This is a genomic window from Pontibacter flavimaris (genome assembly GCF_001907195.1).
Taxonomy (GTDB): domain Bacteria; phylum Bacteroidota; class Bacteroidia; order Cytophagales; family Hymenobacteraceae; genus Pontibacter; species Pontibacter flavimaris.
The window spans coordinates 288,064-345,734 of the sequence record NZ_LVWA01000004.1 but is presented as its reverse complement, the minus strand read 5'-3'; the positions used below and the strand labels follow the sequence as shown (position 1 = coordinate 345,734).

The 57,671-nt window shown below is 53.2% G+C and carries 50 protein-coding genes (2 of these 50 only partly in view); 23 read left to right on the top strand and 27 right to left on the bottom strand.

Annotation, left to right across the window (positions count from 1 at the left end; all coding sequences use genetic code 11):
* On the bottom strand, window positions 1–174 hold the 5' end (the start) of the coding sequence (gene prfA, locus A3841_RS06465) for a peptide chain release factor 1 (RefSeq protein ID WP_073851492.1). Its footprint begins 903 nt before the window's first position; the window shows 174 of its 1,077 coding nt (coding positions 1–174); the start codon lies at window positions 172–174; its stop codon lies beyond the left edge, outside the window.
* Between the two features lie 301 nt (window positions 175–475).
* Between prfA and A3841_RS06460 the strand changes: the two genes are divergently transcribed.
* Both A3841_RS06460 and A3841_RS06455 read left to right on the top strand, forming a co-directional pair.
* Complete coding sequence (locus tag A3841_RS06460) at window positions 476–796, top strand: thioredoxin domain-containing protein (protein ID WP_073851491.1); 321 nt, start codon at window positions 476–478, stop codon at window positions 794–796.
* A 7-nt stretch (window positions 797–803) separates the two neighbouring features.
* Window positions 804–1,046 carry a DUF6952 family protein gene (locus A3841_RS06455; RefSeq protein WP_073851490.1) on the top strand — a complete coding sequence of 81 codons (243 nt, stop codon included), beginning with the start codon at window positions 804–806 and terminating at the stop codon, window positions 1,044–1,046.
* 81 nt (window positions 1,047–1,127) lie between these two features.
* Here A3841_RS06455 and A3841_RS06450 read toward each other — a convergent pair whose 3' ends face one another.
* From A3841_RS06450 to rbfA, 8 genes are all read right to left on the bottom strand, one after another.
* On the bottom strand, window positions 1,128–1,739 hold the full coding sequence (locus tag A3841_RS06450; protein ID WP_073851489.1) for a hypothetical protein: 612 nt from the start codon (window positions 1,737–1,739) through the stop codon (window positions 1,128–1,130).
* Between the two features lie 138 nt (window positions 1,740–1,877).
* The gene (locus A3841_RS06445; protein ID WP_073851488.1) at window positions 1,878–2,558 is read right to left on the bottom strand and encodes a carotenoid biosynthesis protein; all 681 of its coding nucleotides are present in this window, start codon (window positions 2,556–2,558) and stop codon (window positions 1,878–1,880) included.
* A complete protein-coding gene (crtD, locus tag A3841_RS06440) occupies window positions 2,551–4,053 on the bottom strand; it encodes a 1-hydroxycarotenoid 3,4-desaturase CrtD (protein WP_073851487.1) in 1,503 nt (500 codons plus the stop codon). The genes A3841_RS06445 and crtD overlap by 8 nt, the downstream gene beginning before the upstream one ends.
* 60 nt (window positions 4,054–4,113) lie before the next feature.
* On the bottom strand, window positions 4,114–4,554 hold the full coding sequence (locus A3841_RS06435) for an SRPBCC family protein (RefSeq protein ID WP_073851486.1): 441 nt from the start codon (window positions 4,552–4,554) through the stop codon (window positions 4,114–4,116).
* A 230-nt stretch (window positions 4,555–4,784) separates the two neighbouring features.
* Window positions 4,785–7,709 (bottom strand): DEAD/DEAH box helicase, encoded by a 2,925-nt coding sequence (locus A3841_RS06430; protein ID WP_073851485.1) that lies wholly within the window; start codon window positions 7,707–7,709, stop codon window positions 4,785–4,787.
* 169 nt (window positions 7,710–7,878) lie between these two features.
* The gene (locus A3841_RS06425; RefSeq protein ID WP_073851484.1) at window positions 7,879–9,102 is read right to left on the bottom strand and encodes an ABC transporter permease; all 1,224 of its coding nucleotides are present in this window, start codon (window positions 9,100–9,102) and stop codon (window positions 7,879–7,881) included.
* A gap of 76 nt (window positions 9,103–9,178) precedes the next feature.
* Complete coding sequence (locus tag A3841_RS06420; RefSeq protein ID WP_073851483.1) at window positions 9,179–9,988, bottom strand: class I SAM-dependent methyltransferase; 810 nt, start codon at window positions 9,986–9,988, stop codon at window positions 9,179–9,181.
* A gap of 23 nt (window positions 9,989–10,011) precedes the next feature.
* A complete protein-coding gene (gene rbfA, locus A3841_RS06415; protein ID WP_073851482.1) occupies window positions 10,012–10,407 on the bottom strand; it encodes a 30S ribosome-binding factor RbfA in 396 nt (131 codons plus the stop codon).
* A 198-nt stretch (window positions 10,408–10,605) separates the two neighbouring features.
* Here rbfA and A3841_RS06410 point away from each other — a divergent pair, with 198 nt between their 5' ends.
* Entirely contained in the window at window positions 10,606–12,006 is a 1,401-nt protein-coding gene (locus tag A3841_RS06410; RefSeq protein WP_073851481.1) for a hypothetical protein, read from the top strand.
* Between the two features lie 69 nt (window positions 12,007–12,075).
* Here the strand turns inward: A3841_RS06410 and rpiB are convergent, their stop codons facing one another.
* The 8 genes from rpiB to A3841_RS06320 form a co-directional block, all read right to left on the bottom strand.
* Window positions 12,076–12,513: a ribose 5-phosphate isomerase B gene (gene rpiB, locus A3841_RS06405; protein WP_073851480.1), complete on the bottom strand. Its 438-nt coding sequence runs from the start codon at window positions 12,511–12,513 to the stop codon at window positions 12,076–12,078.
* The gene (gene tatC / locus A3841_RS06400) at window positions 12,513–13,358 is read right to left on the bottom strand and encodes a twin-arginine translocase subunit TatC (protein WP_073851872.1); all 846 of its coding nucleotides are present in this window, start codon (window positions 13,356–13,358) and stop codon (window positions 12,513–12,515) included. The genes rpiB and tatC overlap by 1 nt, the downstream gene beginning before the upstream one ends.
* A 36-nt stretch (window positions 13,359–13,394) precedes the next feature.
* Window positions 13,395–14,669, bottom strand: coding sequence for a serine hydroxymethyltransferase (glyA, locus tag A3841_RS06395; RefSeq protein WP_073851479.1), 1,275 nt, complete (start codon window positions 14,667–14,669; stop codon window positions 13,395–13,397).
* Window positions 14,670–14,848: 179 nt separating this feature from the next.
* Window positions 14,849–20,914 (bottom strand): IPT/TIG domain-containing protein, encoded by a 6,066-nt coding sequence (locus tag A3841_RS19870; RefSeq protein WP_083610235.1) that lies wholly within the window; start codon window positions 20,912–20,914, stop codon window positions 14,849–14,851.
* A gap of 444 nt (window positions 20,915–21,358) precedes the next feature.
* On the bottom strand, window positions 21,359–22,054 hold the full coding sequence (locus A3841_RS06335; RefSeq protein ID WP_073851478.1) for a metallophosphoesterase family protein: 696 nt from the start codon (window positions 22,052–22,054) through the stop codon (window positions 21,359–21,361).
* 101 nt (window positions 22,055–22,155) lie between these two features.
* Window positions 22,156–22,395, bottom strand: a complete 240-nt coding sequence (locus A3841_RS06330; RefSeq protein ID WP_073851477.1) for a hypothetical protein — start codon at window positions 22,393–22,395, stop codon at window positions 22,156–22,158.
* 95 nt (window positions 22,396–22,490) lie between these two features.
* Window positions 22,491–22,793 (bottom strand): hypothetical protein, encoded by a 303-nt coding sequence (locus A3841_RS06325; protein WP_073851476.1) that lies wholly within the window; start codon window positions 22,791–22,793, stop codon window positions 22,491–22,493.
* Between the two features lie 80 nt (window positions 22,794–22,873).
* A complete protein-coding gene (locus tag A3841_RS06320; protein WP_139307901.1) occupies window positions 22,874–23,743 on the bottom strand; it encodes an SDR family oxidoreductase in 870 nt (289 codons plus the stop codon).
* Window positions 23,744–23,863: 120 nt separating this feature from the next.
* Here A3841_RS06320 and A3841_RS06315 point away from each other — a divergent pair, with 120 nt between their 5' ends.
* From A3841_RS06315 to A3841_RS06285, 6 genes are all read left to right on the top strand, one after another.
* On the top strand, window positions 23,864–24,115 hold the full coding sequence (locus tag A3841_RS06315; protein ID WP_073851474.1) for a 4a-hydroxytetrahydrobiopterin dehydratase: 252 nt from the start codon (window positions 23,864–23,866) through the stop codon (window positions 24,113–24,115).
* Between the two features lie 579 nt (window positions 24,116–24,694).
* Complete coding sequence (rsmI, locus tag A3841_RS06305) at window positions 24,695–25,405, top strand: 16S rRNA (cytidine(1402)-2'-O)-methyltransferase (RefSeq protein WP_073851472.1); 711 nt, start codon at window positions 24,695–24,697, stop codon at window positions 25,403–25,405.
* Between the two features lies 1 nt (window position 25,406).
* Window positions 25,407–26,642, top strand: a complete 1,236-nt coding sequence (locus A3841_RS06300; RefSeq protein ID WP_073851471.1) for an Lnb N-terminal periplasmic domain-containing protein — start codon at window positions 25,407–25,409, stop codon at window positions 26,640–26,642.
* Window positions 26,639–27,442, top strand: coding sequence for an inositol monophosphatase family protein (locus A3841_RS06295; RefSeq protein ID WP_073851470.1), 804 nt, complete (start codon window positions 26,639–26,641; stop codon window positions 27,440–27,442). Before A3841_RS06300 ends, A3841_RS06295 begins: the two co-directional genes overlap by 4 nt.
* 31 nt (window positions 27,443–27,473) lie before the next feature.
* Window positions 27,474–27,650 (top strand): FeoB-associated Cys-rich membrane protein, encoded by a 177-nt coding sequence (locus A3841_RS19975; RefSeq protein WP_139307900.1) that lies wholly within the window; start codon window positions 27,474–27,476, stop codon window positions 27,648–27,650.
* A gap of 155 nt (window positions 27,651–27,805) precedes the next feature.
* The gene (locus A3841_RS06285) at window positions 27,806–28,144 is read left to right on the top strand and encodes a hypothetical protein (protein ID WP_073851469.1); all 339 of its coding nucleotides are present in this window, start codon (window positions 27,806–27,808) and stop codon (window positions 28,142–28,144) included.
* Window positions 28,145–28,202: 58 nt separating this feature from the next.
* Here the strand turns inward: A3841_RS06285 and A3841_RS06280 are convergent, their stop codons facing one another.
* From A3841_RS06280 to A3841_RS06255, 6 genes are all read right to left on the bottom strand, one after another.
* Window positions 28,203–29,138: a mechanosensitive ion channel family protein gene (locus A3841_RS06280; protein ID WP_073851468.1), complete on the bottom strand. Its 936-nt coding sequence runs from the start codon at window positions 29,136–29,138 to the stop codon at window positions 28,203–28,205.
* 35 nt (window positions 29,139–29,173) lie between these two features.
* Window positions 29,174–30,196, bottom strand: coding sequence for an SPASM domain-containing protein (locus A3841_RS06275; RefSeq protein WP_073851467.1), 1,023 nt, complete (start codon window positions 30,194–30,196; stop codon window positions 29,174–29,176).
* 121 nt (window positions 30,197–30,317) lie between these two features.
* Entirely contained in the window at window positions 30,318–31,499 is a 1,182-nt protein-coding gene (locus A3841_RS06270) for a baeRF3 domain-containing protein (protein ID WP_073851466.1), read from the bottom strand.
* An 890-nt stretch (window positions 31,500–32,389) separates the two neighbouring features.
* Complete coding sequence (locus A3841_RS06265) at window positions 32,390–33,808, bottom strand: TlpA family protein disulfide reductase (protein WP_083610234.1); 1,419 nt, start codon at window positions 33,806–33,808, stop codon at window positions 32,390–32,392.
* A 434-nt stretch (window positions 33,809–34,242) separates the two neighbouring features.
* On the bottom strand, window positions 34,243–35,622 hold the full coding sequence (gene radA, locus A3841_RS06260) for a DNA repair protein RadA (RefSeq protein ID WP_073851465.1): 1,380 nt from the start codon (window positions 35,620–35,622) through the stop codon (window positions 34,243–34,245).
* A gap of 84 nt (window positions 35,623–35,706) precedes the next feature.
* Entirely contained in the window at window positions 35,707–38,625 is a 2,919-nt protein-coding gene (locus tag A3841_RS06255; protein WP_073851464.1) for a CHASE domain-containing protein, read from the bottom strand.
* Window positions 38,626–39,104: 479 nt separating this feature from the next.
* Between A3841_RS06255 and A3841_RS06250 the strand changes: the two genes are divergently transcribed.
* From A3841_RS06250 to A3841_RS06230, 6 genes are all read left to right on the top strand, one after another.
* Complete coding sequence (locus A3841_RS06250; protein ID WP_073851463.1) at window positions 39,105–39,821, top strand: hypothetical protein; 717 nt, start codon at window positions 39,105–39,107, stop codon at window positions 39,819–39,821.
* 135 nt (window positions 39,822–39,956) lie between these two features.
* Window positions 39,957–40,118: a hypothetical protein gene (locus A3841_RS20225; protein ID WP_170866149.1), complete on the top strand. Its 162-nt coding sequence runs from the start codon at window positions 39,957–39,959 to the stop codon at window positions 40,116–40,118.
* Window positions 40,119–40,725: 607 nt separating this feature from the next.
* Complete coding sequence (gene fumC, locus A3841_RS06245) at window positions 40,726–42,123, top strand: class II fumarate hydratase (protein ID WP_073851462.1); 1,398 nt, start codon at window positions 40,726–40,728, stop codon at window positions 42,121–42,123.
* A gap of 123 nt (window positions 42,124–42,246) precedes the next feature.
* Window positions 42,247–42,816 carry a hypothetical protein gene (locus A3841_RS06240; protein WP_073851461.1) on the top strand — a complete coding sequence of 190 codons (570 nt, stop codon included), beginning with the start codon at window positions 42,247–42,249 and terminating at the stop codon, window positions 42,814–42,816.
* 362 nt (window positions 42,817–43,178) lie between these two features.
* Window positions 43,179–43,970 carry a glucose 1-dehydrogenase gene (locus A3841_RS06235; RefSeq protein WP_073851460.1) on the top strand — a complete coding sequence of 264 codons (792 nt, stop codon included), beginning with the start codon at window positions 43,179–43,181 and terminating at the stop codon, window positions 43,968–43,970.
* Between the two features lie 291 nt (window positions 43,971–44,261).
* Window positions 44,262–45,200, top strand: a complete 939-nt coding sequence (locus A3841_RS06230; RefSeq protein ID WP_073851459.1) for a TerC family protein — start codon at window positions 44,262–44,264, stop codon at window positions 45,198–45,200.
* Between the two features lie 166 nt (window positions 45,201–45,366).
* Here A3841_RS06230 and A3841_RS06225 read toward each other — a convergent pair whose 3' ends face one another.
* On the bottom strand, window positions 45,367–45,684 hold the full coding sequence (locus A3841_RS06225) for a hypothetical protein (RefSeq protein ID WP_206073065.1): 318 nt from the start codon (window positions 45,682–45,684) through the stop codon (window positions 45,367–45,369).
* 413 nt (window positions 45,685–46,097) lie between these two features.
* Here A3841_RS06225 and A3841_RS06220 point away from each other — a divergent pair, with 413 nt between their 5' ends.
* The 5 genes from A3841_RS06220 (at window position 46,098) to A3841_RS06200 (ending at window position 48,912) form a co-directional block, all read left to right on the top strand.
* Window positions 46,098–46,874: an SDR family NAD(P)-dependent oxidoreductase gene (locus tag A3841_RS06220; protein ID WP_073851457.1), complete on the top strand. Its 777-nt coding sequence runs from the start codon at window positions 46,098–46,100 to the stop codon at window positions 46,872–46,874.
* Between the two features lie 100 nt (window positions 46,875–46,974).
* On the top strand, window positions 46,975–47,376 hold the full coding sequence (locus A3841_RS06215; RefSeq protein ID WP_073851456.1) for a methionine-R-sulfoxide reductase: 402 nt from the start codon (window positions 46,975–46,977) through the stop codon (window positions 47,374–47,376).
* Window positions 47,377–47,383: 7 nt separating this feature from the next.
* Complete coding sequence (locus A3841_RS06210) at window positions 47,384–47,704, top strand: peptide-methionine (R)-S-oxide reductase (protein WP_073851455.1); 321 nt, start codon at window positions 47,384–47,386, stop codon at window positions 47,702–47,704.
* Window positions 47,705–47,783: 79 nt separating this feature from the next.
* Window positions 47,784–48,164: a diacylglycerol kinase gene (locus A3841_RS06205; RefSeq protein ID WP_073851454.1), complete on the top strand. Its 381-nt coding sequence runs from the start codon at window positions 47,784–47,786 to the stop codon at window positions 48,162–48,164.
* A 265-nt stretch (window positions 48,165–48,429) separates the two neighbouring features.
* The gene (locus tag A3841_RS06200; RefSeq protein WP_235861307.1) at window positions 48,430–48,912 is read left to right on the top strand and encodes a DinB family protein; all 483 of its coding nucleotides are present in this window, start codon (window positions 48,430–48,432) and stop codon (window positions 48,910–48,912) included.
* Between the two features lie 143 nt (window positions 48,913–49,055).
* Here the strand turns inward: A3841_RS06200 and A3841_RS06195 are convergent, their stop codons facing one another.
* Both A3841_RS06195 and A3841_RS06190 read right to left on the bottom strand, forming a co-directional pair.
* Window positions 49,056–49,847, bottom strand: a complete 792-nt coding sequence (locus tag A3841_RS06195; protein WP_073851868.1) for a DUF4382 domain-containing protein — start codon at window positions 49,845–49,847, stop codon at window positions 49,056–49,058.
* 182 nt (window positions 49,848–50,029) lie between these two features.
* Window positions 50,030–53,047 carry an AsmA family protein gene (locus A3841_RS06190; RefSeq protein WP_073851453.1) on the bottom strand — a complete coding sequence of 1,006 codons (3,018 nt, stop codon included), beginning with the start codon at window positions 53,045–53,047 and terminating at the stop codon, window positions 50,030–50,032.
* Between the two features lie 144 nt (window positions 53,048–53,191).
* On the opposite strand from A3841_RS06190, the gene A3841_RS06185 reads away from it, so the two are divergent.
* The 3 genes from A3841_RS06185 (at window position 53,192) to A3841_RS06175 (ending at window position 56,046) form a co-directional block, all read left to right on the top strand.
* A complete protein-coding gene (locus tag A3841_RS06185; RefSeq protein WP_073851452.1) occupies window positions 53,192–54,211 on the top strand; it encodes a PorP/SprF family type IX secretion system membrane protein in 1,020 nt (339 codons plus the stop codon).
* Between the two features lie 63 nt (window positions 54,212–54,274).
* Window positions 54,275–55,501 carry a gliding motility lipoprotein GldJ gene (gldJ, locus tag A3841_RS06180; RefSeq protein WP_073851451.1) on the top strand — a complete coding sequence of 409 codons (1,227 nt, stop codon included), beginning with the start codon at window positions 54,275–54,277 and terminating at the stop codon, window positions 55,499–55,501.
* Window positions 55,502–55,569: 68 nt separating this feature from the next.
* A complete protein-coding gene (locus tag A3841_RS06175; RefSeq protein WP_073851450.1) occupies window positions 55,570–56,046 on the top strand; it encodes a DUF4265 domain-containing protein in 477 nt (158 codons plus the stop codon).
* 209 nt (window positions 56,047–56,255) lie between these two features.
* On the opposite strand, the gene A3841_RS06170 is transcribed toward A3841_RS06175, so the two are convergent.
* A protein-coding gene (locus tag A3841_RS06170; RefSeq protein ID WP_139307917.1) for a malate:quinone oxidoreductase crosses the window boundary here: on the bottom strand, window positions 56,256–57,671 show its 3' portion. It continues 102 nt past the right edge of the window; the window shows 1,416 of its 1,518 coding nt (coding positions 103–1,518); its start codon lies off the right edge, out of view — the gene reads right to left on this strand; the stop codon is at window positions 56,256–56,258.

The window sequence follows — 57,671 nt, the reverse complement described above, 5'->3', positions numbered from 1 at the left end:
GATGTTGCTCAGGATGTTGAGGTACTTCTTATATTCAACTACTATCTTGTCAAGGTCCTTATACTCTTTGTTCAGCGCCTTGAATTTCTTCATGTCGCTGGCCACATCCGGCTGGATAAGCAACTGGCTTACCTCCTCAAAACGCTGATTGATGGCTTCTAACTTATCTAACATCGTACTTTCCTGGTTTTAGGCTGCAAAGATACAAAATTGGGCCGTAGGTTTTATTATCCTCCGTTACCGCTTTAAGTATAATTTTATCGCCATACTATACTCTAAGCTATAACTTTAAAGCCGCGGGTATAGTTTCAGGAGGAAGGGGAGGATGCGCGGGGAAACAACGTTATAGCCTCTGTCTATAAACGGATAAATTAAATCTATCTAAACTATTGCCATACTTCCGGCCGAAACATTTACTTTTGACATTGGTTATAAAGGGATAGAACCATTTTACGTAACTCAAAAAAGAAGCAATATGGCTGTTATAGTAGCAACTGACAACGATTTTAACGAAGTACTGAACGCAAACCAGAAAGTGGTGGTGAAATACTACGCCGACTGGTGTGGCAGCTGCCGCCTGTTCTCGCCTAAGTTCAAGCGTATGTCCGACGACGAGGCATTTGCCAACGTGGCTTTTGTGGATGTGAACGCCGAGACCAGCCCGGAAGCGCGCAAGCTGGCCAACGTGAACAACCTGCCCACTTTCGCCATCTTTAAAAATGGCCAGCTGGTAGACTCTGTGGCTGCCAGCAAGGAGGAAGCCGTTCGTGAACTGATCCATAAACTAGACGCCTAACCATACCATGAAGATACCTGCGATAAAGAAACTGGTTGAGAACCATAACCTGGACGAGTTGATGGCCGCGGAGGCCGCGATTGTGGACGAGCAGCAGCCCGCCATTGAGGTGGGGGGCGACGATGAGGGCGAGCAGCTGACGCACGTGCTGGCCGCCGTCTGGATTCTGAACGACATGGAGGACAACGGCACCGACTTTAAAACCGCCCTGCGCTCCTACACGCAGAAGGTGCGCGTTTCCATCAGCTAAGGGCAAATTACTATAGCTTAAAAGCGCTGCGGCCAACGTATAAAATCTTGGCCGCAGCGCTTTTTACGTTGTGATGGCTTCCTAAATATTGTTCTTCGAGAAGTATTCCTCTGCCAACCGGCTGCCTTTGTCGGTGCAGAGGCCGCGTACATAGTATAGGTAGATGCTCCGGAAAACCTCGCCCATGTCGTAGCGGTCTGGCGGGAAAACGTGCGGGTTGATGATGAGGTTAAACTGCTCCAGGATGATCTTGGTAACCAGCTGCAGGTTGATGTCCTTGCGGAAGTATCCCTGCACCACTCCTTTGTTTAGCACCCCGAAATTCAGGTCGTGGTTATAGGAGTTGAGGTGGTCCAGGCACAACTGCCATACCTGCGGGTGGTACTGCTGCATGTCGTAGATATAGGCCGGGCTGATTGCCTGCAGCTCCTTGATGCCGTGCAGCAGCAACAGGATGATCTCCTCCACCGGGTTCCTGGCACTTTGCAACAGCTCCTGGTCGCGCTGCTCGCCCAGGTACAGGTCGTGTTGCACCACCTGCCGCACCATGTCGGCTTTGCCGGAGAACAGGGCGTTGTAGTCGCTCTGCTGTATCCCCAGGCGCTCCATTAGCTCCTCTTCCGTATGGCGCTCTATCCCCTCACTCTTGAACACCTGTACTAGCTGGCCTAAAATCGTTTCTGGTATACCCATGTATGTAAAAATACCCTATCCCGCAGCAATAGCATAGCCTGTTTTCTGATGACCTTTTCTTTTGGTAAAGGTGTCTTTAACACAGGTTACCCTTTTCCAAAGGTACATATTTTTTTTTCTATCATGGGAAACAGAAAATTACAGCAGTAAGAAAATACCCATAAAAAAGAGCAGCTGCACCAGGTACACGAAAGGGGCCAGCCGGTTTTTCTTGTAGATGGCTGCCCGCTGGAAGTATACCTGCAGCCCCAGCGCCACCAAAAACCAGCCTACGAAGTTGCTCAGCGGTATCTGCCCGCCCTGCCAGTCCCAGAAGTCGAAGCGCATGGCCACCGGCTCAATAAAAAAATCAAGCAGCAGCATGAGCAGCGTGCCTAGCAGGGCTTTTGCCCACCACGGCAGCCGCGTGTAGTTGCTGATGTGCCCGGTGCTGTAGACCAGCATCAGCCAGTTCAGACCAATCAGCAGGGGCACCTCCCATACTTTAAGGCCCATCGCCGCACCGTACGTATATTCCCCGAACAGCAGGCCGGTGTGCACGCCCAGCACCTCCGAGAAGAAGCCCACGGCCCACACCACCACGGCAAAAAGTATAAATGCGGCGTTCCAGCGGCGGTGGAAGGCAAAGAGCAGCGTGTTGGTGAGCAGCAGGTTCATGGGCGTGAGGTTCTGGAAATACGTCGGCCTCCCGCTGAACAGCAGCCCCCAGAACCCCACCGCATGAAAAATGACAAGTATAGCCACAGCAAGCGGCAACGCATACTTTTTATACTTGGCGGCAACGGGTGCTGTTGTAGGTGCAGTCGTGGTGTCAGGCATGGGGTTGATGTGGTTTAGCAGGTGAGGGGGCAACGGCAGGCACCAACTCGCCCACGATCTTGGCAGAGAGCAGGCACAACGGAATGCCGCCGCCGGGATGCACACTGCCGCCGCAAAAGTATAATCCTTTTAGTTTGGAGCTGAAGTTAGGGTGGCGCAGGAAGGCAGCCATGCGGTTGTTGGAGCTGCTGCCGTACAAGGCCCCGCCAAACGAGGAGGTGCGGCTTTCGATCAGCAGTGGGTCCAGCACCTGCTCCTGCTCTATCAGCGATTCTATATTGGTGCCCAGCATTTTGCTCAGTTTCTGCAGCACCGCCTGCCGGGTGTCTGTGGTTAGCTGCTGCCAGTCCTGCCCCTGGTTATGGGGCACATTCACCATCACAAACCAGTTCTCGCCGCCGGCAGGCGCATCCTGCGGGTCGGCTTTGGAGGTGATGTTGAGGTACACGGTAGGGTCGGGGCTAACGGTTTTATACTTGAAGATGTGCTCGAACTCGGCTTTATAGTCCTGGCTGAAGAAGATGTTGTGCACGTGCAGCTGCTCAAACTCCTTTTTAATGCCCCAGTAGAAGATGAGCGCCGAGCTGGAGCGTGGCTGTTGCAGCGTTTGCTCCGGCGCTTTCTGGTGGGGCAGGAGCCGGCGGTACGTGGGCACCACATCCATGTTGCTCACCACCACATCGGCTTTATACGTTGCATGGCTGGTTTCTACGCCGGTTATACGTTTACCTGAGGTTAAGATCTGTTTTACGGGTTCGTTATACTTGAATGCTACCCCTAGTTCCTCCGCCAGCTTCACCAGGCTCGCGGCTATACTATACATGCCCCCCCCCGGGTAAAAGGCGCCGATGTTGTGCTCCAGGTGCGGGATGATGTTGAGCGTGCCGGGCGCCTGGTACGGGTCGGAGCCGTTGTAGGTGGCAAACCTGTCGAGCAACTGCACAAAGCGCGAGTCGGAGAACTGGCGGGTATTTTCCTGATGCATGGTGGTGGTCAGGCCGAGGTCGGAGAGGCAGCCAAGCGCCTTCAGCACGTCGGGGCTCAGGTAGGTATCGAGTCGGTGCAGCGACTTCTGCAGGAACGTGCCGGCGGTGCCCCGGTAGAGGCGCGCGCTTTTCTGCAGCGCCTCCCGCACCGCCTGCCCTGGCACCCCCAGTTGCCGCTCGGCCTCCCCTGCAAACTTATCGGCGTCGGCCCAGGCTTTTACGTGGCTGCCGTCAGGCCAGAAGTAGTGCGTGATCGGGTCGAGGCGGCTGTAGCGGAAGTAGTCGGAGGGGGTGCGGCCAGCCAGCGTGAACAGCTCATCCACCAGGTGCGGCAGCGTGAACAGCGAGGGACCGGCATCGAACCTATACTTGCCCAGCCAGAACTCCTGCATCTTGCCGCCAAACGTAGGGTTGGCCTCCAGCACCGTGACCCCGTAGCCTTTCACGGCCAGGCGCACGGCTGTGGCAATGCCCCCGATTCCCGCCCCGATGATGGCTGCCTTCCTCATACTTTGCTATACGGTTTTATACTTTTTGTGCAGTAAACTGATGGGGTGGGGGAAAGGTTTTTATACTTTCCCGAACTCCCGCTGGTAAACCGGCTTCCGCATCCCGAATTGCACCTTGATGAGCGGGTAGAGCAGCAAATCCAGCGGTTTGAAGCCGGTGCTGTAGGTGATGATGTCGTGGATCACGGCGCCGCTGCCGTTTTTGGAAACCAGGTGCTTGTGGTGCCATACTTTTAGCGGCGGCGGCAGTTCCTGGCCCTGGTCTACAAAGTACGCCTCGGTTTCGGTTATACTTCTCTCGGTGATCAGGCTGGTCCAGCGGAAGGATTTGATGCCTGTCTGCAGCTCCACCTCCACCACATCGCCGGGCTCGGAGCCATCGAAGCGCAGCAGCTTTAGCTTAGGGTAAGTCGGCGACAGCTTCCAGAACAGCTGCTCATCAAAGGCATTAAAGACCTGCAGGTAATTCTGGCTGACGTAGGTGCTGAGGTGGAGCTGCATGGGTTAATTGTTGAATTGTTAAATTGCTGGCTTTTGCAGTGCCAGGTCAAACCACCCCTCCCTCCTTAACCAAGGAGGAGAGTTTTCTTACTTACTACTTAAAACCTCCCCCGGACATTAAAGTTATACTTCCGGCAATAAAATGGCCGCTACATGTATACTTGCAGCGGCCATTTTATACTTTATACTTTCTGCTGAACAACAAACTAACCATTCAGCCATCCAACAACTTAGCTTAACAGGTTGTCGATGTCCTCTTTGGTGAGGCTCTTGATCACAGTCTCGTCGGTACTGATGAGGTCGGTAACGAGCCGGATCTTGCGGTTCTGCAGTGCCAGTATCTTCTCCTCCACGGTATCCTTGGTGATGAACTTATAGGTGAACACCGTGTTCTGCTGCCCGATGCGGTGCGCACGGTCTATGGCCTGCGCCTCCACGGCGGGGTTCCACCAGGGGTCAAGTATAAACACGTAGTCGGCGGCGGTCAGGTTCAGGCCCACGCCGCCGGCCTTCAGCGAGATCAGGAACACCTGTATGCTCTCATCCTGTTGGAAGCGCTCCACCTGCTCGTGGCGGTTCTTGGTGTTGCCGTCCAGGTACGTATACTTTATCTCCCGCTTGTCCAGAGACCTTTTGATGATCTCCAAATGCTTCACAAACTGGCTGAATATTAACACCTTGTGCCCCTTGCTCACCACATCGGTAGTCTTATGGACCACCTCCTTCAGCTTGCCGGAGCTGCCTTCGTAGCCCGGGTCCGTCATCAGGGGGTGGTTGGCGATCTGGCGCAGCTTGGTGAGGCCCTGCAGGAGCATGAACTGGGTGTTGCCCGGCCCGTTCTCCTCCAGGTTCGTTAGGATCTTGTTGCGGTAGTAGGACTTTGTTTCCTCGTAGGCGTGCTCCTGCTCCTCCGTCATCTTGCAGAAGGTGGTGTTCTCTATCTTCTCAGGCAGCTCCTTGGCCACCTGCGACTTGTGCCTGCGAAGTATGAACGGCTTGATGAGCGCGTGCAGGCGGCGCGTTTTCTGCTCGTCCTTCTCCTTCTCGATCGGCTTGAGGAACTCGTTGCGGAAGAAATGCTGGGAGCCCAGCAGCCCCGGGTTTATGAACGACATCTGCGCCCACAGGTCCATGGTGCTGTTCTCCACAGGCGTGCCCGTAAGTATGAGCCGGTGCCGCGACTTGAGCTCCCGGACCGAGCGCGAGGTGTTGGAGTCGGGGTTTTTAATGGCCTGCGACTCATCCAGTATGATATAATCGAAATAATACGTTTTAAGCAGCTCCGCGTCCAGGCGCACGATGCCGTAGGAGGTCAGGACCACGTCGTACTCCGAGAAAAGCTCTACGTTCTTCTCGCGGTAGGTGCCGGTGTAGTTGAGGATGCGCAGGCTCGGCGTGAACTTCTGGGCCTCGTTCATCCAGTTGTACACCAGCGAGGTGGGCATCACCAGCAGCGTCGCGCTTTCGGCCCCATTCTCCTTGCGGTGCTGCAGCATGGCCAGCGTCTGCACGGTTTTGCCCAGGCCCATGTCGTCGGCCAGGCAGCCGCCGAACTTATAGTTCTGCACAAAGTGGAGCCAGTTGTAGCCAGCCTTCTGGTAAGGGCGCAGCTCGCCCCTGAAGCCGGCCGGCATGGGCTGATCCTCTATCGTTTCGAACCCGCGCAGCTTCTCCAGCCTGCGGCTCATGGTTACGGTGGCCAGGTTGCCATTCTGCAAATCGTTTACCAACGCCATGTGGTGCCTGCGCAGCGTCAGGTGCTCCTCGCCCTCGGCAAAGGCAAACAGTTCTATGTACTGCGTAAACCACTCCTCCGGGATAATGGCCACCTGCCCGTTGGGAAGTATAAACTCGCTGTTCCGGGTGAGGATGTTGTTTTTGAGCCTGATAAACGGGACCTCAAACTCGCCGAAGCGCACGGTACCATAAATGTCAAACCAGTCGTTTTTCTCCGTGATGCCTACATCCAGCGTAATATCGCCGATAAAGTAGTTCTTCCCGTCCCGTTGGCTCTGCTGCACGGTGAAGCCTATCTCCTCCAGCCCCTGCAGGTTGCTGTTCAGCCACGAGAACGCCTCGCTCTTCTCCAGCACCGCGTGGCCGTTCTTTACCTCCAGGGAGCGTTTGCCCAGTTCCTTCAGAAACTTCTTCTCGGTGCTCACATCCCGTATCAGTTTATGGAAAACGTAGGAGTCCGGGGTTTTCTCCATGCTCACGCTGATGCGCTTGGCCTCACGCGTCTCCACCATGTAATCGCCATACTTGAACGAGAGGTCGAAGAGGATCCGGCCCTTCTCCTGGGCTGCGGCCTCGTCCCTGCCGGCCACGGTGGCGGGCGCCTCGGTGGCGGCTATCTCCGAGAAGGTAAGGTATGGGCTGGGCACATACTTCTCGTCCCGGATATCAAAGCCTTTGGCGTGTACGTCGAACTGCTCCACCAGCGGGGCCACAAACTTGCTGTAGTAGTTCTCTTCCACCGAGCGGGGCACCACAATGAACTTCTTGTTGAGGAAGGGCTGCAGCTTCTTGCCGTCCACGTTCTTCTCAAAGCTGTATACCTGGTCATTCAGCAGCAGCCAGGCAGGCGTGTGGCAGATCAGGGTTGCATTCTTATACTGAAACTCGAGCTTCTGTCCGGCATACTTCACCGTCGGGAAATAGTGGGTATTGTCGGCATTGCGCCTGAAATGAAACAGCACCGTGGCCCGCTCCGGGGCGATGTGTATCTGCCGCCAGGTAGGGTCCCCGTCCTTGCCCATAATGAAGGTCGTTTTGCCGTTGCGCAGCAGCTCCAGTATCTTGCCCATCTGGGTTTGCATGTGCCTGCTGATGGCCTCCTGCAGCGCCTTGTCGCCCCTCTCGGGGTCATATACCTTCAGGAAGAAATCGGCGGCGGAGAGCTTCTTCTTCGGCGAGAACTTCCTCAGTACAGCGTCCTGCTGTATCTGGTCCATCATGGCGATGAGCTTAAAGTCATCCGCGTCAAGGCGGGCCCTGAACTCGTCGGCGTTCTTTGCCGAGATGTTCTGGTGCTGCAGGGTGAGTTGCCCTTTGGAGTTTACCTGTACCACATACGACTCAAACAGGTAACCCAGGTATTCGTGCTCGAAGAGCGAATAGACTACCTGAAAAGGCTGCGTGGTATAAACATTCATGCCGAAGACATTTTTGGACTTCAAATTTAGCCAAAAAACCGCTCATTTCCTATCAGAAACAGGTGGTTTGGCTTGTACTTTGGTAAGACCGGCTAAATTTTATGCAGAAACAGGCACGCGCCTCGGATGTTTCCGAAATACAGGAATTGTACTGTGGGAGGGAGGGGAGCTAAATGTTATCGGTAACAGACATGGCCGCGGCCTTATTGGCCGGACGGATGGATACCAGCAGCGTGATGACGATGATCGCCAGGCCGGTAAAGACAAAGTCCGCCACCTCCATCTTAACCGGGTACGCCTCCACCACCGAGGTGGCCATGCCCATACTTACCAGCCCGAACGTTTGCTGCAGGTTGCCGATCAGCATGCCGATGGTAAGGCCGTAAGCAGCCCCGATAAAGGCCACCAGCGCCCCCTCCAGCAGGAAAATGTTACGGATGGTTTTGGCCGTGGCACCCATGGAGGCAAGTATGGCAATGTCCTTCTTCTTGTCGATGACGAGCATGGAGAGGGAGAAGAAGATGTTGAGGGAGGCGATGCCAAGTATAAATGCAAAGGTGATGAAGACAAACAGCTTCTCCACCTTCACGGCGCGCAGCAGGCTGGTGTGCTGCTCATCCGAGTTCTGCACCTTAAAGCCCTCGCCCAGCAGCTGCTGCAACTCGCGCTTCACCTGATCTATTTGGGTGCCCTCGGCCACCTTTATCTCCAGGGCGGTGCGGCGACGGCCATAATCCAACAGTTCTTCGGCGAAGTTGAGGGGCACAAACACGTAGGCATCGTCGTACTGGCGCTCGATGGCGAAAATGCCCCCCGGCAGAATGTTGAGGCTGTTGAAGGAGCCCTCCGGGTTAAGCGGGTTGAACTTGACATTGCGCGGGTAGAGGAACTGCATCGGCACAAACTGGTTGCCCGGCCGGATAGAGAGTTGGTACTGCACGCCGCGGCCCACCAGGGCGCGGTAGGTCTTGTTAAAGTATAGATCGCTGGAGCCCTCCACCACCGAGGCGCCGATCTCGTTCTGCTCAAAGAAGTTCTCGCTCACGCCCTTCACCTTCACCACCATCTGGCGCTCGTTGTAGCGCAGCAGGGCATTGTCCTCTATCACCTCCGACACCACGGCCACTCCCGGCGTGTTGCGGATGCGGTTCATGAACTCCGTGTCCGTCTCAAAGGATTTGCCTTCTGCGGCCGTAACCTTCAGGTCCGGGTCAAAGCTGGAGTAGATCTCCCGGATCAGGTCCTCCAGGCCGTTGAACACCGACAGCACGATAATGAGCGCCGCCGAACCCACAGCCACCCCAATCATGGCAATATTGGAGATAATACTGATGATGTTCCTCTTCTTCCTGGAGAAAAAATATCGCTTCGCTATGAGAAAAGGTACGTTCATGTATTTCGTTATTCGTTGATCGTTACTAGTTATCCGAGACCAACAATTAAGCAATGTAACAACTTAACAATTAAACCTACTTCCACGCTTTCACGATCAGGCCGGTGCCTGAGGGGTGTTTGCCGTTCACGTCCTGCCGGTTCAGCACCAGGCTCACCGGGAAGGTAACCAGGTAATAGAACGGCAGCAGCACGAAGAAAATTTTAGAGGCGTTCAGCATCAGCAGCGGATACTTCATGGACAGGCGCCAGGAGATTTGCCCTGGCTTGCCGTAGGAGTAGCGCGCGTCTACCTTGCTAAACCCTGCCAGCTTCAGCTTGTCCTCTATCTCTTTGATGTTGTAGCCATCGCGCACGTGCTCCTCTATAAACGAGGTCTCATCGTCGCCGTGCACATCGGAGCCGCCCTGGTCTGAGGGTGTGGAGATCAGCAGCATGCCGCCCGGGCGCAGCGAGGCCTGGAAGTTGCGGAACACCTCCACATCCTCCAGAATGTGCTCCATCACATCCACCGAAAGTATAAGGTCGTAGCTCTTAGGGTCGCGGAACTTCACCAGGTCGGCAATCCTGAACAACACGTTTTGGCGGCCGATGGCGCGCATAAAGCGGTTACAGTCCGATACCTGCTCCTCCTTCACGTCCACAGCCAGGATGTTCCATTTGCTGCTCATGCCTGAGAGCTTGTACGTGTACTGCCCGAAGCCGGAGCCGGCGTCCAGGATGTGCTGCTCCCTGCCGCGGCGGTTGCCGGCCCACTCGTTCAGCTCTTTGTGCACGTGCCAGGCGCGCAGCAACAGCAGGTCCAGCAGGTTGTAGAATACGCGGCGCAGGAACGGTGTCTTGTTGAACACGTCGCCAAGCACCCGCTTGATAGGGTCGTACTGCATAAGGGTGGTGTGCGGCTTTAAGCCTACTTGTTAGGGTATGTTTCGTCGTCCTCGTCGTCTTCCCGAGGTGGCGGGATGTCTATGTTCTCGAACAGCTTATCGATCTTGGCGGCATACTCGGCGGTATCATCCAGGTAGAAGATAAGCTCCGGGATGATGCGCACCTGGTTCTTGATGCGCTGCGCCAGCTGGTGGCGGATGGTTTTGGCGTTCACGCGCACCTCCTGCAGCACCACCTCGTTGTTCTGGGCCATCATGACGCTCAGGTATACCTTGGCCACCCCCAGATCCGGCGATACGCGCACCACGCTCACCCCTATATAAGCGCCCCCGAACAGGTGCGGCACCTCCCTTTGGAAGATGTCTGCCAGTTCTTTCTGAATCAGGCGCGAGAATTTCTGTTGTCTTTTACTTTCCATACGAAGATGCAAATATCATATTAATTTCGCATTTTTACCCCAAAACTGCCCTACTCATTTCAGGTAGGGCAGCACCGGGGCAGGGGCTTCTGCTGTTTTAATCTAGGCTTTCCCTTGCTGGGGTAACGTAAGACAGCTTTTATACTTGCCCGCGTGCCTCTTTATACTTGAATACCGTTTTTCTAACTCCGTCTTTACTTGATAAGTTACTTCCGTAGCATACTGCCATCGCGCCTTTTCCTGTTGATTTTGCTGTTTGTGGGGATACAGCTGCCACTGGTGCTGCTCGGCATACGGCCAACGGCGCCCGAGCTGCTGCACATGCTGGTGGGGGAGCGTCTGGCCGACGGCTATAACATGTACCGCGATATCTACGATAACACGGCGCCCATCTCGGCCTTCGTTTACTGGCTGCTGGATGTGGCGGCGGGGCGCTCTTTCCTGGCGTACCGGCTTACGGCTATGGGGCTTATCCTGCTGCAGGGGCTACTTCTTAACAGTACCCTGAACCACCACAGCGTGTATGCCACCAAGAACTACCTGCCGGCGCTGCTGTACCTGATCCTGGGCAGCCTCTCCTTTGAGTTCAACATGCTCACGCCGCTGCTCATCGGCAACACGTTTCTTATACTTTCGCTGCCCTACATCATCACGCTTAACCGCGAGGGATTCGAGAATAACCGGCTTTTCGTGGGCGGCTTTATGCTGGGCCTGGCGGCCTTGAGCTACCTGCCGCTGGCGGTGTTCCTGCTGGTGGGCGTTTTCGCGGTCATCTTCTTTGCCTCCAACACCTTCCGCAGCACCATGCTCATGCTGTGTGGTTTCCTCTTCCCGTACGCGGTGCTGATGACCTACTACATGTACACCAACACCACGCAGGAGTTCCTGGAGCTGCACCTGCTGCGCCCCTGGCACCTGCAGGTGGCCTTTCTGCGCCCGCCCTCCGATGTGGCCAAGCTCATGATAATCCCCGGCATCATACTTGTGCTTTCTTTGCTCAGCGCCGCCTCTCTGCCGCAGCGCCTCGTGTTCCAGGTTAAGTTCCAGCAACTGATGTGGGTATGGCTGCTCACGAGCCTGCTGGTTATTTTCACAAGGGATGAGATTTCGGCGGCCACTTTCGTGCTCATACTTCCGCCGGTGGCCTACTTCGGTCAGTTCTTCTTCACTTCTAACCGCAAAGGCTGGATCCTGAATACGTTTTTCCTGGTGATGCTGGCCGGAACGCTGCTGCTGCGCTACCGGCTGGTGCTGGGCATTAACCAGTTTATGCAGATGGATGAGTCGCCGCTGCTACTGCCCGAGCAGGCCGCTGTGCCTATGCAAAACAGCACGGTGCTGGTGCTGGGCAGCGACATCAGTTATTACCTGCACAACAAGCCCGTTACGCCCTACCTGAACTGGAACCTGGCGCAGCGCCACTTCGGCAGACTTGATGAGTACCAGGCGGTGTTCCAGCTGCACGAGAACTTCAGGCACGAGATGCCGCAATACCTGGTGGATAAAACCGGACTGATGCCGGAGCTTTCTTACAAGCTCCCGGACATCTTCGGTAAGTATGAAAAGACAGGAGACGCCGGGGTTTACAGGCTAAAATAAGAGGAGCCGCTCTTTTCAGAACGGCTCCTCTGTTGTTATACTTATACTTTATACTTGCTTATACTTTGCTTAGCAGGCGGCGATCTTGTTCACCCTGTTCAGGTGGCGGCCTCCCTCAAAGTCCGTGCTCAGGAAGGTCTTCACCATCTCCCTGGCCACCTCCTCCGACACAAACCTGGCCGGTATGCACAGGATGTTGGCGTTGTTGTGCTCCCGCGCCAGCTTCGCCAGCTCGGGCAGCCAGCAGAGTGCCGCGCGTATCTCCTGGTACTTGTTTGCTGTGATGGCCACACCGTTGCCGCTTCCGCAGATCAGGATGCCAAAATAAGCCTCCTTGCTTACCACGGCCTTCGCCAGCGGGTGCACGTGGTCCGGGTAATCTACCGACGCCTCGGAGTCGGGTCCGAAATCCTGCACCTGATGACCAAGCTCCGCCAGCAGCTCCTTCAGCATGCTTTTATAAGTATAACCGGCGTGGTCGCCGCCAATCGCTATATTAAGTGCCATTATGCTTGGGTGTTTTGTTCGTTCAGTCGCTTCAGGTCTTTTTTACGTATGTTATGCGAAACGTGGATGCTTACCTCGTACAGGAGCATCAGCGGCAACGAGATCAGTAACTGGCTCACAACATCCGGCGGTGTGATGATAGCGCCCACCACGAGTATGATCACCAGGGCATGGCGCCGGTACAGCTTCATCGTTTCCGGTGTAATCAGCCCCGCCTTCGTCAGAAAGAACACGATCACGGGCATCTCGAACATGATGGCACAGGCCAGGCAAAGCGTGGTGAGCGTGGAGATGTAGGACGACAGGTCAAACTCATTCAGGATGCTCGGATCTACCTGGTAGCCTGCCAGGAAGTTGATCGAAATGGGCGACACCACATAGTACCCGAACAACAGGCCCAGCATGAACAGTACCGACACAAAGAACACGGCTCCCCGCGAGTTTTTACGCTCCTGCGGGTATAGCCCGGGACTTACGAAACGCCAGATCTCCCAGAACGCATAGGGGAAGGCACACGCCAACCCCAGCACCGCCGACACCAGCAGGTGCATCGTAAACTGCCCGCTCATCTGCCTGCTTTGGATGGTAAAGCCCATATCGTCAAAGCAAAGCCCGTCCGAGCCGAAGTACTGGCCTACCTGGCACATCACCTGGTAGCTCAGAAAATCAGTGCGCGAAGGGGCAAGTATGATGTCATGAAACACGAAGCCCTTCGCCAGAAAAGCAATGGTCGCAAACACGAAGATGGAGCCCAATGCCCTGATGATATGCCATCTTAACTCCTCCAGGTGGTCCACAAAGGACATCTCCTGCGGCTCTTCTTCCTCCACAAATGGTTGATCCATCAAAAGCTGGTCCTCCTTCAATTCTTTCTCTTACTGTTAATACGCGAAAAGCGGATACGCCTGCATCCAGTCATTAATGTCGCTGCGCACGCTGCTGAGCATGCTCTCATTGTCGTGGTTCATCAGCACCTGGTCGATGTACTCCACAATGCGCACCATGTCCTGCTCTTTCAGGCCACGCGTGGTGATGGCAGCCGTGCCCACGCGCATACCCGAGGTAACGAACGGCGACTTGTCATCAAATGGCACCATGTTCTTGTTGATGGTGATATCGGCTTTTACCAGCGTGTTCTCGGCCAGTTTACCGGTTAATCCTTTTGAGCGCAGGTCGATCAGCATCATGTGGTTCTCGGTACCACCCGAGATGATGTCGTAGCCGCGCTCCACAAACGCCTTGGCCATGGCCTGTGCGTTTTGCTGTACCTGCTTTATATAGGTGAGGTATTCGTCCGAAAGCGCCTCAAAGTAAGCCACCGCCTTCGCCGCGATCACGTGCTCCAGCGGCCCGCCCTGCGTTCCGGGGAATACCGCGCCGTCCAATACAGCCGACATCATGCGTGTCTCGCCCTTTGGTGTCTTCAGGCCGAAGGGGTTCTCGAAGTCTTTACCCATCATGATCATGCCGCCACGTGGGCCGCGTAAGGTCTTGTGGGTAGTGGTGGTTACGATGTGACAGTGCTCAAACGGGCTGTTCAGCAAACCGCGAGCGATGAGTCCGGACGGATGGGAGATATCAGCCAGCAACAAGGCGCCTACCTCGTCAGCGGCCTGGCGCAGCTTCTTGTAGTCCCAGTCGCGGCTGTAGGCAGAGGCGCCGCAGATGATGAGCTTCGGTTGCTCACGGCGGGCTGTCTCTACTATTTTGTCAAAGTCGATCAGGCCGGTTTCTTTTTCCACCCCGTAGAAGCTCGGGTTGTAAAGCTTTCCGGAGAAGTTCACGGGAGAGCCGTGCGTCAGGTGGCCGCCGTGGGAGAGGTCGAAACCCAGGATCTTATCGCCCGGCTGCAGCACCGCCAGCATGACAGCCGAGTTGGCCTGCGCGCCTGAGTGCGGCTGCACGTTTACCCACTCCACGCCAAACAGCTCCTTGGCGCGGTCAATCGCCAACTGCTCCGATTGGTCTACAATCTCGCAGCCGCCGTAGTAGCGCTTGCCTGGTAGGCCCTCGGCATACTTGTTTGTCATCACGCTGCCCATGGCCTGCATCACCTGCTCCGAAACAAAGTTCTCAGAGGCGATCAGTTCTATGCCATGCGTCTGGCGTGCTTTTTCCTTATTAATCAGGTCGAATATAGCGGTATCTCTTTGCATCAGTCTTCGGAATGTTAAGCTCCCAAAATTAAAGTATGCACCCGAATAAACCAATGTTTCAGAAGTTTATATCCGTGGCATCCCCTGACCTCCAAAGTATGATCTGCTTTGCAGGAGGCAAAAATAAAGGCCCGGCGCTTTTGCACCGGGCCTTTATGGTATAGCTTATACTTTTGTCGCTATTCTTTCATCACTTTAATCTGGCTTACCTGGCCGTTAAGTTCTACGCGCAGCACATACATGCCTTTCGACAGTTTGCCGTATACCGGCAGTTGCACTTCGTTCGAACCTTCCTGCACCTCTACCACCTTGCTGTATACTTTCTTACCGGTCATGTTGTGCAGTACCAGTGTGGCCTTGCCGCTTACTTCGGCTGTAAAGTACAGCTTAGAGTTGTAGTTGATCGGGTTCGGGGCTACCAGCAGTTGCTGTACCAGCTCACGGGCCTTCACGTTTACCGCTACCACTTTGCTGTAGTCTGTGGTGCCATCCAGGTCAACCTGCTTCAAACGGAAGTAGATCGTGCCTGTCTCGTTGCCCAGCTTGTGTGCGTACTGGTAGTCTAATCTCACCGAGCTGTTAGCACCTTTGCTGTCTACACGGCCCACCTTCTCAAAGCCCTTCTTCGGATCTCTCGACAACTCCACCTCGAAGTGTGAGTTGTTTTGTTCCGAAGCCGTTGCCCACGTCAGCAGCACGTTGTTGTTCTGCAGCGCCGCGTTGAAGGCCATCAGCTCTACTGGAAGTGGAAGAACATCTGAGTCCAGGTTAACCACACGAGATGTTGCATCAAAAGAGCTGTGCGTAATGGTGCCCGACTGTTCAGGATCAGAATCCACACCCGGCTCGTTTTTCACATAAATGGTAGTTTCTGCAATATTACCAAATTCATCAGCTCCAAGTGCTGGAAGTGTTCTGCTCCAATTGGTTGTATCCCTTGACATCAGGAAGTTGTCGGTTGTCGCTAAGGTAAATGTCAGGTTCTCCCCAACAGCCAGGTTCGTTGCACTCACTGCATAAGACTGCCGCGAAGACTTACCTGCCTCTACCTTGAAAGATAGGAGCGTTGGATCTACATTAATAGTCGGAACGGCAATGTAAAGCTTCTCAGTACTTGTGTCATCGCCGCCAGCAGCTGTTATCGAAACAGTGTTTGTTCTGGCTAGTCGTGGCACTACCACTTCTAACTTGGTGTCATCTATAGGCTCTATAGGCTCATAGAAGTTCGTAGCAAATACACCTCCGATCTTCACTGTTCCGATTCCCTCCAGGTTATAGCCTCTCAGCAATACCCTTTCCTTGATTCGGGCTGGGCTTTGGTCAGTGATAAGGCTACCATCGATATGCTCAAATCTAATAAGAACTGGGCTGGTAACTTCGAATGTGCTTCCTGACGTTGCGTTGCCTGCTCTGTTCACTACAGTAATGTTACCAGTGATAGCATTATTAGGCACTGTCACGTCAACCCATGTTCCACCTACTTCGTCATAGGCTGTCACGACTGCTCTCAGGTCTATTACTCCAACTGAAGGAATGTTAGCTCCCTCGTGTCTGTTGAAGTATACTTCTATGGCACCGTCTGGCGAGCTACCTGTACCGAACAGATCCCAAAGGTTTATACCGGTAATTCTAATCGTTTCACCAGACGCCCCTGAGGTAGGTATAAATTCTGCAATTGTCGGCGCGTATACTACTCTGAAGATGCCTGAGCTGATAGCTGTTGGACCTTCTACTCCACCATATGGGGTCGTTACAGCTATCTTACCAGTTATAGCACCTGCAGGTACAGTCAATGTGATCTGTGTACCTCCTGCATTAATTGTATAACCTGTTGTTAAGGATACCTCGTCGCCGGCTGCATCAGTTCCCAGGAAAGCTACTTTAGTTGCTTCATCTAAATTGGTACCAGTTATTGTGAATGTAGAACCCACTAATCCTGAGTTAGCAGAGAAACTAGTGATAGTTGGCGCACCAATGACGATTATATTCTGGCTCCATTCACCCGTACCACTTTCGCTTGCTACTCTGATTCTTCCTGTCGTTGCCGTGCTTGGAACCGTTACTACAACCTCATCTATACCTTCCTCTGTTGTACTGTAGGCAGAAGCAGTTGATTGTATTGTAGCATTTACTCTTGCGCCAGCTGCTCCCACAAAGCTTACTGTAGGTGCGGACCGTTGAACATCCGTAGTGAAGGCATTATAATATTCATCAAATCTAGTACCTGAGATTTTAAGCGTACTTACACCGGCGTATACTCTAGTCCTAGACACACTAGTGATAATCGGCTTATGAACAGTTAATAGTGTTGATGTACCTGTGCCACTTTTTGAAGTAATACTTAGAGTATTAGTCGAGTTTGCATTCATTACCGGAGCCCTGAATACTAGCTCCGTTTCAGATCTAACGAAATACTCGCTTTTAGTAATTTGAATACCACCGTAACTCACAGACAGTACATCTATAAAATTAGCACCTGTTACCGTTACAGATTGACCAGCGTATACTGCGCTTGGATTCACTGCAGTAATAATTGGAGCTAAAACCTGGAACGGCTTAGGTTCGCTTTCGCCGCTTCCAGATATTACAATCACATTGCCTGTTCGTGCGTTGGTTGGCACTACCACCTCAATCTTTTCGTTGGTATAGGTGGTTGCTGTAACCCGGGCTCCATTAAACACCACCTCAGGAGCCTTGTGCTCAACAGCTCCAGTGGCTTCGTTATAGTAAGCGCTAAAGTTCTGGCCTGTAATAGTTAAAAGCGTTTTGTCAGCATACCCTTTGGCTGTACCGTCCTCGGCACTTAAATTGGTAATTATCGGCTCAATTACGCTATAATTATCAGCGCTTGTACCCTCACCTGCCAACGTAGTAACAACAACAGGGCCTGTACCCGCATCAAATGGAGCTTTCACAGTAATTGTGCCTGCTACTTCATCCTTGCTTACTACCTCTGCCTCTTCGCCGTTGAAGGTTACTTTGGTTACGTTCTTAAAGTAATCACCAGTAATAACCACTTGCTGGTTAGCATAGCTAGTAGTTGGGGTGAAAGCAATATTTGCTGGTACTGGAACTGTAAACACGTTCTCCCCGCTATTAGCTGTACCACCATCTGCTGTTACTGTTATAGGGCCAGTAGTTGCGCTATCTGGCACCGCAACGGTAAATTCCTGGTAAGAAACTCCGCCATCTTCAACTGTGGAAATTGTTACTCCTGTCAAGTCCTCCACTTTAGCCTTATTGAACACAACCTCCGACAGGCCTTCGAAGTTGGTACCTCTAATTGTCACTGGTGTTCCTGCTACGCCTTGTGTAGGCGTGAAAGAAACGATGGTTGGAGCAGGGATAACGGTGAAGACATCTTCACTTGTAAATACTACTTCCTCGTTCACTATTAAAGTTAGAGTTCCAGTCGTAGCATTCGTTGGCACAGCTACTGTGATCGTGCTATCAGCAGCATTGTAAGTTGGAACTGCCAGTACACCATTGAAACCTACTGAATCAACCTGGTTCAGCAGCCAGCCCTTAATAATAACCTTATCATCCGCTTTACCTTCAAATGGGTTAAAGCTGATAATCTCAGGACTTGTCACAACCGTGTACGTATCCGCGCTTGGCTCACTGTCTCCGGCAGCGTTTGTTACCATCAGTTTGCCTGTTACAGCATCAGTAGGTACAGTCGTAGTAATCTGTGTTGAAGAGTTGCCTGTGATTTGTACTGTCGCCTCATCTCCCTCTGCTTCTGTACCGAGGAAAGTCACAACTATATCACCCACAAACTCTGTACCTTCAATTACCACTTTTGAGCCTGCTACTCCTTTAAGAGGCGAAATGCCTGTAATAGTTGGTATCTGAGTAATGGTGAAGTTTGAGGGGCTTTCACCAGAACCGTTCGTGTTTGAAACAGTAATGCGGCCGGTGATGGCACCTGCCGGCACTGTCGCCGTTAAGGTAGTATCGCTGGTTACCTCATACGCTGCAGTAACTACGCCTCCGTTTGCACCGGCAAACGTTACGCTCGTTAGAACACCCTCATTTATGAAGTTATAGCCTTCAATAGTAACTACTGTACTTGCTATACCCTGAGCTGGCGTAAAAGAAAGTATAACCGGTGTACGTACTACTTCAAACTCATCTGCTGAAGTGGTGGTGTTTGCCGGGTTGGTAACACTCAACAAGCCTGTTTCGGCACCAGTTGGCACAATCACCTTAATCTCTGTATCGCTTTCATGAGGGGCGGTGAGGGCAACTGTTTGGTTATCACCCTCTTTCTCGCTGCTGCCAAGGAACACCACCTCAGAAACATACTTTAGGTAATTGCCTGTAATGGTGATTACCTGACCGATTGGCCCCTTCGTTGGGCTGATGCTTGCAATGACAGGAGCGTAGATTACGTCGAACGGCCCCTCCCAGGTAACCTCTCCACCTTGTGTAGTTACTGTTACGCTACCTGATGCTGCTCCGTCTGGAATGTTAAACGTAATAGCGGTACCTTCTGCATTTACTACAAAGCCAGCTGTGTTGGTTTCGGCAGTAGGGCTAAGTGTTGTATTTCCTAGAGTTACCGTCTGCGCTGTTCCAAAGTTTTCGCCAGTGATGGTGATCTGATTCCCCACAAGGCCATAGGTTCTCCCGTCCGTTGCTGTTGTATTTGCTACACTGGCAATAACTGGGGCAGGAACAAACGTAAAGGTCTGCTCGCTGGTGGCTGTTTTTCCACCTGGAGCGATCAACTGGATTTTTCCTGTCTTGGCATCAGCTGGCACCGTTACTACCAATTCAGTATCTTTTGTTGGCGCAGCAAAAGTAGCCTCTACATTATCTGTTTCGTCACCGTCTGCTCCCAGGAACACCACGCTGCTTACGCTGGCCAGGTTCACACCATACAGCGTTATCTGCATGTTTGGTCCGGCAGAGGTTGGCTTAAACTGAGAATCTACGCCATCATACGCGACAAACTGAGGGGCCGGCACGTTGAAGACAGCTGTGCTTACCGCCTCTCCCGCCGGGCTTTTCACCGTGATCGGGCCTGTACCCGCGCCCAGCGGAACGGTTGCTGTTATCTGTTCGTCGTTTACTACAGTAAAGCTAGTTGCTTTTACTCCGTTAAAGAGCACCTCATTTACGGCTGTAAAGTAATTTCCATAAATGGTAACTACGGTAGTAAGGGCAGGGCCTTCCGTTGGAGCAAACTCTAAGCCTGCATTTTCTTCCCCTTCTGACTGGGCTATGATCTGCGGGCCGTAAACTGTAAATGTCGCACTTGTACCATTACCGGCCGGGCTCATGGCCATGATAGGTCCTGAACTGGCGCCCTTAGGTACCGTCACTTTTATTTCGCTGTCACTTACAAATACAATTGTTGCAGGGTCTGCCGCCGCTCCGTTAAACAGCACTTGATTTACACCAGTGAAGTACTGGCCGAACAGTGTGATTGTCTCACCCGCACCTGCGGCGCCTGGGCTGAATTGAACATCGGCAGAAAACACAGGAGCTGGCACTACAAACTCTGTGGCGCTTACGGCCTCCCCGTAAGGGGTTACTACTTTTATGTAATTACTTGATGCACCTATTGGCACGGCCGTTGTAAGTTCTGTTCCTTCCTCATTAACCGCTATACTTTCAGCTGGCACGTCGCCAAAGTATACTGCTGAAGTCTCGTTCAAGTGCTTTCCTGTAATTGTAACCTGTGTGCCCGGCACTCCCTTGTCTGGAGAGAAACTTTCAAACTCAGGTTGCTGCGATACTGTTACCGCATCCAGGAACACATAGGCATTTGATATATCCGCTAGTTGGAACCTTACATCTGTTGCAGTAGCTGGCAAGTATAACTCTTCGCGGGATGCCTCTGTTGGCACAGCCGTAGAAACTCCGCTGCCAAAGGTCTGACCGCCGTCGGTGCTGTAGCTCACTGTCATGTTAGCAGAGCCTCCCCCAGGCGTAGTAGCCACCAAACTGTAGCTCAGCTTATAACCTGTTAGGTCATTATCCTGTAGTTTGATGTCGACATAAGCAGAGGTGGTTCTGAATTGGGCTGAGCCACCAGCACTGCCCGGCGCAATATTAGCGCCATCCGCAACCAAGCCACTAGTCTTTACATTCGTAGGCGGTGACATTCGCCAAGGGCCATCGTACGTAACTGTAGCCTGCGCCACACCAACGGAGACTATCCCGAGCAGGAAAACGCACTGCAAGAGCAGTGATCTGAGGAGTCGTGTAATAGGGAGATTGTAGAGTTGTGCCATAGCTGAACTATAAGTATTTAAAAAAATTTCCTGTGCTATTTTAAAGAAAGTATAATTGCCACAAAATAAGATAATTTATCTATCATTTAAGCAACATCCTGCTCTATTTTTTTATATAATTCTAATAAAATACTTATAAAAAGATATAACAGGATTTTTACATGTAGTCTGCTCTTGGCAGCGGAGTTACACGCATCCACTAAATAAAAAGGGGCTTTTGGTGTAAAGTTATGCATAGGCCACGAATTAGCATGCTCATGTACTCCTTAAAGCAGTCCTATTTCTTAAAAAAGAACAATTTATAACCTCATCAGGCAGAATGCAATATATTACAGCACAACATATTACGTTTATATTAGAAAATAGGTATAAAGCAGTACAACTTTGCTGCTTTATAATGTCTAAACAGGAGTATAGATAGGAAAGGGGCAGATAGAATTAATTCTACCCTTTGCGTGCCACCGGATAGGGGCGGTCTATGTTTGGCTGGATAAAAAGAGCCTGCGAATCCATGTCTATGGCTACTAGGTTGCCGTAGGCGGCATTTTTGTAATAGACACAGCCAGCGTCGAGGTTTAGCCGCTGGGCTTTGTGGGAGGTAGCTTTTTTGATGGCGTGGAGCGAGGTGGGGGTATGGCCGTGCAGCAGCCGCTTGTTGCCAAGGCGCTTCCAGTCGGGTGTATAGCCCCGGATGTTGAGCATGGCCTCTTTATCCGAGAAGATATCATCTTGCTTAAAATCGAAACCGGCGTGCACCAGGAAGTAATCGGGGAGTTCGAGGTAATAGGGGAGGCTGTCGAGGAAACTGGTATACTTCTCCGGCAGGTACTCAAAACCATGGATGCCAAAGCTCTGCAACACCTGTTCCTGCTCGGTTGGCGTGAGGGTGAGTGCTTTTCTGCCTTTCTTTACCGACTTCAGCAGCATCTGGTCGTGGTTACCGCGCAGGCAATGCACCTGGTAGCCCTGCTTCCGGAGATGAAGTATAAAATCGATCACCCCTTTGGAGTCCGGGCCTTTGTTCACAAAATCCCCGAGCAGGTATAACGCATCATGGCGGGAGAGTTGGAGCTTATCGTGCACCATGGCTTTGAATGTGCGGGCGCAGCCATGGATGTCTGTTAGGGCGTAACGGGGCATAGGTCGTAAGTTATCGCAGCCGTGGCGGCACCGTAAAGATAACACAGAAATAGCACTCGTGGTACACGGGTGCTATTTCTGCTTAAGCAATGTTAGGTATTCTAATTATACTTGTTGTTATCAATTTCTGGCTTGTTGGTGTTGCGGTTAGGGTTGTTTGTTGTTGTGTTCTTTCCCGCCGCCTTGTCAGGCCCGTCGGTGTGCTTTTTCTTCAGCTCCTCGTGTTCCGCGCGGGTCTGGCCTGGGTCTACCGGTTTTCCGCCCGCTGCCTTGTTCTGTCCTTCTCCGGTTGGCTTGCCTTTGTTTTCACCGCCGGGCTGTGTGTGCTTGTATGATGGCATGATGTCCTCCTTTTTTTAAATTCAAATCCCGGCAAACAAGCATTATACTTGCCTGCCATACTTTCCTATCAACCTTATACTTTATACTTTATAACTCAGGTACCGCGACCTTCGTCTTCGGTGCGCATGTTGTCTGGCGGCGGAGTGCCGTCGTCGGCATAGTCGTTTACGCCGGTGGCGCTTGGGCCCTCTGAGGCGGTGTCGCTGCCGTAGCCTTCCTTGCCGTCGCGGTTGCCGAAGCCGCCGCGCTGGTGCTCGTTCTTTGGTGGGTCGGCACCTGGGATAATATGCCCGGCACGCATCTCCTCGTCACCCGTGTCTTCTTCTATCTCGCGGAAACCACGCTTGTTGGGCAGCTGGTTCTGCACTTTGTTCTTGTCATCTCTATCTTCAGCCATAATTGCATTCTTTTAATTAACACTGCGCCCTGTTGCCAAAGCGCTTATACCTGGTTTTACTCTTTTCAGGCCGCTTAGGTTTAGCTGCCCACCAGTTCGCCCCCATTTACGTGGATGACTTGACCGGTAACGTAAGAGCCATCGTCGGAGGCCAGGAACACGTAGGCCGGGGCCACCTCCGAGGGCTGTCCGGGACGTTTCAGCGGCACATTCTGCCCGAATTCCTTTACTTTCTCCGCATCAAAAGAGGCCGGTATGAGCGGGGTCCAGATAGGGCCGGGGGCCACGGCATTGACGCGTATTTTTTTATCGGCCAGGTTAGAGGAAAGCGACCGGGTAAAAGAGGTGATAGCGCCTTTGGTAGCGGCATAGTCCATGAGGTGGTCGCTGCCGCGGTAGGAGGTAACGGAGGTGGAGTTGACGATGGCGCTGCCCTCCTTGAGGTGCTCCAGAGCGGCTTTGGTGATGTAGAACATCGAGAAAATGTTGGTCTTGAACGTGCGCTGCAGCTGCTCCTGCGAGATGTCCTGCAGGTCGGTCTGCTCGTGCTGCTCGGCAGCGTTGTTCACCAGTATATCAAGGCCCCCCAGTTCCTTCACGGCCTGCTGCACAGCTTTCTGGCAGAATTTCTCATCGCCAATGTCTCCGGAGATAATAAGTCCTTTTCGTCCTTCCTGCTCTATCAACTGCAGGGTGTCTTTGGCGTCCTTATCCTCGTTGAGGTATACAATGGCCACATCGGCCCCCTCGCGGGCAAAGTGCACGGCCACGGCACGACCTATGCCACTGTCACCGCCTGTGATCAGGGCTTTTTTGCCTTTCAGCTTGTCGCTGCCTTTGTAGTTGTCGCGGATGTACTCGGGCTGCGGGGTCATCTTATGTTCTTTGCCAGGCTGCTTGGCCTGCTCCTGCGCAGGCAGCTTGGTTGGTTTGTTTGCCATAGTTTTCATAGTTTTATGTGAGGCTGCCACCGGGGCAGTTCCCTACTATACGCCTGCGTTTTCAGGCTGGTTATCCCGGCTCCTAATCTTATACTTTCAGGAGCCGTTTATACTTTATACTTATACATTATGTGGAGAGAAGAAGACAACAAGTTAACGCGCAGCCTCACGTTTAAGGACTTTAAACAGGCGCTGTCCTTTATGAACACGGTAGGCGAGGTGGCCGAGGAGCTAAACCATCATCCCTGGTGGAGCAACGTGTACAACAAGGTAGAAATAGAGCTTACCACCCACGACGCCGGCAACACCGTCACCGAGAAAGACCTGGAGCTGGCCCAGCGCATCGATGAGATTTATGACAGGATGATGGCGGAGGAGTAAGGCTATACTTGCCTAGGCTTATACCTTAGGAAGCCATACTTTATCACAACCGCTCTGCAAAGCAGGTAGCAAGCAATAAAGAAGATCGGATAAACTTAACGTACAATGAGCATGGCTTTATTCCTGCACATTACCTTGGCGCTTTGTTTCTACGTGCTCTACAGCCGCGCGCTCAGGTTACCGTTTGAACGGTTTATGGGAACTCCTTCCAACGCTGCCGACTGGGTGTGGGTATACCTAAAGGCCTTGTTGCTCTCTGTACTTGTACCCTATGTCTGTGCGGAACTAATACTGATGTCTTTGCTGGATAGATCAGCATGGGATTACAACAGAACAATAATGCTGTTGCCGCACTTTGCCAGCCTCCTGTCCGATCGCAGAATTAGCCGATTGTTGAGGGCCGTTCTTAAAGTATAAGATGCAAAAAGGTAAGATTTAGCACAGGTTTATACTTTGCCTGCCCACCACTTAAAGTATAAAATGATGTTACCTATACTTCAGCAGCGCCTCCTTAAAGTATAAAAGTATAAGTATGGCTTCCCTTTTACCTTTCTCCCTTATCTATAGTATCTTTACGCCATGCAGGAACCGGAAAAAACAAGTTTATACCTGGTGCCGACACCCATCGGCAACTTAGAGGATATCACGCTGCGGGCCATACGCATTTTAAAGGAGGTGGACGTGATACTGGCCGAGGATACGCGCACCAGCGGCAAGCTGCTGCAGCACCTGGGCATCGAAAAGCGCATGCACAGCCACCACCTGCACAACGAGCACAAGGCCACGGCCCACCTCGTGGATCGCCTGAAGGCAGGCGAGGTGATGGCGCTGATTTCGGACGCGGGCACGCCCGGCATCTCGGACCCCGGCTTTTTCCTGGTGCGCGAGTGCCTCAAAAACGACATTAAGGTAGAGTGCCTGCCGGGGGCCACGGCCTTTGTGCCGGCGCTGGTCAAGTCCGGTTTCAGCACCGACCGTTTTACCTTTGAGGGATTTCTGCCGATAAAGAAAGGTCGCCAGACGCGCCTGCAGAGCCTGGCCGAGGAGGAGCGCACCATGATTTTCTACGAGTCGCCGCACCGCCTGCTCAAGACACTTGCGCAGTTTAAGGAGGTGTTTGGCGCCGAGCGGGAGGCTTCTGTTTCACGTGAAATATCGAAGATGTTTGAGGAAACCATCAACGGCACCCTGGAGGAGCTGCTGGAGATTTTCAACAACAAAAGTATAAAAGGAGAGTTTGTAGTAGTGGTTTCCGGAGCCGCTAAGGCGGGCAAAGCCGATAAAGAATAAGATGAAAGCATTCGTAAAGAAACTCGCGCTGGCGCTGCTGCTCAGCGTGTTCACCCTGCCGGCCTGGGCGCAGTTCGAAGGCGTGCAACTCTCGCCGGAGGCCAAGATCAGTCTCATCACCTGCTCGCCAGGACCGGATCTGTACGCCATCTTCGGGCACAGCGCCGTGCGCGTAAACGACCCCGTAACCGGCATGGACGTGGTGTTCAACTACGGCACCTTCGATTTCGACGAGCCCAACTTCTATCTCAAGTTCGCGCAGGGCAAGCTCCGGTATAAGCTCTCAGCGGCGCACTTCCAGGACTTTGTGTACAGCTATACCATGGAGAACCGCTCGGTGTATGAGCAGGACTTCAATTTTACCGAGGAGCAGAAGCAGCAGTACTGGGGCTTTCTGACGCACAACTACCTGCCCGAGAACCGCTTCTACCTCTACGACTTTTTCTTCGATAACTGCGCCACCCGCATCCGTGACGGCGTGGAGGCCACTTTCCCCAATCAACTGGCCTTCAACATCAGCCACTTCGACAAGGACTACAGCTTCCGCAACCTCATTGATTTATACTTAGGGCCACAGCCCTGGGGTGATTTTGGCATCGACCTGGCGCTGGGCGCCCGTATCGACCAAAAGGCCACACCTTACCAGTACATGTTCCTGCCGGATTACCTGGCCAAAGGCCTGGCCAGCGCCACCATCGCCCGGAATGGCAAAACCGCGCCACTGATGCTGGAGACAAAGACGATTTTCGAACGCGATCCTTCGCAGCCGCTGGAGGCCGGCTGGCTGACGCCGCAGCTCGTGTTCTGGACTTTTTTAGTGGTAGTGGTAGCGCTCACGGTGATGGATTTCATCAAGCGCCGCCGCAGCCGCGTGTTCGACATGGCGTTCTTCTTCATGCTGGGCGTGCTGGGCATTGTGGTGGTGCTGCTCTGGTTTGCCACCGACCACCAGGCCACGGCCTATAACTTTAACCTGCTCTGGGCCATCCCCACGCATGCCGTGGTTGCCTTCTTTCTGGGCCACATCATACTTCCGGAGTGGGTGCGCAAGTATATGCTGGCTACCGCTATCATCACCACCGTGGCGCTCATCGGGTGGCCGCTGTGGCCGCAAATGTACCATACTGCTTTCCTGCCCATCATGGTGGCGGCCGTACTTAGAGGGGCCTACGCCGTATGGTTCTCTAAAAGGGCACAAGCCCTGGAACATCCACAAAGTATAGCACAAAAGATATGAACCTGAACCAACTGGCTAACAACCTGAACATACTTTGCCGCAGCGTCGGTGCATTTATAAAGAAGGAGGGAGAGGGCTTTGAGCGCTCCAGCATCGAGCAGAAGGGCTTCAACGACTTGGTTTCCTATGTGGACAAGGAAGCAGAGCAGAAGCTGGTGGAAGGCCTGCGCCAACTGCTGCCCGAGGCCGGCTTTGTCACCGAGGAAGGTACCGACACCACCCGCGGCGAGCGCTTTAACTGGGTGATAGACCCGCTGGATGGTACGACCAACTTTATACATGGCCTGCCGGCTTACTGCGTGAGCGTGGGCCTGATGGACGGCGACGAAGTAGTACTGGGCACGGTGTTCGACCCGAACCGCGACGAGTGCTTCTGGGCTTACAAAGGCGGCGGCGCTTTCTGCAACGGATCGTCCATAAAGGTATCGGACGCGCCAGCCCTGAAGGACGGCCTCATCGCCACCGGCTTCCCATACTTTGACTTTGGCCTCACGCAGCAGTACCTGCAGGTACTGGGCGCTTTCATGTCGCGCTCGCACGGGATACGGCGCATCGGCTCTGCCGCGCTGGACCTGGTGTACGTGGCTTGTGGCCGTTTCGAGGGATTTTTCGAGTACAACCTGAACGCGTGGGACGTGGCGGCAGGCGTTATCATCGTGCAGGAGGCGGGCGGCAGGCTCAGCAAGTTTACTGGGGAGGGCGACGTTGTTTTCGGGCGGGAGATTGTAGCCAGCAACGGCAGCGTGCACCCGGAGATGCTGCAGACCATCGGCGAGTTCTGGAAAAAGCCGGTGGCCTAAACTTTTTATACTTCATAAAGGTTTCTAAAGTATGATTCAGCAAATCGTCATTCTGCTCGTTTTCCTGGCCGCGGTAGCCTACATGCTGCGCATGCTTTACCAGGTGTTTTCGGCCAAGAGCGGCTGCGCCAAGAGCTGCGGCGCCTGCTCCTCCATCGACCTGAAGAAGATACAGCAGGAACTGGAGAAGCGGCAGGCAAAGGCATAACACCTGGCAATCAGCAAGAATTAAGAAACAGAGGAGCCCCGTTTCCTACCATTATGCGTTGATCAGCACGCGCTACTCATCATAAATCTGTATCTAAACTTTGTTTTTGCGTATAGTTCTATACTTAGGAGTAGAACCACTTAAAACGATATACTATGCAAGACAAAGTTGAAGAGAGATCTTTGGTGAACGTGCTGAACCGCCTTCGCAAAGATGGCTACAAGTATGATTTTAAGGTAGGGCAGGACGGAAAGCTCTGTACCATGGAGGAGAAGGAGTCGTTTGCCCCGGACCAGGTGCGTATCGTGGACCACTATCGCTTTGAGGGCGAGAGCAACCCGGACGACATGTCTATACTTTACGCGGTGGAAACCGCCAACGGCCTGAAAGGAACCATCTCCAACTCGTATGGCCCGTACGCCGACGAGGGTGTGGACACGTTTCTGAAGCAGGTGGAGGATCTGGGCAAGAACCTGGATAAGAAAGACAAATAAAACAGGAAGGGCCGATGCGATATCGGCCCTTCCTGTTGCTGCTAAAGTATAAACCTGCTTATTGCCCGCTATCGCCAAGCTGCTGCCCGTTTTTACCGGAGGCACTGAGGGCGGTCTTTAGTTCCTCGCTTAGCTTATCGCCTCCCTTAATAGCAAAGTCCAGCGTGCGAATCGGGAATGGGATCAGGATGTTATTCTCATCAAAGGCCTTCTTTATCCGGATGATGGCGTCGCTTTTCGCTGAAACGTAGTCTATCTGCTTTTCATAGTGTATCCAGAAACGGGCCTTAAAGTTGATGGAGCTGTCGCCGAAGGCATCATACATCACCTGAATCTCTCTGTCTCCCATACGGTTTTTCACCTCCTGCAGCGCCTCTATCACCACCTGCTGCACCTGCTCCAGGTCCTCCCCGTACGATATCCCAACCTCCAGGTCTACCCGACGGGAGCCGAGCACGGAGAAGTTGGTAACCGGGTTCTCGAACACCATTTTGTTTGGCAGCCAAACCATCTCGCCGGTTACCTGCCGTATGTCGATGGTGCGCAGCGTGATGTGCTCAATGGTGCCAACGTAATCGTTGGTCTCAATCAGGTCGCCGACCCTGAAAGGCTTGCGTACGGCAATAATAATTCCTGCTATAAAGTTGGCGGCAATATCCTGGAAGGCAAAGCCCAGCGCCAGTCCTATGATACCCACACCAGCCAGCAGCGAGACAACCAGCTTGTCTAAGCCCACCACATTGAGCGCCATAAAGAACCCAATGGCAAGCATGATAACATAGATGATCGTCAGGGCCAGGTTGTTGAGGGCCGCACTATGCGAAAAGCGCCCCATAAACTTCTCCAGCCAGTTGCGGATGATTCTGGCCAGGAAGAAGGTTAGCACCAGCACCAGCAGGGCCACAAGGATGTTGGGCAGCAGCAGCACGGCTTGCCTGCCCCAGGCTTCCAGCTTACTTAGCAGCAGGTCCATGGCGTCGTTTATGTCTCTCATAGTATAAAATCAGGTTGATTTTCAGGGTATGTTGATCAGGCCCATACCTTGGTGCCTTCGGTGCAGTTTCGGCACATCTCCACCTCGCTGCGGGAGCGCAGCACCTGCTGCCTGAAGGCGTTATACTTCTCGCCGCGCCATACCTGGGCAAAGCTTTGCTGCTGCAGGTCGCCCTGGCGGTACTCAGCATCCTTATCAAAGCAGCAGGGCACCACCAAGCCGTCCCAGGTGATCACGCAGGAGTGCCACATCTTCCAGCAGTGGTTCAGCAGTTTGTTTTTGATGCTGTAGCTGCCGTCCCCGCTGCTCTGGTACCTGGAGTAATAGTCTATCGTCGGGATGAGCGGCGAACCGTTCGCGTAGTCGTAGATCTGCGCCGTTTTGAACACCACCTCATCCACGCCCAAACCCTTTGCCAATTCTTTCACCTCCTCCAGTTGGTGCTCGTTGGGGCGCACCACCAGGAACTGGAACATGATATGCGGCGTGCGCGATTTGAGCTCCCTCTTCCACTTCACCACGTTGCGCGTGCCCTCCAGCACCTTATCCAGCTTGCCGCCTACTCTATAAGCCGCATAGGTCTCCTGTGTGGTACCGTCGATAGACACGATCAGCCTGTCCAGGCCCGACTCCACGGTTTTACGCGCGGTGGCGTCGTCGAGGAAGTGCGCGTTGGTAGAGGTGGCCGTGTAGATGCCGCGGTCTGAGGCATACTTGACCAGCCCCAGAAAGCTCTTGTGCAGGTAGGGCTCCCCCTGAAAATAGAAGATCAGGTACAGCAGCCGGCGGTGCAGCTGGTCTATAGTGCTTTTAAAAAGCTCGTTCTGCAGCATGCCCGTGGGGCGGGAGAACGAGCGCAGGCCGCTGGGGCACTCGGGACAGCGCAGGTTGCAGGAGGTGGTGGGCTCCAGCGAGATGCTGAGTGGATACCCCCAGTGTGTTGCCCGGCCGGTAAACTTGGAGTACAGGTAACTGCTTACCACCTGCAGCGCGTTCAGTGCGCGCAGCGGCGTCAGCTTTGCTAAAAAGTTAAGCCCATCGGCTAAGTGAAGTGCCATAGAAGTATGCAGGTGCTACGGCAGCGGCCAGAATCACGGCTATCCGCCAAAAAAGGGGCAGCCGCTCTGGCTGCCCCGCTAATTTATACTTTCTGCCGCTAACAGCCAAAAGAGAGGAATTCTAGTACCTGAAAAGCGCCTTCACACGGGCACTTCCATCAGCAGACTCTGATAATCCATTATAGCTGCCCACGAACACTTTGCCGCCCTGCGCCAAGGTTTTGATGGCTGCCAGGTTGATCAAATCATCATCGCCGCGCTTGTACTCGTTGTGCACCTCGGCCGTGGCGCTCTTAGCGTCATACCTGCCCCAAACGGGCTGGCTAGGCGTAATGAACAGCGTGTCCACGCGGCCATGCACGGCCTCTGCCGCCACCGTGGCCACATCCTCGGAGGTGGCGCCTGTCCCGGCCACGTTCTGGTAGCGGGTCAGGGAGTCGTTGTGGCCCTGCTGCATCATCGGCTTCATGATAGCCAGTGCCTTCTCGTGCAGCGCGTTCATGTTATCAGCGCCCTCGTTTATATTGATGTTCTGGGGCACGATGTGCTTATACTTGCTGTGCTGCCTGTAAAGGCTGCAGTAATGGTCTACCCCGGCTAGCACGAGGGGCTCATGCGCATCGTGCAGTATCTTTTGTATGCTGTTGTCTATCTCTATCACAAACTCACGCACACGTTCGTGCTCCTCGTCGCCTTTTGTGCTACCCGGGCCGTGCACAATGTTGGAGCCGTTCACGGTGGTGGTGGAGTTGGTAAAGTCCTGATCGTTGCCTTTCACGTCGAACCTCAGGGCCTTGTTCATCGTCTCCGGCACAAACGAGCTGATGTCTATTGGTCTGATTCGCTCAATGGTCGCCTCAAAGAACGCCACTTTCTCGCGGTATAAGCTAAGTATGAAAAAGCGGCCGTTCTGGCTCAGGATCGGCAACATGGGTGTCAGGTAGAACTGGTCGAGCACGTACACCACCTCCGGCATGGTGAAGGGCAGGGTATAGTGGGCCGAGAAGCCTTTGGTAAGGAACACGGCCAGGCCCTCTGCCTGGTGGCGCCAGAAACCGGTGTCGTTCAGGAGGTCTTCGGCCGGCTTCAGGTACTGGTCCATCTCTGCCTCGGGCACATCGTGCCTTTGCAGCAGGGTGCGTGCCTCCCTAAGTTTGTTCTTGAACAAGATATGGTCCTGACCATTGAGGGTTTCGTGCCCTGCACGATGCGTGGGGATGTAGAGAGAGATACACAAAGCGTTCTTTGCGTTGTTCTGCACATTCAGCAGCTTCTCAATGTCGCTCTTATTGATTAATGCCATATTTTTTGGGGTTAAAAAGTAGGGTATTTATTGCTTCACATTTGCTTTCATAGCACCCCGAACCATACGGAGGTGTAGGGTTTAAGTACGCAGCAAAACATTCAACGGTTATTTTGAGGGGCTGCCTTTGCTGGCGCAGCGGTTGAAGAAGGTTGTATACTTTTATACCCCTCTGGCGCAAATCTTCAAGCTCGTGTCCTTACTGTGATGTTGCGTCTGCAACTCGATTGGCTTGGAGAGCCTTACTTTATACTTTGGCTATACTTTAGGTTATCGGGACTTACGGGATGAAGGGATGTAGTTTATACTTCAGCTATACTTTTATACTTGCCCTTTTCTATGGTGCAAGTCTTCAGACTTGTATCCTGCCATGGCGTCGGGCTTGCGACCCGACTGGCTTGAAAAGCCAATACTCTATACTTAGGCTATACTTTGGCGGTTCTTATCCCATACTTCCGCTGGCGCAAGCGTCCGCTTGTGCCTCTCTTATCCGCTGCTTCCTACAACTCGACACAAGCTATCCTTTCTAGCTGCTGCTGATCCTCCAGACTATACTTACCTACTGTTGCATCTCATACTTTGGTGCTCTCAAGCCCGAGAGGGCTCGTCCTTGGGCATCGCGCTGGGAGCTTTTCCTTTGCTCCTGCGTCGCAATGCCTCACTGGCGTTCGGCACCGGAAAAACTCGCATAGGCGCTCAACCCAAGGACTGGGTATTACTTCGATAGCTGCCGCTTATACAACATGAACCGAACTCCCTGCCCTGTTTTTAGGGGAGGGCTGGGGTGGGGTTAAACCGGGAGTGGTTGGATCCGGTACTACAACCACATACAAAGAAAGCCCGGCTCCTGTCAGGAAGCCGGGCTTGGGTATAAACTGTGAACGAAATGTCTATTTAAGAGAGGCCTGCCGCACCTCCAGGTGCTGGAGAATGTCGTTGGCGGCCTCGTGGTCGCTGGGGCGGCGCGCTTTGAGAGCGATAAACCGGCCTTCCTCATCCAGGAGGAAATAGGCAGGCACATCTTTCAGGCCATAACGCTTTGCCACTTCTGCCTCTGCGCCTTTTGCCAGCACATGCTCGCCCTGCAGCTCCTTTTTCACTACCAACTGCCGCCACTGCTCCTCGTTGTCGCCTATGGCCACGTTCAGGAACACGATCTTATGGTTGCCCATTTTACTTGTAAGGCGCTGCAGGTGCGGCAGTTCCACGTGGCACAAACCACAATCGCTACGCCAAAAGTTCAGATACACCAAACTTCCTTTAAAATCGCTCAGCGAAATGGTGTCTCCGTTGATGTCTTTCAGCTCAAAGTCGGGGGCTTGCCCGCCGGTTACCAGGGTGCTGTTCTCACTGTGCAGGCGGGTGAGGTAGGCGCTCACGGCTTCCTCCTGGTTCCTGGCTTTGAAGTCCTGCAACATCAGCTCGGTATACTTCAGATGGCCCTGCTGCACCGACTGCCTGAGCACCTGCGCCTGCGCCAGCAGCTTTACCGGCCCCTGCAGCTTCTGCCCGGCCACATCGTAGCGCGCCTTGTAGTACAGCGGATCCTTCTCCGTGTAGCCTACCTCTTTTGCAAAGTAGGCCGTGTAAGAGCGCAGGAAGTTCAGGAAAGACGGGCTTAGCAGGTTAGCGGGGCTCTGCAGGTCCAGGTCGTGGAGGTATTCGTAAAAAGCCGCCGATGGCCTGGTGAGCGCTACCTGCATGATCTGCTGGCGCAGCGGGTGGTAGCCCAGCTTATCCAGGGCATAGCTAAAGTCGATCTCGGCCAGCAGAAATCCCCTGAACTCGTCCGAGACGTCCCTTTTACCGGTATACTTCTCAAAGCTGCTCTGCTGGTCCTCGCGGCGGTAATCCAGAAACTGCGTAAACTCTTTTTCCTGTAGCTTGATGTTATCCGGCAGCACCTGGTACTCCTCCTCTTCCTCGAAACGATAGGTATACTTAGCCAGGTAGTTGTTCTCGTTAGCGCCCTTGCCTTTATAGGTCAGCGACTTCAGGAAACTTTTGCCATTGGTGCTCAGCTGCAGCTCATAGCCAGGCTCCAGGTATACTTGCGCCACCTCATCGCCGTGCACCAGCTCGGCTACCAGGGCTTTCTGCACCGGCACTTCCATCCGAAAGGTATTCCTATCAAGCTTTACCTCCGTTTTCACCTCCTCCGGCAACAGCGGATTGGGATAGATGATGAGCTCCACCTGATCGGAGAGGGGGTTGGAAATTTTGCCGGTGATGACGGCCGTGTTCTGGGCGAAGAGTTGATTGGCGGCCAGCAGGAGAAAGGCTGGGAGCAACATGTAAATCTGTTTCATCAGGAGGTATTGTTGTTCATTGGCTAAAGGAATCTTACCATTATACTATTATCACCCTGCACACAGCACCCGCAGCAGTAATAATATAACTTTGAACAACATAAACCAATAACAAAATTCCGGAGCAGTGTTAAATTTATAGTTTTACAGGAATTAACGAGCAAAAGCCTTTATGTAAGCTAGACCAGCAGCACTATTAATTGCTAGTTTATACTTCTAAAGCAGGCCTACACCAACTCCATTCACCGATAAAGGCAAAGCAAAGTATAAACAGGGTTAACACTTCTGTTTCAATATACTTGCACTCAATCAAGCTTCAGTCTTATCAGAAGGAAAAATATTGACCAAAAACAGTACAAAAAACGCAGGCTGTTATGCCTGCGTTTTTTGTACTTGCGGCTAAGAAATAGCCAATTTTATACTTTACAGGGCGCCTAGCCGAAAAGACTCGCGAACACCTCCTCCAACCGCCCATAGGCATGCACGTTGATGGAGAACTTGCTCAGATCCACACCTTTCTTGTTGTACTTGGAGATGTAGATATCAGTAAAGCCCAGTTTCTCGGCCTCCGTGATGCGGTTCTCCACGCGGTTCACGGCGCGCACCTCACCGCCCAGGCCCACCTCAGCGGCAAAGCATGCGGTGTTGGAGATCGGCATGTCCTCGAAAGAGGAGAGGATGGAGGCGCACACGGCCAGGTCCAGCGCAGGGTCCTCTACTTTCAGGCCGCCGGCAATGTTCAGGAACACGTCCTGGGCACCGAGGCGGTAGCCGCCGCGTTTCTCCAGCACGGCCAGCAGCATGTTCAGGCGCTTGGCATCGAAGCCGGTGCTGGTGCGTTGCGGCGTGCCATAGGTGGCCGGGCTCACCAGGCTCTGCACCTCTATCAGCAGCGGGCGGTTGCCCTCCAGCGTGGCGCCTATACTGATGCCGCTAAAGGCATCCTCGCGCTGCGAGATCAGGATCTCCGACGGGTTGCTCACCTCACGCAGGCCCGAGCCCATCATCTCGTAAATACCCAGCTCTGAGGTGGAGCCGAAGCGGTTTTTGGTGGTGCGCAGGATGCGGTAAGTCATGTGGCGATCGCCCTCAAACTGCAGTACCGTGTCTACCATGTGCTCCAGAATCTTAGGCCCGGCCAAGTTACCCTCTTTAGTGATGTGGCCGATCAGGAAGACCGGCGTGCCGCTCTCTTTGGCAAACTTGAGCAGCTCAGCAGTGCACTCGCGCACCTGACTCACGCTGCCCGCGCCCGCCTCTATAAAAGAGGAGTGGAGGGTCTGGATGGAGTCGATGATGAGCACCTGCGGCCGCACCAGCTCTATTTGCTTAAAGATGTTCTGGGTGCCGGTCTCGGTCAGTATAAAGCAGTCGGAGGTTTGGGCCATGAGGCGCTCGGCGCGCATCTTTATCTGCTGCTCGCTCTCCTCGCCGCTCACGTACAGCACCTTCAGCCCCTGCAGGCTCAGGGCGATCTGCAGCATCAGCGTGCTCTTGCCGATGCCCGGCTCGCCGCCGATCAATACCATGGAGCCGGGCACAATGCCGCCGCCCAGCACCCGGTTCAACTCCTGGTCCTGCGTTACGACGCGCTGCTGCTCCTGATAGCTGATGTCGGCAATGGGCTTGGGCTTGTTGGCTACCTGCGCCGAACTGCTGCCCACTTTCCAGGCGGTGGTGGGCGTTACCTCCTCGCGCTGCACCACTTCCTCCACGTAGGTGTTCCACTCGCCGCAGGCCGGGCACTTGCCGATCCACTTAGCCGATTGGGCGCCGCAGTTCTGACAGAAGTAGGATGTCTTTATCTTAGCCACTTGATTAATTTTGAATGAGTGATTGAGTGAATGGGCGGGTTATAGGATACGCTGAAAGCATGAAGTCATCTCCATATCTCCAAATTATACTTCCTGCGCTACGGGTACTTGTTTGAAGTATACTCTAAAGGTAGTGCCCTTGCTGTGCTCGCTTTCCACCTCTATCTTGCCGCCGTTGTTCTCTATGATGCGCTTCACGATGTAGAGGCCGATGCCGGTGCCCTCCACGTGCGTGTGCAGGCGCTTGAACATGGTAAACAGCTTGTGCTGCTGCTCCTTCTTAATGCCCAGGCCGTTGTCCTGCACCTCCAGCACCACGTACTCGCCCTGCTTATACGTTCTGAGGTTGATCTCCGGTTTGCGGTCCGGAGATTTATACTTGATGGCGTTGCTGACCAGGTTGTAGATGATGCTGCGCAGGTTCTTGCGGGCGTAAAGGATGTTCTTCACCTGCAGGTCCGTGTGCAGCACGGCTCCGTGCTCCTCCATCACTGCCCCGAGGTCGGAGGTGATGTCGTGCAGCATATGCTCAAATTTGAGCGGCTCCATGGCAGACTGCAGCTCCTTCTGCACCTTGGTGATCTCGGCCAGATCGGCGATGGTGCCCTTGAGCTTGTTGATGGAGTTCTGCACCATGTCCAGCACCTGCATGTCCTCACCGTTGAGCTTGCCCTGCAGGATGTCGCGCAGCAGCGTAACAAGGCCCTCCATGTTGGCAATCGGCGACTTCAGGTCGTGGGAGGCGGTGTACACGAAGCTGTCGAGGTCGTTGTTGATGCGCAGCAGCTCGTTGTTCTTGCCGCTCAGCTCGTCGTTGGTGAGCAGGAGCGCCTTACGGGCATTCACTAGCTCCGTCACCTCCACGGCGAACAGCAGCACGGCCTCTATCTTGCCGTGCTCGTCCACCAGCGGCTGGTATACCAGGTTGAAGTAGCCATACACCAGCTCGCCGTTGTTCCTGCGGTCGATGGCGGTAGACACCTCGTTGCCCACGAACGGTATGCCCGTCTCGAAGACCTGCTCCAGACGGTTGAAGAAGCCCTGTCCCTCCTCCTCGGAGTGAGCCTCGTAAATGGTTTTGCCCACCAGCGGGCGGTTGCCGTACAGTTTGCGGTACTCCGGGTTGGCCAGCACATACTGGAAATCCTGGGCCCGCACCAGGCCTACCACCGCCGGCACCTCCAGGAACAGCTTCTGCAGCAGCTCCGCGTTCTGCTTTACCTTGCGCTCCGCCTCCTTTATCTCGGTAATATCAATCAAGGAGCCGATGTAGCCCTGGAACTCGTCATTGGCCCCGAAGCGCGGCGTGTTGGTAGCTACTACCCAGCGGTACTCGCCATCAAAGCGGCGCATCCTGAACTCCAGCCGGAACGGGCTGTGGTCTTTTATCGCCTGCAGGGTTATAGCCTCCTTCCTATCCACGTCATCCGGGTGCACCACCTCTTTCCAGCTCATGTTGATCGTGTCCTCGAAGCTGTAGCCCGTAAAGTCGAGCCACTGCTTGTTCACGTACATGAAGTTGGTGGCATCGTCCATGATCTTGATCATTACCGGGGCATTGTCGGCCATGGTGCGGAAGCGGGCCTCGCTCTCGATAATGGCCTGCTGCGCCTGCTTCTCGTCGGTAATGTCGCGCACCTCTATAATGGCAAAGCTCCCGCTGCCGCTCTCCCCCATTGGCTGTACAGAGCACGACACGTTGAAGAAAGTACCATCCTTGCGGATAAACATATCCTCATAGCCCCGCAATGGGGTTACGTTGACCAGGGCGCCGTGCATCGGGCAGTCTTCCGCCCGAAAAGGCGAGCCGTCCGGGTGCTTGTAGTGCATGATCTCGTGCAGCGTCCTCTTGCGCATGTCCTCCAGGGTGTAGCCGGTCATTTCCTCGGCGGCCGGGTTCATAAACGTGCAGTAGCCCTTCGAGTCAAGTATAAACAGGGCAGCAGTCGCGTTATCGGTAATGGTTTGCTTCAGGCTGTTGGAGCGCCGCGTGTTGGAGAGCGACCAGATGATGAAGAACATGAGCAGGCTGATGATGCTGCCGCCCAAAAGTATAAAGTAGGGCAGGTCCGACTCGGCGGTGCGGCCAAAGTTATCTTTTGCCGAGACATACAGGCGCCAGGTATGGTTGCCAATGGTGATGGTGCTCAGGTTGCTGTGCTCGCGGCCGTCGCTGCCAAAGTATAATTGGGGCCCTGTGGCAAAGAGCAGGTTCTCCTTAGAGGGCTCGCTGCCATCGTATAGCTCCACGTCGATGTCGTCAAAGCTGTGGGTGAGCACCGAGTTCATCAGGTCTTTGGCCCGGAAGGGGCTGTACACGAAGCCTTTGATAAGCTGCTGGCGCTCCTTAATGGACTCCGGCTCCGCGTTGTTCTGGTACACAGGCAGGTAGATCAGGAAGCCGGCCTGCTCGTCCTGGCCTGTTTCCTGCACCAGCCGCACCTTCCCCGACAGCGTTGGGTGCCTGGTGTCGCGGGCAATACGCATGGCCGACTGGCGCACGGGCTCGCTGTACATATCATAGCCGAAGGCGCGCAGGTTGCGGCCGGTAAAAGGCTCCAGGAAAACAATGGAGGTGTACAGATCGCGTTTGCCCTCGGGCGTGATGCTGTAGTTCGCAAACCCCTCGCGGCGTATCTGGCTCACGTGCTGCTCCATCTCCTCTGGCCTTACCACATGGGTATAGCCAAAGCCCTGCAGGCCCGGGTAGCTCTCTTCCAGCTTCAGGGTTTCGTAGTAGCTTTTCCAGTCCTGGCGGGTCACGGTGTCGGAGGAAACAAACATGGCCTTGCCCCCAAGCAGTATCTGGATGTAGTCGCGCATGCGCTTGTCAATGGCCTCTGTCACCTGCGCGGTGCGCATAGAGAACAGTTTAGCGCTTCGCTCGTCTGACTTCTTCTTGGTTTCTGTGTAGGTAAAAAGAGTGAGCAGAAAGATGAGCAGAAAGGAGAAAATCGCTATAAAGTAGTCTCTTACAAAAGAAGCCAGCCTGGCAAGTTTCATATATTCTGAGTTAACACCGGGAGGCGGCTGTCAAGGCCATCGCCATTTGTACGGATCCGGTAACGTATGTTCTTCTTCAAATGTATAAAAAACTAAGCCATCTGCCAACACAAAAAGTTCAATAACACCCGGCAAAACGCGGGCAGAAGGTGCAAAGAACAAGAATAACCCCATCAGCACCCATGCCTCATACTTTTGTTACTATTTTAATATGTACAATGTATAAAGCAGGTATAAACCGGGTCCTGCACAGCCTGCCGAAGACAACAGTGGGCCTGCCCTGATGTTTGCCGCCGCTGCTTGCAGGCTGCCTTCATACTTTAGAAGCGAGCGCTGTGCGGCCTTTCTTTTGCCATGGGGTTAGAATGTGACGTTTTACGGGGCGTGCAAAGAGGGTGGGGCGGCAGGCATGGGTGCGGGGACAATATGTATCGGAATTTGCGGATAGGATGTTACCTTTGGGTTTTTAATTGCCCCCTATGCTCGAGACACTAAAAAGCCTGCTGATTGCCCTGTTTGCCGTAGCCGTGCTGCTGCCGGTGGTACGATACGCGCTGCGCCGCCTTTCCCCGGTGGAGCACGAGGACGCCATGACGGTCGCGGAGGTGAAATACATGCAGAAGAAGGAACTGAAACTCACGGTCGCCTACTTCTTTTTCGCCTGTGTGCTGTCGGTTTTAAGCGCTGGCCTGCTGGCCATCATTGCCAGCATCATCCATGCCTCCAAAGAGCACCTGCATGTGCTTACGCCTAACTTCAGGGCCCTTTTTGCGCCCGGCCTGCTGATGGGCCTCACGCTGGCCGTTTTTCCACTGCGCCTGGTGCAGGACACGCTGCTGGGCCAGGAGCAGGAGCTGTACAGAAAGTACATGGTCCGCCTGGAAGGCAGGAACTCCAACCGCATCTACAACCTGCTGCTGGCGGTAATGCTGCTGGTATCTATAGTGATTGCCTGGGTTGCCATGCGCTGGCACGTAGCCATAGACGAGGACAGTATCGAGATAACGAACATGCTGCTGGAGAAACGGACCTATACCATGCAGGAGATTGAAAGCATACATTACCTGGGCGTTGAGGGGGAGTACCTGGTAACTTTTACCGACCAGACCAACTTTAACACAACCTACCTGAAGCCGGCACAACTGGAGATGATCGCGCTGCTGGCCGAAAAATCAGGGCTTCGGGTGATCCGGTAAGGGGAGCTATACTTTATACTTTAATATCCTGCCTTTCTGGTATCGTACTGTTCCGGGTCTTCTGAGCGCGTAAGCCATACTTTTATACTTGCATACATACCAGTTTATACTTCCGCTGGCGCGGGCTTGCAGCCCGTGTCCCTTTATTCGTTGGGTTTGCAACTCAACTGGCTCACAGAGCCATACTTTATACTTGGGCTATACTTCAGACTTCTCTGGCGCAAGCTGAAAGTCCCGGAGCATTTCGGGGCGTCCGCTTGTGCCTTATACTTTATACTTCAGCTTATACTTTCTTAACCGCAGCTTCCTTTAACTTGAAACAAGCTATACTTGCTAACCGCCGCTGATCCTGTAGTTCCCACAAACCCACTGTTTCATCTCTGGCTTTGGTGCTCTCAAGCCCGAGAGGGCTCGTCCTTTGGCATCGCGCTGTGTTCCCTCCTGCCTCCGCTGCGCTACGGCTGCCCTTGACGGGCACCGGATCTCACAAGGCGCTCAACCCAAGGACTGGGATCAGATTCGATAGCCGCTGTTATATAACTTGAACAAAACTTCCCTCCTTAGACAAGGAGGGGGAGGGTTGGGGAGGGGTGATAAGGCCAGGAGTGAGCTCGTACTTTGTAGGGACAGGTCACGACCTGTCCGCGCGATAACTGTAGAAATGAAACTTATACTTCAGTAGCAGTAATTACAGACTCCCCTCCGTGGACAAGTCTCGGATCCTGGACTTGTTTCAGGGAAGGAGCAGGGGTGGTTAGACCCGGTGCCGCAGAAACGGGAAAATCCGCCCGGAACATGACTTTTCAGTCTCTTCACAAAACTCTCTTGCTCTAAAAGCCTGTTTGCGGAATATTTTATAGTTTTGCCACGTACAGATAATCCTTTTAACCTAAGTATAAACGATATGCAAGTTCGCGTAGAGAAAGACACGATGGGCCCTATAGAGGTGCCTGCAGACAAATACTGGGGCGCCCAGACGCAGCGCTCAAAAGAAAACTTCACCATCGGTGGCCAGTTAATGCCGAAGGAAGTGATCGAAGCTTTTGCTATACTTAAAAAGTCGGCCGCTCTTGCTAATGCCGAGCTGGGTGTACTGGCGCAGGACAAAGCTGAGATAATCGGTAAAGTTTGCGATGAAATTCTGGAAGGTAAACTGGCTGACGAGTTTCCGCTGGTAGTTTGGCAGACGGGTTCGGGCACGCAATCTAACATGAACGTGAACGAAGTGGTGGCTAACCGCGCACACGTATTGCTGGGCGGCAACCTGATGGACGAAAAAAAGAAGATCCACCCGAACGACGACGTAAACAAATCGCAGTCTTCTAACGACACATTCCCGACAGCCATGCACATTGCCGCTTACAAGAAAGTGGTAGAGCACACACTGCCGTTGGTTAAAAAACTACGCGACACGCTGAACAGCAAGTCTGAAGAGTTCATGGATGTGGTGAAGATCGGACGTACGCACCTGATGGATGCTACGCCGCTTACACTGGGTCAGGAGCTTTCAGGTTACGTAGCCCAGCTGGACTATGGCATGAAAGCGCTTCGCAACACACTGGAGCACCTGAGCACGCTGGCCCTTGGCGGTTCTGCAGTAGGTACAGGCCTTAACACACCGGCTGGCTACGATGTACTGGTCGCCGAGAAGATCTCTCAGTTTGCCGGCCACACGTTTATCACAGCTCCAAACAAATTCGAAGCCCTTGCAGCACACGATGCTATCGTTGAGACATCTGGCGCACTGAAGCAACTGGCTGTATCGCTGATGAAGATTGCGAACGATATCCGTTTACTGGCTTCTGGCCCGCGTTCCGGTATCGCTGAAATTCTAATCCCGGAAAATGAGCCGGGTTCTTCTATCATGCCAGGTAAAGTAAACCCAACACAGGCGGAAGCTATGACAATGGTTTGCGCGCAGGTAATTGGTAACGATGTGGCTATTTCGGTTGGTGGCATGAACGGCCATTTCGAGCTGAACGTGTTTAAACCGGTAATGATTTTTAACCTGCTGATGAGCGCCCAGCTGATCGGTGATGCCTGCGACTCGTTCGATAAGCATTGCGCGGTAGGTATAGAGCCAAATTATCCGAAGATCAAAGAGAACTTAGAGAACTCGCTGATGCTGGTAACAGCCCTTAACCCGCACATCGGTTACGACAACGCCGCCAAGATCGCGAAGAAAGCCCACAAAGAAGGTACAACTCTTCGCCAGGCAGCTATCGCCCTTGATTTGTTGACAAGCGAGCAATACGACGAGTGGGTGAAGCCGGAAGACATGATCGGCAGCTTGAAGAAGTAAGAACTATAGTTTAACAGATAAAGGAAAAGCAGCTCCGATTGGGGCTGCTTTTTTTGTTTTGATTATAGTTAATCAATCTAAGAATTTAAGGTTATTTAGTACATTTAAAGTAAATAGCTTTAAATGGGAACAAAACAGAGATACAACTTGAGCAGCCAATTTATAGTTGGTTTAGAAAGCATTGCGAATTCTATTACTACCCCATCCCAAGTTACGGATTTCCTATCTATACATCAGAAGAACTTAACAGCCATTCTATATGCTGTTACCTACATTGAGGCTAAAATTAATGAGTTCATTGCTGTTTTTGAGATTGATACTAGGACGAAACTTCACTCTTCAATAAAAGCTGTCACAGATGTACAAAGAAAGATTTCAGTAATAGAAAAGTTTAACCTTTTATGCATACTTCTAAATGAAAATTCTTGGGATAGCTCTAAAGAACCTTTTCAATCATTTGAAATGATAATCTTTATAAGAAATGAAGTCGTGCATTATAAAGGGAAGTTTGAAGATGGAGGGAAGTATCCTAAGAAAATAAAAAATTTGTTCCATGAACTCGATTGTACAGTAGAAGAAAATAAATTATGGTTAAATGTTCTTCTTGAATGTGATAGATTACCGAGTTGGATTTTAAAGGTTGTTAATAGGATTGATGATACTATTAACAAGAAGATTTTAAAACATCTTTAATTATCCCGCAAGTTTAGCGCCAGCGCAACTTGTGGTTATACTTTGAAGCCAGTTTGTAACTGGCTTTTTTCATGTTCATACTTTTGCCAGTTGCAAACTGGCCCCATACTTCCCCATAAGTTACCGCTACGCTCAAACTTGCGGGATGAATGTTACCATAGCTGCGCAACCCTACTCTCCAAACGTCCAACTATAGGTGGCTTTAGCGGAAACCTGCCTTCCGCCGTATAATTCCTAGTTCACACTTCCCTGCTTTCCTTCATCACCCAAGTTATTTTTCGGGCTTCTACACTGTACTTCTGAAAAGCAGAAATCAGAGGCCTGCCATACTTACTGAGTTCTACACTTAACTATAAACCACAATGAAAACATTCGATCAGAAATCTATTATTATCACCGGCGCTGCCATGGGGCTGGGGCTGGCGGCAGCAAAAGAGCTGGCGAGCCAAGGGGCAAACCTTACCTTGATGGATTTCAACAAAGACCAGCTTTCGGATACGGCTAACGACCTGAGCAAAGAATTCTCTTCAGCAAAGATTATTACGGTAGTAGGCGATGCATCCAAGGAAGAAGACGTTAAAAAGTACGTTTCTGAAACCGAGAAAGCATTTGGCCGCATAGATGGGCTCTACAATAACGCCGGGATCGAGGGCAAGCAGGCACCGATGATCGAGTACGATATCGATGTTTTCAAGAAGGTGATCGATATTAACCTGATGGGTGTTTATTACGGCATGCGCTATGTCATTCCGGTGATGCAGAAGCAAAAGTATGGGCGCATTGTAAATGTGGCCTCAGTAGGAGGCATACGGGGCGTACTAAACCAGGTAGCCTATGTTGCCAGCAAGCACGCCGTGTCCGGCATGACAAAAAACGCGGCCCTTGAATATGGTAAAGATGGGATCATAACCAACGCCATTGCACCGGGTGCCATACTTACGCCTATGGTGGCCGAAGCCTTCAGAGAAGTAAACCCCGATGACCCTAAAGCCGCCGAAGCCGACTATGCCCAACGAAACCCGACCAGGCGCCTGGGCTTGCCCGAAGAAGTAGCCAAAGTAGTGGCATTTCTGTTAAGCGAAGCCGCCTCTTATGTAAACGGCCAGACCATAGCGATTGATGGCGGTGAGTCAAATATGTACGGAAACCCTTAAACAGGGCGTCCGCAGGCCCGGTTAAATAATTATCGCGTTGATCTCAATTGAAGTGTGGCTTCAGGAACCGAGTCCGGAAATTGAACCATAAACTTACACCTATACTATATAGTTGAGGGAAAAGCAGCTGCTGTTTAGGCTGCTTTTCTTGTTTTCTATCTTGATTTAAGGCCTATGGTTAAAAGCACCACACGCTTAGAACACAATCTGATTAATTTTGTAAACAAAAGCGGCCTTTCCTAAACCAAACGACCTACAGGAATTGCAGCTTGTCAAAATTAATAGACACTTATGGAAGTAACTGCCTCATTCTGGATTGGGTTCAACGTATTCGTCCTGCTTATGCTTGCCCTCGACCTGGGGGTTTTTAACCGGAAGGCACATGTCGTATCCGTTAAGGAAGCACTGACCTGGACAGGTGTCTGGATCAGCCTTGCCCTAGCTTTCAACGGTCTTGTTTATTACTGGTTCGGCGAGGCTAAAGCCATAGAGTTCCTGACCGGCTACCTGATCGAGAAATCGTTGAGCATCGATAATATATTCGTGTTTGTGCTTGTGTTCGGCTATTTCCAGATCCCTGCCATTTACCAGCACAAGATCCTGTTCTGGGGTATTCTGGGCGCTTTGGTCATGCGTGTGATCTTTATCTTTGCCGGCGTTGCCCTGATCGAGAAGTTTCACTGGAGCATCTACATTTTCGGCGCCTTCCTGATCTACACCGGCTACAAAATGTTTACCGAGAAGGATAAGAAGATGGACCCGGAAAAGAACCCGGTCATCAAGTTTTTCAGAAGGATTATGCCGGTTACAAACCAGTTGCATGGCGATAAATTCTTCGTGAAGCTAGACGGCAAGAAGTATGCGACCCCGCTGTTCCTTGTGCTCATACTCATCGAAACCACCGACCTGATCTTTGCGGTGGACAGTATTCCGGCCATCCTTGCCATTACCCAGGACCAGTTCATCGTCTATACGTCAAACGTTTTTGCTATTCTGGGCCTGCGCTCTATGTATTTTGCCCTGGCCCATGTCGTGGACCGCTTTGTTTACCTGTCCTACGGGCTGGCTGTGATTCTGGTATTTGTAGGCTCAAAAATGTTGCTGGTCGATATCTTCAAGATCCCTACCTTTATTTCCCTGCTTGTAATCGCCATCATCCTGATCGGCAGCATCGTGCTGTCCTTTTTGAAAACCAGGAACGACAACAGAATAGACGGACAGGGGGTGTGATAACGACTCCTGCCATCTGATGGAAGCATTATACTTTTCCCATAAACTAAAAAGCAGCTCCACACGGAGCTGCTTTTTAGTTTATGGGCCTATTTCAATGTATCCTGATCCTGTTCTCCCTGTGTTATATGGTTCTTTCTCTGGTCCCGATCAACTCCCGCTGCCCTTACCAACTATAAAGGTCCGAGTAGGCAGCTTTCCATTCGGTTTGGTCTGTTGCCCTTACCTGCATGGTGCCGTTGGAGGTTACTGTCACGTTTCTAAGCGTATACAGCCCTTCCTTCAGTTCCCTGGGGATAGACAGGCCTTCTACCGTAACCTGTCCGGGGATGCCCCCTCCGTCGCCGGCAGCAAGGGTGTTGAGCACCTCCATGGACTTCATCGGGCAGAAATACAGCACCATCTTCCCCCTGTTCTTCTCCAGGCGCACCGGGGACAGGTTTGCCATCACGGTCTCCCCGTGAGATAAGTTTTCTTCCCGCATTACTTTCTGCAAAACCTCTGGCTGTGAGGAAGAGGTAACTACTACCTGTCGTGGCTCTCTGGCTCCTGAAGGCTGGTCCTTGAGGCCAAATAAATTTCTAAAAAAGGAAGTGTAAGAACTCATAGCAATTAACTTTAGATATGAATAAATAATATAAAAGACTCATCCCATCCAGGCAGTCCTGTGGCAGCCTGTTCCATCCATCAACTTATCTATATTGATTTATTGCTTGTACTATAAAAACGAGGCTGCCCCTGCTCTTGTTCTTTACAAACGCCAAAAAATTATTTGGTTATTATAATTTACCGCAGCACCCCACAACAGGCCCGGCATCAAACCCTTAGGCCATACAGGCAGTATGTTACCTAAAGCATTCTCAACAGACGATTTTCACGACACCAAACGATAGGTTTATGGACAAGCTTAAAGGCAAGATCGCCCTGATCACAGGCTCAGACTCGGGCATTGGCAGGGCAACAGCAATAGAATTCGCCAGAGAAGGCGCAGACGTGGTTATCTGCTACCACTCCGATAAGGAAGGCGCTGAGGAAACACTGCAGGAGGTTGAAAAGCAAAACCGGAGGGGGATTATACTTCAGGTCGACATCAGCGATGAGCAGCGCGTGGAGCAGCTGTTCAGGCAAGCCCTGGAGGAGTTCGGAAGTATAGATATCCTGGTGAACAACGCCGCCGTGAACGGCTCGGGCATTAACGTGGCCGACATGGACACCGAGGTGTTTGACCGCACCATCCGCACCAACCTCTACGGCACCTTCTTCTGCTGCCGCGCCTTTATCCGCCACCGCCAGCAAAAGGGCGGCAAGGGCAAGATCGTCAACGTGTCGTCGGTGCATGAGGAGATCGTAGCCGCCGGCACGGCTGACTACTGCGCCTCCAAGGCCGCCGTGCGCAACCTCACCCGCACTCTGGCGCTGGAGTTGGCCGAGGACGGCATCAACGTGAACAACATCTGCCCCGGCATGATCCTGACCCCCATGAACCAAAAGGCCATCGATGATAAAAAGGCGCGACAGGAGAGCGAGCAGAACATCCCCATGAAGCGCGCCGGCAAGCCAGAGGAGATCGCGAAGGTGGCGCTGTTCCTGGCCTCGTCGGATTCGGACTATGTTACCGGCTCCAGCTACTTTATGGACGGCGGCCTGTCGCAGCACGTAGGGCAGGGGGCTTAACCAAAGTATAAAGTATAAACCGGCTAAAAGACCACTCTAAACCTTGCGGCGCATTGTTTGTTGACACAAGTATAGATTACCTTACCACAAAGTATAAACCATGAAAGTAGCGAAAGACCCATCAGAGTATAATAAGCTTACACCGGAAGAAGCCCGCATCATCGTGAACAAAGGCACCGAGTACCCGGGTACCGGCGAGTATAACACCCATAAGGCAGAAGGGGTGTATTTGTGCCGCCGCTGCAACGCCCCGCTTTATACTTCGGAGTATAAGTTTGAATCGAGCTGCGGCTGGCCGAGCTTTGATGATGAGATAACCGGAGCCGTAAAACGCGTGCCGGACGCCGATGGCCGCCGTACCGAGATTGTATGCGCCAACTGCGAGGCGCACCTGGGGCACGTGTTCGAGGGCGAGTACCTTACCCCGAAGAACATCCGCCACTGCGTAAACTCCCTCTCGATGAAGTTTGTGGCCGTAGACGACCTGGAGAAGGAAGTATAAACCGGGCATGTTCAGGCACAGGGGCAAGGTAACGGAAAACGGGCAGCAACGCGGCTTTTATACTTGCTCAGCCTGCAAATCTATACTTTTTGAAGCCAGTACCAGGTTTAAGGTAGGTTCCGGCTTCCCGAGTTTCTGGGCGCAGGTGGGGGATAACGTACAGCAAAACCCGCTGGATACATATGGCAGAGACCGGATACAGCTTCTCTGCCGCCACTGCGGGCAGCACCTGGGCCACCTGTTCGAGGATGCCCGCACCCCAACCCACGTGCGCTATTGCATTAACGCCGATTCTATTACCTTTGACCCGGAACAGCAGCAGCCGTGAAAACGTGATATTGCTTACCCTCTAAAGTATAAACCGTACAGGTTTCTGAATGTATACTTCGCCCTAAAGCCTTTTATACTTGCGCGCCTACCTCAAAAAACGCTTCAACAGCTTCCGGTTCGCCTTCCGGGGGATTAGTGCTGCCGTCAGGTCGGAGCCGCACATGCGCCTGCACGTGCTGGCGGCTATAGCGGTGGTGGTGGTGGGCTATACTTTTGATGTCACGAAAACGGAATGGTGCCTGCTGGTGGGAAGTATGGGGCTGGTGGTAACGGCTGAAATCATCAACACCGCCATCGAGACGGTGGTGAACCTGGTGTCGCCGGACTTTAACCAGCTGGCAGGCCGGGCAAAGGACCTGGCCGCCGGTGCTGTGCTGGTAGCGGCCATCACGGCTGCCCTTATCGGCGCCATCATCTTCCTGCCCTACCTGCTGGCGCTTGCCAAGGTATACTTTTAAACCTGCCTCGGTACGTGTAGGCGCAGCTTTGCGCCAATTTCAATGTCGCGACATCCAGGAAAATGCTTAAATTGCCTGCTTAACCAGCCGGGATCGGCATAAGGCATTTAAAAGAGGCAGCTCCACAGAATAGGGCAGAGGCAGCTGCGAGCGTCCGCCATTCTACCTGCAGGGCCATGAAGCATACTTGCTTACCGGCCGCGGGCCCCTTTCCCGATCAGCGCCAGGGTGAAACCGTAATTTGAGAAGACAATAGAATAAGTTAATGACCATGACCGGAAACGACGTACTGAAAAACCTATCAGAGTATAATATCTGGGCCAACCAGACCATGCTGGATGTGTTCAGCAAACTGCCGCAGGTACCCAATAACTCGCTGCGCCTGCTTAGCCACGCCCTGAACGCGCAGGCTATCTGGATCGCCCGCATCACCGGCACGCAGAGCCCGGTTAAAGTATGGCAGGAGCATAACCTGGAGGAGCTGAAGGAGCTGCACAAAAGCGCCTCGTATAGGATTGCGGAGCTTGTGACAAACGCCGACGAGGCGGAGTTCAACCGCCTGATCGACTACACCAACAGCCAGGGCAACAAGTACAGCACCCGCGTGCTCGACATCCTGACTCACGCCTTTAACCACGCTACCTACCACCGCGCCCAGGTGGCCACCGACCTGCGCAAGAACGGCCACACCCCGCCCAACACCGACTACGTAACTTACGTGCGCGAGCTGATGGGCCAGGTGTTTTAAGCTTTAGACAATGGGCGAAAAGTATAACCGCCCCCTTCCTTGGAAGGAAATATTCTTAAAAAGAAAAGGAGCCTCCCGAATAGAGAGGCTCCTTTTCTGTCCTTTGTCTAACAGTCTTTTGTCAAACTATCCTTTGTCAAAGATTACTCCTGCGGCAGCATGACCACGCCCAGGTCTTTGATCTGGTTCTGCGATACGCTCACGTTTTCGATTGTCTTGTTGTGCTCCCCATACTGGGTAATGAACTCCACTCTATACGTTCCGGCAGGAACGCCTTTGATGAGGAACTCGCCGTTGTCGCTGGCGAAACCACCTATGGTGTCGTTCTCTGCCGAAATCACGTAAATGCCCGGCTTATACTCTGCTGGCGTAACCGTTCCCTTAATACCGCCGGCAATGGCCTGCGTGATGGTGCGGATCACCGGCTTCAGGTTATAGCCGCCGTTGCCCTTCGGCACTACCGAACGGGCCGCGTCGAAATCGAGCAGCACCATGTAGGTTACGTCATCCTCGAGGGTAGCATCGATCTTCAGTTTTACGCCGGATGTCTGGCCACTTGGGGTTTTCAGGTCGATCACATCCCCGTTCTTCAGCTTCACCGAGTTATTGTCGCCAAGCACCAGCCTGATCTGGGAGATATGTCCTACCGGCAGCTCTGCGCTGGCCAGCAGCGTATCGCGGCCATTGGCAAAGTCCAGCAGGTTGTACACGCCCGGATGGATTTCATCCAGCGTTATCCAGCCTTCCTCGCCATCACCTTCTTCCCTGTGTATCTGCACCGACTCGATCTCAACGTTCACCTCATCATAATCACCGGGCGCATCGGTCATGCGCACTTCCATGCGGGCTGTGCCGCTGCCATCATTGTCGCTGTCGCATGAGCTGAATCCAATCAGTCCGCTTAGCAGTAAAGGGAGAAAAAATCTTTTTTTCATCATTTTAAATTGCATTGGTTTAAAACACTATGCTTTCAGGAAAGCTCCTTTTACATACCATAACGGCGAAAAGTTGCACTCTAATATATAGTAGGAAGAAAATAAAATCCAGCAGGAGCTTCCTCTACTGCTGGATTTGTGCTAATCCGCTGATTCTCCAGCGGTTTTATACTTTAAGAAACTTACTGCTGATTTTTCGTGGTGTCGGGCGGTGTGGTGGTCTTCGGCTTGGTGATCTGCCTCAGGAAGCCGCCCACCTTATCGGTGGCCTGCTTCTGTATCTGCTGCTCCGCCTCCTGGCGCTTCTTCTGCAGTTCCTCCTGTGCCTTGCGCTCCAGTTCCTGCTTTCTACGGTCCACCTCCGCGTTTACACTGTCCTGCAGTTGCTGCTTGCGGGCGTCGGCCTGCTGCTTCACCACGTTCAGCTTCTCCTGCACCACGTTCTCCACTATGTCAGCGGCTTTCTGTTTTACGGAGCCACCCGCCAGGGATACTTTCGGGTCGCTGAAAGTGCCGCCCACGCTCAGGTTCAGGGTCACGCGCTCGGTATTCACCAGGCTCTGGTTTGCCCCTAGTATACCTGTTAGCCTGGAGCCGAGCTGCTGGCCCACCTTACCGGTAGGCACGTTCAGGGCGGTGGTGAAGTCCATGTTGCCGTTTGCGGCTGTGCTGCCCCCCACCGCCATGTTGATGTCGCCAATTTTAAGGTCGAAGGGCTTCACCACCAGCTTGCCGTCTATGATCTGGGCGTCTATTTTCTTGTTCTCGATCACGAAGCTGCGCAGCTCCTCAAAGTGCGTCAGGTTGCTGATCTTGTCCACGATCGGCACGTCGCGCACGGCGGCGCGCAGCACGTTGATCACCCCGGAGCCATCCAACGTCTGGAAAACCGGTACCATGTCCTGGCCCAACTCGCCGGCAAAGGCAAAATTGGTGGAGAACTTACCCTCCAGCAGCTTGGCGATCGGGGCAAAAACCTGCACCGTGTTAAAGGAGTTGAAAGCCTCCTTGAAACCCAGGTTCTGGATGTCGAGCTTCATGTCGAAGAGCGGCTTCTGCAGGCTCTTGGTATTATAGCTGCCGCTGGCGGCAAAGGCACCACCCAGCGTGTTGAACGTGACTTTATTCAGCTTAGCCACCTGATCCTTTACCAGCACCTGGCCGCTCATATTGTTTAGCTTCAGGTTAGAGTACAGCACCTGTTTGGCGTCGATGTTCAGGGCCAGGTCGAGGTTGGCCGGCACTTCCACCACGCCTTCTTCAGCTCCCTCCACCGGCTCGCCGGAAGTTTCGTCCACCATCCACTCGTTCACATCAAAGGTGTTGGAGCTCAGGTTGAAGCTGCCGCGCAGTGGCTGGTCCTCAGCCAGGGCATAGCCGATGTAGTTTGATACCGTGCCGTTTGCCTGGAAATCACTTTTGCCCAAGTGGCCGCTCATGTTCTGCAGGTTCACGCGCTCGTTGTTAAAGGTGGCGTTGGCCTTCGCAATTTTGAAGCCCTGCGGCAAATCGGTGCTCACAAAATTCAGGTTATGGATGGCCATGGTGCCGTTAGCCACCACGTTGTTATACTTTTCAGCCTCTATATCGCTGAGTTTGCCTTTGGCCGTTACGTCCGCATTGATGCGGCCGGTCACCGTCATGCCTTCCTGCGGGAAGATCTTTGTCAGCTTCTCCAGGTCCAGTATCCCTTTGATGCGCCCGTCGAAAGCGGGCTTGTCAATTCCGGCAATCAGCATGCGGCCTTCCAGCGGCTCGCCATCCAGCGTCATGTTAAAGCGCTCGATGTTGATGCGGGTATCGTCGGTGTTGCCGGTGGTGTTGCGCACATTGGTCACCATGTGCAGGTTCTGGATCGGCGCCGGGAAATCCTTGGACTTGATGTAGCCGTTGGTCAGGTTCAGGTCGGCGTCTATCACCGGCATGCTTGTCTCGGAGTAGGTGCCCTTTGCATCGGCGTCCACTTTCAGCAGGCCGCGCAGCGTCATTCCTTCCACGGGGTATACTTTGGTCAGTTCGGCCAGGTCCACGTTCGCCTTCACGTTGCCGTCCACCTGCATCGTCTCCAGGCCCTTGATCACCACCTTGGCGTCAACCGGGTTCTTGCCCAGGTCCATGTGGAACTGGCGGATGTTGATGTCGGTGTTCTGTGGCGTGCCGTCTTTACTGGCCACGCTCATGTCTACGTTAATATTTCTTGCGGCCTCCGGCAGGTCCGGGTACTGGAAAAAGCCTTCCATCACCTTCAGATCCACGCCATAGCCCGGCATGAGCGTGTCGATCATGCGGCCCTTGAAGTAGCCATCGAAGCTCAGTTTGCCCTCTGTCTTGATGTTTTCAAACTCCTCGCTGTACATGCCCGGCACCACCGACAGCACGTTTCTGAAGTCGGTTTCGGTAGCGCTGAAGGTCAGGTCGAAGTCGATAGGTTCCTCGGGCATCAGGATGGTGCCGGCAAACTGGAACGGAAACTCGTTGATGCGGATGTTGTTGTCCTTGAAAGTGTAAAGCGACTGGTTCAGGTCCATGGCCATGGTCACGTCGGCGTCCAGGCGGGCGTTCTCCACGTAGTTGGTGCCGTTATAGGTCATCACGAAGCGGTCGGCTGTGGTTTTGGAGTCCATGTCGAACACGTCTTTCTCGAAGTCGCCGCTACCGCTGTGCTGCACGTTGTAGGCCGCAAAGCCAAACGGAATGCTCAGGTCGTCGTAGAAGATGGTGCCATTGTTCACTTTCCAGCCCTTGATGGCCATGTTAAAGTCGGAGGCAGTAGTGTCGGTGTCTATCGTGGCAGCGGTATCCTCCTTCATAATATCCCAGTTGGCTCTGCCGCTCTTGAGCACGATCAGGCGAATCACAGGCTCCTCCAGGGTCACGGAGTTTACCTTCAGTTCGTCCCCGAAAACGCTCATCAGGTTCAGGCCCATCCGGAAGGAGGGGATGCGGGCCAGGGTATCGGTGGCAAAGGAGTCCACGCCCACTACCGCAAGGTTCTCCACGCCCAGCGACAGGTTCGGGAAATCACGGAACAGCGACAGACTCACGTCATCGGTCTTGTAAAGAACCTGTGCATTTATACTTTCGGAGATTTGCTGATCGAGGGCGAGTTTGATTTTATCCTTGAAAATAACAGGCACCAGCACCGCCGCGCCGAGCAGCAGGGCCAGAAAGATAAAAAAGCCAATGGCCACTTTTTTCATGAGTTGTAGTAGTTTTGGTGTATTACGGATGTAAAAGCTAAACTATAGAAATTATAGCTAAAATCGTGCTACTTTATACTTTGGATTTGCGACAGGACCTCGCGCAACCAGCTAAAGAGTAGCTTTTGGATTAAATTGCAACGTATGGGTTCAGGTTTAAAGAAGATATTGCTGCTATGCACGGCCTGCCTGTGCGCCGCCCTTGCCGTGGCCCAGGATGTGCAGCACACGCAGCAGTACGCCAACCGCCTGTACCTGAACCCCGCCTTTGCCGGCCTCGGCCACAGCTGGAGCGTGGGGCTCTCGCACCGCAAGCAGTGGCCCTCGCTCAATGGCTCCTTTATTACCAACGCACTGGCCGCCGACCTGCGCATCCCTGATTCGAAAAGTGCAATTAGCCTGCTTTTGTTGCAGGACCGCGCCGGCGTGGGCGGCCTGAAGAAACTGCAGGCCGGGCTGGGCTACGCCTATCATACTTCCATTAATGATAGCTGGGCTTTCTCAGCGGGGCTTCAGGCAAGTATGGCCCGCCTCAATCTGGATTACGGCAACCTTGTTTTCGGGGATCAGCTATCCGACAACGGCATGATGGCGGTAAGGTCGGCAGAGGTAATGGAGTTCAGCCCAAACACTTACCTTGACTTTACCGTGGGCGGCCTGTTCTACTCGGAGCAGGCCTGGGTGGGGCTGACGGCGGCTCACCTCAACCGGCCAACCTATGAGTTGAGCCGGGAAACCGAATTGCCGCTGCGCTTCACGGCCGTGGCCGGCTACAAATTTTACGCCAGGTCTTATGAGGACCAGGGCCAGCTATTTGAACTAAGCTTTACGCCGGCGGCCACATTTATACATCAGCAAAGTTCTAAAAGATTAGATATAGGCCTCTATACTAAATACACGCCCCTGACGTTAGGGATAATATACAAAGGAGTACCCGTGGTTGGTGGAACTAACCAGGACCAATCCTTGTCCGTAATTGCGGGGCTTCAGCTGAAGCAGCTCCGGGTAGGCTTCAGCCACGATGTGGGCCTGCGGGGAATGAGCAGGGAAGTAGGCGGCACCAACGAGGTTTCGCTTGTTTTTGAACGTGCCGATATTAACAATTTGTTTAGAAGCCGCTTAAAGAGTAAAATTAACAGAAGCATTGTTTGCCCGGCATTCTAATATTATTTATAATTGCACATTAATTTACGTTACAAGAACCTTATCTTAATTAGGTACTATTTTATGAAGTTAATCAAGTATTTATCGGCTGCAGTGTTAGGAGGGTTCCTGTTAACGGCTTGCTCCAAAGGCGGCCAGCCAACCAGCACTGACCCAGGTGCTTACAGCTCTGCCACTGGCGCTGAGTATGGCGAAGATGAAGATGCTTTTGATGTTGCCGACTACGCTGAGTTCCCACAGGGCCCGGGCCTGATCTTTATAGAGGGTGGCCGCACCGTGCTTGGCTCTATGGAAGAGGATATCGCCATGACACGCGACAACATCGAGCGTACCGTGACCGTGGCCTCTTTCTATATGGACGAAACAGAGGTGGCCAACATCCACTGGCTGGAGTACCTGCACGACCTGAAGCGCGACTCACTGCCCGAAGTGTACGAGGCGGCCCTGCCTGACACGACGGTATGGTCTCAGCAACTTTCCTTTAACGACCCATACGTGACGTACTACCTGCGTTACCCTGGTTTCCGCTTCTTCCCGGTGGTGGGGGTAAGCTGGCTGCAGGCTAACGACTTTACCGTATGGCGCACCAACAAAGTAAACAACATACTTGCCCAGCAGGCTAGCGGCGGTGGCAGAAGAGGCCTTTTTGGCCGCGGAGGCAGCGACGAAACGACAGAGGGCGAGAGACCGTCTATCGAGTCTGGCTATGTGCTGCCGAACTACCGTCTCCCAACGGAGGCTGAGTGGGAGTATGCTGCTCAGGCCATGATCGGCACGCAGTATACCGAAGATGAAAACCAGAACAACCGCCGCATGTACCCATGGGACGGCCACCAGGTACGTAACCCTTATGGCAAGCAGATGGGTAAGTTCCTGGCCAACTTTAAGCGCGGCCGTGGTGACTACGCCGGTATCGCTGGCTCCCTGAACGACGGTGCCATGATCACGGACTACATCTATGCATACCCTCCAAACGATTTCGGCCTGTACAACATGGCTGGCAACGTGAACGAGTGGGTACAGGACGTGTACCGCCCGCTTTCTTTTCAGGATGTGGAAGACCTGAACCCGTTCCGTCGCGATGGTTTCCTGGATGAGTCCACTAACTATGACTCCAGCGAAGGATACCACTCCCTGGTGAGCGATGAGGTTCGCGTTTATAAGGGAGGCTCCTGGAAAGACGTAGCTTACTGGCTGTCACCGGGTACCCGCCGCTTCATGTCGCAGGACTCCTCAACAGCCACGATCGGCTTCCGTTGCGCCATGATCAACGCTGGCTCTAACAAGTAAGACAAACATCACATTCATATAAAAAGCCCGGGCTCACGCTTCGGGCTTTTTACTTTTATACTTTTTTCATGAGCGAGAACAAGCAAGGCCACCAGATCATTTTCCGTTTCTACAGCGATGTGTTTGAGCGCGAGATGGTAGAGACGCTCTGGGCACAGGAGGTGGACGCCGCACAGGGCCTCTACAAAATCGACAGCATCCCCTACTATGTGCCGCTTATTGCCACCGAAGATATCGTGCGCGCCAAGTATGACTCGATGGAGGAGGGGCTGCTCTACCAGGAAACGGTAACGCCATCAGGCAACTCCACGATACAGGTTATCCGCCAGAACGAGCACACGCCGCTGCTGGAGATCCGGAAGAAGTTTGCCCAGCTTGGCTGCGTGTCGGTGGAGGTGAATGCGGATTTCTTTGTGCTGGAGGTGCCCCTGACCATCAACTACGCCGTGGTGAAAGAGCTACTGGACGACCTGGAGGCCGGTGAGGAAATAGAGTTTGCCGAGCCCTCCCTGTCTGACGTGCACCGCGAGCAGACGAGTAGTTAGGGAAAGGCACGGACAAAAGAGCATCAGGCAAAAGACGCTGAAAGTATAAAGTGCCCGGGAGGAACTGGCCGCTGCTCATACTTTATCCTGATGTGGCTTGCCCCCGCGAGCACGTGGGTGGAGCCTTGCTAAGCGAATGCCATGCTTAGAAGCCCTAGCGGAGATAGCTATACTTTATCTCCCGCCAGGATTATACTTTGTTGGGTGTTCTACTTCTTCTCCACCGCCGGCACCAGCCCCAGCACCTCGCTGGTGTAGTTTCTCACCTGGTCCAGCAGGGCCGGGTTACCGCTCAGGGATTGCCCGTAGGAGGGAATCATCTCTTTCAGTTTTTCCTGCCACTCGTCGGTGTTGATGCGGTGCATAAAGCAGCGCTCCAGCAGCCCCAGCATAATAGACACCGCCGTGGAGGCACCCGGAGAGGCGCCGAGCAGCGCGGCCAGGGTACAATTGGCACCACTCACTATCTCTGTTCCAAACTCCAGCACACCTCCTTTATCAGGGTCTTTTTTGATGATCTGCACCCGCTGGCCGGCTACCGCCAGTTCCCAGTCCTCGGGCCTGGCGTTAGGGAAGTAATCCTTCAGGGCCTCCACCCGCTCATCCGGCGTCTGCCGCACCTGGTCTATCAGGTAGCGGGTCAGGTCCATGTTCCGGATGCCGGCCGACAGCATGGGGCGCAGGTTACCAGCCTTGATTGAACGGGGCAGATCCAGGAAAGAGCCTTTTTTCAGGAACTTAGTGGAGAAGCCCGCATAAGGGCCGAACAGCAGCTCGCGCTTGCCGTTGATGTAGCGCGTGTCCAGGTGCGGCACTGACATGGGTGGCGAGCCCACAGCGGCCTTCCCGTATACTTTCGCCTCGTGCTGCTCAATTACGTCGCGGTTCGTGCACCTGAGCCACTGCCCGCTCACCGGGAAACCGCCGTAGCCCTTGCCCTCGGGGATATCCGATTTCTCCAGCAGCGGCAACGCGCCCCCGCCGGCACCAATAAACACGTAGCGGGAGTAGATCTTGCGCTTCTCGCCGGTCTTCAGGTTCTTTACCGTGATGCGCCAGCGGCCGTCCTCCACCTGCCGCAGTTTCCGCACCTCATGGGTGAAGTGCGTGATCACGTTGTTCTCCTCCTGCAAGTACCTGAACATACTCCGCGTGAGCGCCCCGAAGTTCACGTCTGTGCCCAGGTCCATACGCGTGGCAGCCACAGGCTCGCTGCTGTCACGGCCATTCATCACCAGCGGTATCCACTCTTTTAACTCCCTGTGGTCCTCAGTATAAACCATGCCTTTAAACAGGTGGCACTGCACCATCGCCTCGTAGCGCTTCCGCAGGAAGTTCACATTGTCGTGGCCCCACACAAAGCTGATGTGCGGTATGTTCCGGATAAAGGAGGTAGGCAGCTCGATGATCCTGTTCTTGATGAGGTAAGCCCAGAACTGCTTCGATATCTCGAACGACTCGGCAATGCGAATGGCTTTGGAGATGTCGATGGAGCCGTCGGGTTGCTCAGGGGTATAGTTCAGTTCGCAGAAGGCGGAGTGGCCGGTGCCGGCGTTGTTCCAGGCATCCGAGCTCTCGGCGGCGGCCATGTCCAGTCTTTCCAGCACTTCAATTTTCAGGTCCGG

Bases quoted from the DNA above. Each gene is read 5' to 3' on its own strand.
- A3841_RS06460 (WP_073851491.1), top strand. From the start codon at position 476: ATGGCTGTTATAGTAGCAACTGACAACGATTTTAACGAAGTACTGAAC.
- A3841_RS06455 (WP_073851490.1), top strand. From the start codon at position 804: ATGAAGATACCTGCGATAAAGAAACTGGTTGAGAACCATAACCTGGAC.
- A3841_RS06450 (WP_073851489.1), bottom strand. From the start codon at position 1,739: ATGGGTATACCAGAAACGATTTTAGGCCAGCTAGTACAGGTGTTCAAG.
- A3841_RS06445 (WP_073851488.1), bottom strand. From the start codon at position 2,558: ATGCCTGACACCACGACTGCACCTACAACAGCACCCGTTGCCGCCAAG.
- crtD (WP_073851487.1), bottom strand. From the start codon at position 4,053: ATGAGGAAGGCAGCCATCATCGGGGCGGGAATCGGGGGCATTGCCACA.
- A3841_RS06435 (WP_073851486.1), bottom strand. From the start codon at position 4,554: ATGCAGCTCCACCTCAGCACCTACGTCAGCCAGAATTACCTGCAGGTC.
- A3841_RS06430 (WP_073851485.1), bottom strand. From the start codon at position 7,709: ATGAATGTTTATACCACGCAGCCTTTTCAGGTAGTCTATTCGCTCTTC.
- A3841_RS06425 (WP_073851484.1), bottom strand. From the start codon at position 9,102: ATGAACGTACCTTTTCTCATAGCGAAGCGATATTTTTTCTCCAGGAAG.
- A3841_RS06420 (WP_073851483.1), bottom strand. From the start codon at position 9,988: ATGCAGTACGACCCTATCAAGCGGGTGCTTGGCGACGTGTTCAACAAG.
- rbfA (WP_073851482.1), bottom strand. From the start codon at position 10,407: ATGGAAAGTAAAAGACAACAGAAATTCTCGCGCCTGATTCAGAAAGAA.
- rpiB (WP_073851480.1), bottom strand. From the start codon at position 12,513: ATGGCACTTAATATAGCGATTGGCGGCGACCACGCCGGTTATACTTAT.
- tatC (WP_073851872.1), bottom strand. From the start codon at position 13,358: ATGGATCAACCATTTGTGGAGGAAGAAGAGCCGCAGGAGATGTCCTTT.
- glyA (WP_073851479.1), bottom strand. From the start codon at position 14,669: ATGCAAAGAGATACCGCTATATTCGACCTGATTAATAAGGAAAAAGCA.
- A3841_RS19870 (WP_083610235.1), bottom strand. From the start codon at position 20,914: ATGGCACAACTCTACAATCTCCCTATTACACGACTCCTCAGATCACTG.
- A3841_RS06335 (WP_073851478.1), bottom strand. From the start codon at position 22,054: ATGCCCCGTTACGCCCTAACAGACATCCATGGCTGCGCCCGCACATTC.
- A3841_RS06330 (WP_073851477.1), bottom strand. From the start codon at position 22,395: ATGCCATCATACAAGCACACACAGCCCGGCGGTGAAAACAAAGGCAAG.
- A3841_RS06325 (WP_073851476.1), bottom strand. From the start codon at position 22,793: ATGGCTGAAGATAGAGATGACAAGAACAAAGTGCAGAACCAGCTGCCC.
- A3841_RS06320 (WP_139307901.1), bottom strand. From the start codon at position 23,743: ATGAAAACTATGGCAAACAAACCAACCAAGCTGCCTGCGCAGGAGCAG.
- A3841_RS06315 (WP_073851474.1), top strand. From the start codon at position 23,864: ATGTGGAGAGAAGAAGACAACAAGTTAACGCGCAGCCTCACGTTTAAG.
- rsmI (WP_073851472.1), top strand. From the start codon at position 24,695: ATGCAGGAACCGGAAAAAACAAGTTTATACCTGGTGCCGACACCCATC.
- A3841_RS06300 (WP_073851471.1), top strand. From the start codon at position 25,407: ATGAAAGCATTCGTAAAGAAACTCGCGCTGGCGCTGCTGCTCAGCGTG.
- A3841_RS06295 (WP_073851470.1), top strand. From the start codon at position 26,639: ATGAACCTGAACCAACTGGCTAACAACCTGAACATACTTTGCCGCAGC.
- A3841_RS19975 (WP_139307900.1), top strand. From the start codon at position 27,474: ATGATTCAGCAAATCGTCATTCTGCTCGTTTTCCTGGCCGCGGTAGCC.
- A3841_RS06285 (WP_073851469.1), top strand. From the start codon at position 27,806: ATGCAAGACAAAGTTGAAGAGAGATCTTTGGTGAACGTGCTGAACCGC.
- A3841_RS06280 (WP_073851468.1), bottom strand. From the start codon at position 29,138: ATGAGAGACATAAACGACGCCATGGACCTGCTGCTAAGTAAGCTGGAA.
- A3841_RS06275 (WP_073851467.1), bottom strand. From the start codon at position 30,196: ATGGCACTTCACTTAGCCGATGGGCTTAACTTTTTAGCAAAGCTGACG.
- A3841_RS06270 (WP_073851466.1), bottom strand. From the start codon at position 31,499: ATGGCATTAATCAATAAGAGCGACATTGAGAAGCTGCTGAATGTGCAG.
- A3841_RS06265 (WP_083610234.1), bottom strand. From the start codon at position 33,808: ATGAAACAGATTTACATGTTGCTCCCAGCCTTTCTCCTGCTGGCCGCC.
- A3841_RS06255 (WP_073851464.1), bottom strand. From the start codon at position 38,625: ATGAAACTTGCCAGGCTGGCTTCTTTTGTAAGAGACTACTTTATAGCG.
- A3841_RS06250 (WP_073851463.1), top strand. From the start codon at position 39,105: ATGCTCGAGACACTAAAAAGCCTGCTGATTGCCCTGTTTGCCGTAGCC.
- fumC (WP_073851462.1), top strand. From the start codon at position 40,726: ATGCAAGTTCGCGTAGAGAAAGACACGATGGGCCCTATAGAGGTGCCT.
- A3841_RS06240 (WP_073851461.1), top strand. From the start codon at position 42,247: ATGGGAACAAAACAGAGATACAACTTGAGCAGCCAATTTATAGTTGGT.
- A3841_RS06235 (WP_073851460.1), top strand. From the start codon at position 43,179: ATGAAAACATTCGATCAGAAATCTATTATTATCACCGGCGCTGCCATG.
- A3841_RS06230 (WP_073851459.1), top strand. From the start codon at position 44,262: ATGGAAGTAACTGCCTCATTCTGGATTGGGTTCAACGTATTCGTCCTG.
- A3841_RS06225 (WP_206073065.1), bottom strand. From the start codon at position 45,684: ATGCGGGAAGAAAACTTATCTCACGGGGAGACCGTGATGGCAAACCTG.
- A3841_RS06220 (WP_073851457.1), top strand. From the start codon at position 46,098: ATGGACAAGCTTAAAGGCAAGATCGCCCTGATCACAGGCTCAGACTCG.
- A3841_RS06215 (WP_073851456.1), top strand. From the start codon at position 46,975: ATGAAAGTAGCGAAAGACCCATCAGAGTATAATAAGCTTACACCGGAA.
- A3841_RS06210 (WP_073851455.1), top strand. From the start codon at position 47,384: ATGTTCAGGCACAGGGGCAAGGTAACGGAAAACGGGCAGCAACGCGGC.
- A3841_RS06200 (WP_235861307.1), top strand. From the start codon at position 48,430: ATGACCATGACCGGAAACGACGTACTGAAAAACCTATCAGAGTATAAT.
- A3841_RS06195 (WP_073851868.1), bottom strand. From the start codon at position 49,847: ATGAAAAAAAGATTTTTTCTCCCTTTACTGCTAAGCGGACTGATTGGA.
- A3841_RS06190 (WP_073851453.1), bottom strand. From the start codon at position 53,047: ATGAAAAAAGTGGCCATTGGCTTTTTTATCTTTCTGGCCCTGCTGCTC.
- A3841_RS06185 (WP_073851452.1), top strand. From the start codon at position 53,192: ATGGGTTCAGGTTTAAAGAAGATATTGCTGCTATGCACGGCCTGCCTG.
- gldJ (WP_073851451.1), top strand. From the start codon at position 54,275: ATGAAGTTAATCAAGTATTTATCGGCTGCAGTGTTAGGAGGGTTCCTG.
- A3841_RS06175 (WP_073851450.1), top strand. From the start codon at position 55,570: ATGAGCGAGAACAAGCAAGGCCACCAGATCATTTTCCGTTTCTACAGC.